Origin of the sequence: Candidatus Pelagadaptatus aseana (assembly GCF_040362265.1) — a bacterium.
GTDB classification, from domain to species: Bacteria; Pseudomonadota; Gammaproteobacteria; order Pseudomonadales; family Cellvibrionaceae; genus Pelagadaptatus; species Pelagadaptatus aseana.
Genome location: NZ_BAABNJ010000001.1, coordinates 115,344 through 173,014 on the forward strand (window position 1 = coordinate 115,344; position 57,671 = coordinate 173,014).

Annotated in this window: 53 protein-coding genes and 1 riboswitch (1 of these 54 only partly in view); of the genes, 31 read left to right on the forward strand and 22 right to left on the reverse strand. The window is 53.3% G+C overall.

Annotated elements, in window-relative coordinates; genetic code table 11:
* Positions 1–509 precede the first annotated feature (509 nt).
* The 7 genes from ACPXV9_RS00555 (at position 510) to ACPXV9_RS00585 (ending at position 5,211) form a co-directional block, all read left to right on the forward strand.
* The gene (locus tag ACPXV9_RS00555) at positions 510–1,616 is read left to right on the forward strand and encodes a glutathione S-transferase family protein (RefSeq protein WP_423893719.1); all 1,107 of its coding nucleotides are present in this window, start codon (positions 510–512) and stop codon (positions 1,614–1,616) included.
* A 105-nt stretch (positions 1,617–1,721) separates the two neighbouring features.
* The gene (locus tag ACPXV9_RS00560; RefSeq protein WP_423893720.1) at positions 1,722–2,399 is read left to right on the forward strand and encodes a tRNA (adenine(22)-N(1))-methyltransferase TrmK; all 678 of its coding nucleotides are present in this window, start codon (positions 1,722–1,724) and stop codon (positions 2,397–2,399) included.
* Between the two features lie 177 nt (positions 2,400–2,576).
* On the forward strand, positions 2,577–3,092 hold the full coding sequence (locus ACPXV9_RS00565; RefSeq protein ID WP_423893721.1) for a hypothetical protein: 516 nt from the start codon (positions 2,577–2,579) through the stop codon (positions 3,090–3,092).
* Positions 3,093–3,202: 110 nt separating this feature from the next.
* Positions 3,203–3,300: riboswitch (cyclic di-GMP riboswitch) on the forward strand.
* Positions 3,301–3,312: 12 nt separating this feature from the next.
* Positions 3,313–3,807, forward strand: coding sequence for a hypothetical protein (locus ACPXV9_RS00570; protein WP_423893722.1), 495 nt, complete (start codon positions 3,313–3,315; stop codon positions 3,805–3,807).
* Positions 3,808–3,965: 158 nt separating this feature from the next.
* Positions 3,966–4,346 (forward strand): glutaredoxin family protein, encoded by a 381-nt coding sequence (locus ACPXV9_RS00575; RefSeq protein WP_423893723.1) that lies wholly within the window; start codon positions 3,966–3,968, stop codon positions 4,344–4,346.
* A gap of 32 nt (positions 4,347–4,378) precedes the next feature.
* Positions 4,379–4,594, forward strand: coding sequence for a DUF3622 domain-containing protein (locus ACPXV9_RS00580; protein ID WP_423893724.1), 216 nt, complete (start codon positions 4,379–4,381; stop codon positions 4,592–4,594).
* Between the two features lie 35 nt (positions 4,595–4,629).
* Entirely contained in the window at positions 4,630–5,211 is a 582-nt protein-coding gene (locus ACPXV9_RS00585; RefSeq protein WP_423893725.1) for a DUF1456 family protein, read from the forward strand.
* A gap of 42 nt (positions 5,212–5,253) precedes the next feature.
* Here the strand turns inward: ACPXV9_RS00585 and ACPXV9_RS00590 are convergent, their stop codons facing one another.
* Together ACPXV9_RS00590 and ACPXV9_RS00595 are read right to left on the reverse strand one after the other, a co-directional pair.
* Positions 5,254–5,853 (reverse strand): gamma-glutamylcyclotransferase, encoded by a 600-nt coding sequence (locus ACPXV9_RS00590; RefSeq protein WP_423893726.1) that lies wholly within the window; start codon positions 5,851–5,853, stop codon positions 5,254–5,256.
* 78 nt (positions 5,854–5,931) lie between these two features.
* Positions 5,932–7,803 (reverse strand): PhoX family protein, encoded by a 1,872-nt coding sequence (locus ACPXV9_RS00595; RefSeq protein ID WP_423893727.1) that lies wholly within the window; start codon positions 7,801–7,803, stop codon positions 5,932–5,934.
* 170 nt (positions 7,804–7,973) lie between these two features.
* Here ACPXV9_RS00595 and ACPXV9_RS00600 point away from each other — a divergent pair, with 170 nt between their 5' ends.
* Together ACPXV9_RS00600 and ACPXV9_RS00605 are read left to right on the forward strand one after the other, a co-directional pair.
* Positions 7,974–9,161, forward strand: coding sequence for a GGDEF domain-containing protein (locus ACPXV9_RS00600; RefSeq protein ID WP_423893728.1), 1,188 nt, complete (start codon positions 7,974–7,976; stop codon positions 9,159–9,161).
* Between the two features lie 174 nt (positions 9,162–9,335).
* Positions 9,336–10,511, forward strand: coding sequence for an acyl-CoA dehydrogenase family protein (locus tag ACPXV9_RS00605; protein ID WP_423893729.1), 1,176 nt, complete (start codon positions 9,336–9,338; stop codon positions 10,509–10,511).
* Between the two features lie 22 nt (positions 10,512–10,533).
* Here ACPXV9_RS00605 and ACPXV9_RS00610 read toward each other — a convergent pair whose 3' ends face one another.
* The gene (locus ACPXV9_RS00610; protein WP_423893730.1) at positions 10,534–11,520 is read right to left on the reverse strand and encodes a GlxA family transcriptional regulator; all 987 of its coding nucleotides are present in this window, start codon (positions 11,518–11,520) and stop codon (positions 10,534–10,536) included.
* 170 nt (positions 11,521–11,690) lie between these two features.
* On the opposite strand from ACPXV9_RS00610, the gene ACPXV9_RS00615 reads away from it, so the two are divergent.
* The 3 genes from ACPXV9_RS00615 to ACPXV9_RS00625 all read left to right on the forward strand — a co-directional run bounded on the left by ACPXV9_RS00615 (position 11,691) and on the right by ACPXV9_RS00625 (position 16,482).
* Entirely contained in the window at positions 11,691–13,805 is a 2,115-nt protein-coding gene (locus ACPXV9_RS00615) for a molybdopterin-dependent oxidoreductase (RefSeq protein WP_423893731.1), read from the forward strand.
* 49 nt (positions 13,806–13,854) lie between these two features.
* Entirely contained in the window at positions 13,855–14,802 is a 948-nt protein-coding gene (locus ACPXV9_RS00620; protein ID WP_423893732.1) for a DUF1295 domain-containing protein, read from the forward strand.
* 234 nt (positions 14,803–15,036) lie between these two features.
* Positions 15,037–16,482 carry a WS/DGAT/MGAT family O-acyltransferase gene (locus ACPXV9_RS00625; RefSeq protein ID WP_423893733.1) on the forward strand — a complete coding sequence of 482 codons (1,446 nt, stop codon included), beginning with the start codon at positions 15,037–15,039 and terminating at the stop codon, positions 16,480–16,482.
* An 80-nt stretch (positions 16,483–16,562) separates the two neighbouring features.
* Here the strand turns inward: ACPXV9_RS00625 and ACPXV9_RS00630 are convergent, their stop codons facing one another.
* Genes ACPXV9_RS00630 through ACPXV9_RS00640 form a run of 3 tightly spaced genes read right to left on the reverse strand, consistent with a single transcriptional unit; the run spans position 16,563 to position 19,032 of the window.
* Entirely contained in the window at positions 16,563–17,702 is a 1,140-nt protein-coding gene (locus tag ACPXV9_RS00630) for an aromatic ring-hydroxylating oxygenase subunit alpha (protein WP_423893734.1), read from the reverse strand.
* A complete protein-coding gene (locus ACPXV9_RS00635; protein ID WP_423893735.1) occupies positions 17,692–18,618 on the reverse strand; it encodes a sterol desaturase family protein in 927 nt (308 codons plus the stop codon). Before ACPXV9_RS00635 ends, ACPXV9_RS00630 begins: the two co-directional genes overlap by 11 nt.
* Before the next feature lie 12 nt (positions 18,619–18,630).
* Positions 18,631–19,032, reverse strand: a complete 402-nt coding sequence (locus ACPXV9_RS00640) for a DUF2141 domain-containing protein (protein WP_423893736.1) — start codon at positions 19,030–19,032, stop codon at positions 18,631–18,633.
* 166 nt (positions 19,033–19,198) lie between these two features.
* Between ACPXV9_RS00640 and ACPXV9_RS00645 the strand changes: the two genes are divergently transcribed.
* Both ACPXV9_RS00645 and ACPXV9_RS00650 read left to right on the forward strand, forming a co-directional pair.
* Positions 19,199–19,777 carry a TetR/AcrR family transcriptional regulator gene (locus tag ACPXV9_RS00645; RefSeq protein WP_423893737.1) on the forward strand — a complete coding sequence of 193 codons (579 nt, stop codon included), beginning with the start codon at positions 19,199–19,201 and terminating at the stop codon, positions 19,775–19,777.
* Between the two features lie 147 nt (positions 19,778–19,924).
* On the forward strand, positions 19,925–21,889 hold the full coding sequence (locus ACPXV9_RS00650) for a methyl-accepting chemotaxis protein (RefSeq protein ID WP_423893738.1): 1,965 nt from the start codon (positions 19,925–19,927) through the stop codon (positions 21,887–21,889).
* 127 nt (positions 21,890–22,016) lie between these two features.
* Here the strand turns inward: ACPXV9_RS00650 and ACPXV9_RS00655 are convergent, their stop codons facing one another.
* Complete coding sequence (locus ACPXV9_RS00655; RefSeq protein ID WP_423893739.1) at positions 22,017–24,221, reverse strand: molybdopterin cofactor-binding domain-containing protein; 2,205 nt, start codon at positions 24,219–24,221, stop codon at positions 22,017–22,019.
* Between the two features lie 10 nt (positions 24,222–24,231).
* A complete protein-coding gene (locus ACPXV9_RS00660; protein WP_423893740.1) occupies positions 24,232–24,690 on the reverse strand; it encodes a (2Fe-2S)-binding protein in 459 nt (152 codons plus the stop codon).
* Positions 24,691–24,957: 267 nt separating this feature from the next.
* On the opposite strand from ACPXV9_RS00660, the gene ACPXV9_RS00665 reads away from it, so the two are divergent.
* From ACPXV9_RS00665 to ACPXV9_RS00675, 3 genes are read left to right on the forward strand one after another with little or no spacing between them, the layout of a single operon-like run.
* Positions 24,958–25,503 carry a mechanosensitive ion channel domain-containing protein gene (locus tag ACPXV9_RS00665; protein ID WP_423893741.1) on the forward strand — a complete coding sequence of 182 codons (546 nt, stop codon included), beginning with the start codon at positions 24,958–24,960 and terminating at the stop codon, positions 25,501–25,503.
* Positions 25,500–25,988: a DUF1003 domain-containing protein gene (locus ACPXV9_RS00670; RefSeq protein WP_423893742.1), complete on the forward strand. Its 489-nt coding sequence runs from the start codon at positions 25,500–25,502 to the stop codon at positions 25,986–25,988. Before ACPXV9_RS00665 ends, ACPXV9_RS00670 begins: the two co-directional genes overlap by 4 nt.
* Before the next feature lie 4 nt (positions 25,989–25,992).
* Complete coding sequence (locus ACPXV9_RS00675) at positions 25,993–26,433, forward strand: GAF domain-containing protein (RefSeq protein WP_423893743.1); 441 nt, start codon at positions 25,993–25,995, stop codon at positions 26,431–26,433.
* An 11-nt stretch (positions 26,434–26,444) separates the two neighbouring features.
* On the opposite strand, the gene ACPXV9_RS00680 is transcribed toward ACPXV9_RS00675, so the two are convergent.
* Positions 26,445–26,822, reverse strand: a complete 378-nt coding sequence (locus tag ACPXV9_RS00680; protein WP_423893744.1) for a winged helix-turn-helix transcriptional regulator — start codon at positions 26,820–26,822, stop codon at positions 26,445–26,447.
* 161 nt (positions 26,823–26,983) lie between these two features.
* Here ACPXV9_RS00680 and ACPXV9_RS00685 point away from each other — a divergent pair, with 161 nt between their 5' ends.
* Positions 26,984–27,526: a nuclear transport factor 2 family protein gene (locus ACPXV9_RS00685; protein WP_423893745.1), complete on the forward strand. Its 543-nt coding sequence runs from the start codon at positions 26,984–26,986 to the stop codon at positions 27,524–27,526.
* A 141-nt stretch (positions 27,527–27,667) separates the two neighbouring features.
* On the opposite strand, the gene ACPXV9_RS00690 is transcribed toward ACPXV9_RS00685, so the two are convergent.
* The 4 genes from ACPXV9_RS00690 to ACPXV9_RS00705 form a co-directional block, all read right to left on the reverse strand.
* Entirely contained in the window at positions 27,668–28,687 is a 1,020-nt protein-coding gene (locus ACPXV9_RS00690) for a glutathione S-transferase family protein (protein WP_423893746.1), read from the reverse strand.
* Between the two features lie 44 nt (positions 28,688–28,731).
* Entirely contained in the window at positions 28,732–29,415 is a 684-nt protein-coding gene (locus ACPXV9_RS00695; RefSeq protein WP_423893747.1) for a glutathione S-transferase family protein, read from the reverse strand.
* Positions 29,412–30,761: a DsbA family protein gene (locus tag ACPXV9_RS00700; RefSeq protein ID WP_423893748.1), complete on the reverse strand. Its 1,350-nt coding sequence runs from the start codon at positions 30,759–30,761 to the stop codon at positions 29,412–29,414. The genes ACPXV9_RS00695 and ACPXV9_RS00700 overlap by 4 nt, the downstream gene beginning before the upstream one ends.
* 207 nt (positions 30,762–30,968) lie before the next feature.
* On the reverse strand, positions 30,969–33,080 hold the full coding sequence (locus ACPXV9_RS00705) for a transporter substrate-binding domain-containing protein (protein WP_423893749.1): 2,112 nt from the start codon (positions 33,078–33,080) through the stop codon (positions 30,969–30,971).
* A 146-nt stretch (positions 33,081–33,226) separates the two neighbouring features.
* Here ACPXV9_RS00705 and ACPXV9_RS00710 point away from each other — a divergent pair, with 146 nt between their 5' ends.
* From ACPXV9_RS00710 to ACPXV9_RS00740, 7 genes are all read left to right on the forward strand, one after another.
* Complete coding sequence (locus tag ACPXV9_RS00710; RefSeq protein ID WP_423893750.1) at positions 33,227–34,303, forward strand: MBL fold metallo-hydrolase; 1,077 nt, start codon at positions 33,227–33,229, stop codon at positions 34,301–34,303.
* A 102-nt stretch (positions 34,304–34,405) separates the two neighbouring features.
* Entirely contained in the window at positions 34,406–34,843 is a 438-nt protein-coding gene (locus tag ACPXV9_RS00715; RefSeq protein WP_423893751.1) for a BLUF domain-containing protein, read from the forward strand.
* Between the two features lie 196 nt (positions 34,844–35,039).
* The gene (locus tag ACPXV9_RS00720; RefSeq protein ID WP_423893752.1) at positions 35,040–36,374 is read left to right on the forward strand and encodes a dihydroorotase; all 1,335 of its coding nucleotides are present in this window, start codon (positions 35,040–35,042) and stop codon (positions 36,372–36,374) included.
* A gap of 13 nt (positions 36,375–36,387) precedes the next feature.
* On the forward strand, positions 36,388–37,332 hold the full coding sequence (gene folE2 / locus ACPXV9_RS00725; RefSeq protein ID WP_423893753.1) for a GTP cyclohydrolase FolE2: 945 nt from the start codon (positions 36,388–36,390) through the stop codon (positions 37,330–37,332).
* A gap of 61 nt (positions 37,333–37,393) precedes the next feature.
* Entirely contained in the window at positions 37,394–39,373 is a 1,980-nt protein-coding gene (thrS, locus tag ACPXV9_RS00730; protein ID WP_423893754.1) for a threonine--tRNA ligase, read from the forward strand.
* A 45-nt stretch (positions 39,374–39,418) separates the two neighbouring features.
* Positions 39,419–39,784, forward strand: coding sequence for an SgcJ/EcaC family oxidoreductase (locus tag ACPXV9_RS00735; protein ID WP_423893755.1), 366 nt, complete (start codon positions 39,419–39,421; stop codon positions 39,782–39,784).
* Positions 39,785–39,816: 32 nt separating this feature from the next.
* A complete protein-coding gene (locus ACPXV9_RS00740; protein WP_423893756.1) occupies positions 39,817–40,395 on the forward strand; it encodes a Maf family protein in 579 nt (192 codons plus the stop codon).
* A gap of 21 nt (positions 40,396–40,416) precedes the next feature.
* On the opposite strand, the gene ACPXV9_RS00745 is transcribed toward ACPXV9_RS00740, so the two are convergent.
* On the reverse strand, positions 40,417–41,211 hold the full coding sequence (locus ACPXV9_RS00745) for an enoyl-CoA hydratase/isomerase family protein (RefSeq protein ID WP_423893757.1): 795 nt from the start codon (positions 41,209–41,211) through the stop codon (positions 40,417–40,419).
* A gap of 247 nt (positions 41,212–41,458) precedes the next feature.
* On the opposite strand from ACPXV9_RS00745, the gene ACPXV9_RS00750 reads away from it, so the two are divergent.
* The gene (locus tag ACPXV9_RS00750; RefSeq protein WP_423893758.1) at positions 41,459–42,604 is read left to right on the forward strand and encodes an acyl-CoA dehydrogenase family protein; all 1,146 of its coding nucleotides are present in this window, start codon (positions 41,459–41,461) and stop codon (positions 42,602–42,604) included.
* A 35-nt stretch (positions 42,605–42,639) separates the two neighbouring features.
* Positions 42,640–43,641 (forward strand): AraC family transcriptional regulator ligand-binding domain-containing protein, encoded by a 1,002-nt coding sequence (locus tag ACPXV9_RS00755; protein WP_423893759.1) that lies wholly within the window; start codon positions 42,640–42,642, stop codon positions 43,639–43,641.
* 4 nt (positions 43,642–43,645) lie between these two features.
* Here the strand turns inward: ACPXV9_RS00755 and ACPXV9_RS00760 are convergent, their stop codons facing one another.
* The 6 genes from ACPXV9_RS00760 to ACPXV9_RS00785 all read right to left on the reverse strand — a co-directional run bounded on the left by ACPXV9_RS00760 (position 43,646) and on the right by ACPXV9_RS00785 (position 51,345).
* A complete protein-coding gene (locus tag ACPXV9_RS00760) occupies positions 43,646–46,768 on the reverse strand; it encodes an efflux RND transporter permease subunit (RefSeq protein WP_423893760.1) in 3,123 nt (1,040 codons plus the stop codon).
* Between the two features lie 9 nt (positions 46,769–46,777).
* Positions 46,778–48,016 carry an efflux RND transporter periplasmic adaptor subunit gene (locus ACPXV9_RS00765; protein WP_423893761.1) on the reverse strand — a complete coding sequence of 413 codons (1,239 nt, stop codon included), beginning with the start codon at positions 48,014–48,016 and terminating at the stop codon, positions 46,778–46,780.
* Positions 48,017–48,104: 88 nt separating this feature from the next.
* A complete protein-coding gene (locus tag ACPXV9_RS00770; RefSeq protein WP_423893762.1) occupies positions 48,105–48,464 on the reverse strand; it encodes a hypothetical protein in 360 nt (119 codons plus the stop codon).
* 44 nt (positions 48,465–48,508) lie between these two features.
* Positions 48,509–48,865 carry a hypothetical protein gene (locus ACPXV9_RS00775; RefSeq protein WP_423893763.1) on the reverse strand — a complete coding sequence of 119 codons (357 nt, stop codon included), beginning with the start codon at positions 48,863–48,865 and terminating at the stop codon, positions 48,509–48,511.
* Positions 48,866–48,941: 76 nt separating this feature from the next.
* Positions 48,942–49,883 carry an alpha/beta fold hydrolase gene (locus ACPXV9_RS00780; RefSeq protein ID WP_423893764.1) on the reverse strand — a complete coding sequence of 314 codons (942 nt, stop codon included), beginning with the start codon at positions 49,881–49,883 and terminating at the stop codon, positions 48,942–48,944.
* A 196-nt stretch (positions 49,884–50,079) separates the two neighbouring features.
* A complete protein-coding gene (locus ACPXV9_RS00785; RefSeq protein WP_423893765.1) occupies positions 50,080–51,345 on the reverse strand; it encodes a diguanylate cyclase domain-containing protein in 1,266 nt (421 codons plus the stop codon).
* Positions 51,346–51,480: 135 nt separating this feature from the next.
* Between ACPXV9_RS00785 and ACPXV9_RS00790 the strand changes: the two genes are divergently transcribed.
* On the forward strand, positions 51,481–52,278 hold the full coding sequence (locus ACPXV9_RS00790) for a substrate-binding periplasmic protein (RefSeq protein WP_423893766.1): 798 nt from the start codon (positions 51,481–51,483) through the stop codon (positions 52,276–52,278).
* A 126-nt stretch (positions 52,279–52,404) separates the two neighbouring features.
* Positions 52,405–53,118 (forward strand): hypothetical protein, encoded by a 714-nt coding sequence (locus ACPXV9_RS00795; RefSeq protein WP_423893767.1) that lies wholly within the window; start codon positions 52,405–52,407, stop codon positions 53,116–53,118.
* Positions 53,119–53,134: 16 nt separating this feature from the next.
* Here ACPXV9_RS00795 and ACPXV9_RS00800 read toward each other — a convergent pair whose 3' ends face one another.
* Positions 53,135–54,208, reverse strand: coding sequence for a polyamine ABC transporter substrate-binding protein (locus ACPXV9_RS00800; protein ID WP_423893768.1), 1,074 nt, complete (start codon positions 54,206–54,208; stop codon positions 53,135–53,137).
* Between the two features lie 182 nt (positions 54,209–54,390).
* Here ACPXV9_RS00800 and ACPXV9_RS00805 point away from each other — a divergent pair, with 182 nt between their 5' ends.
* Together ACPXV9_RS00805 and ACPXV9_RS00810 are read left to right on the forward strand one after the other, a co-directional pair.
* The gene (locus ACPXV9_RS00805; RefSeq protein WP_423893769.1) at positions 54,391–55,368 is read left to right on the forward strand and encodes a phosphotransferase; all 978 of its coding nucleotides are present in this window, start codon (positions 54,391–54,393) and stop codon (positions 55,366–55,368) included.
* A gap of 10 nt (positions 55,369–55,378) precedes the next feature.
* Complete coding sequence (locus tag ACPXV9_RS00810; protein ID WP_423893770.1) at positions 55,379–56,290, forward strand: 3'(2'),5'-bisphosphate nucleotidase CysQ family protein; 912 nt, start codon at positions 55,379–55,381, stop codon at positions 56,288–56,290.
* 11 nt (positions 56,291–56,301) lie between these two features.
* Here ACPXV9_RS00810 and ACPXV9_RS00815 read toward each other — a convergent pair whose 3' ends face one another.
* On the reverse strand, positions 56,302–57,671 hold the 3' portion of the coding sequence (locus ACPXV9_RS00815; RefSeq protein ID WP_423893771.1) for a multiheme c-type cytochrome. It continues 889 nt past the right edge of the window; 1,370 of the gene's 2,259 nt are visible here — the last part of the coding sequence; the start codon falls outside the window, past its right edge; the stop codon is at positions 56,302–56,304.

The following is a 57,671-nucleotide window of genomic DNA, read 5'->3' on the forward strand; positions in this document are numbered from 1 at the left end:
ACGGCAGACCTCTGCTATCAAAAATGCGAACTCACTCTCTTTACCACTAGCTCACCCGACGACCTGTCGCCAGATACACGAGTGTCCAGTTTCGGTTTTCGGTCGGTGTCCGGTTATCGGGAGTCGTCGGCCTATATGGGGGCAGCCCAGAAACACGGCTCCAGGCTGCCTCCATAAGTTCGGAATAGGTTCGGTTTCGGAAAGTCCGGAGGGAAAAACTCTTACTTTTCTTCGAGCTTGTGATCGGTTACTTAGCCCTCATAATCGATAGGTCCACGGTTCAAGTCCTTGAGGGCCCACCATTTTTTCTTTAGTTTCAATCCGCTTGTTCATGAACTCATAAGTTGGCCATTTAGCCACTTTATGATTTATCCACCTCCACCCCTCGCAAAAGACGAAGCGGCAGAGCTGATCCGTTCTCTCTCACTTTACTCTCCCTAATTGCCTGCAATGTGCATAATATGGGCTGCCATGTTATTTGTAACGTCACCATAGGGGTTATATTTCCAATGCCTTCCGATTCTATATTTCCCGCTACGCTTTACGGCTCCAGCATCTCCTACTTCACCGGTAAGCTGGAGAACTACTTCCGGATCAAGGGTATCCCCTATCAGCTGCAAGCCCTGACGCACCCCACTCAGGCCAAACGAATAACGGCCAAAACCGGATCGTCGCAGATGCCCGCTCTGGAGCTTGCCGACGGTCGCTGGATGAGTGATTCCACCCCCATCATCCAATGGTTTGAAGACGAATACCCTGCCACCACGGTGACTCCCACTGATCCACTGCAACGCTTTTTCAGCCTGTTGCTGGAAGATTACGCCGATGAGTGGCTATGGCGCCCGGCGATGCACTACCGCTGGCACTACGAGCGGGGTGCGCGCTTTGCCAGCACCCATCTGACGGAAGAGATTTTAACCGAGCTACCTCTGCCAAAGTTTATGACACGCAGATGGATTACCCGTCGCCAGAGAAATGGCTACACCCTGGGCGACGGTATCACCAAAGATCAGGTAGCGGGTGTTGAGGCAATTTACCTGCGCACTCTGGATCAACTGGAGGCCATTTTTCGCGAACGCCCGTTTCTATTGGGAGACACGCCCAGCCTCGTCGACATCGGCTTCTCCGGCCCCTTCTTCCGCCATTTCGGGCTCGATCCGGTTCCGGCGGAGCTGATGCGGCAACGGGCACCAGCTGTGACGGAATGGGTCGCCCGACTGTGGAATACCCGACTGGAAAATTGTAAAGGCAGCTTGCTGCAGGGGATTCCCGATGACTGGGGCCCGATCCTCGATGAAATCGGCGGCCACTACCTGCCCTACCTGTGCGCCAATGTCGAGGCGGTCGCGGCCGGCCAGCGGCGGTTCGACGCAGACATCGGCGGCGTACAATACCGCCGCGCCCGCTGGTCAAAATATCGGGTGTGGTGCCTGCAACAGTTGCGCGGCCACTTTCAGGCCTTGGCGAGCTCGGATCAGCAGGCCGCGCGCGTGCTTCTGGAACGACACCACTGCTGGGAACCCCTGTGGCGCCATAAGGAGTTACCCATCGACGACACAGTCTGCAGCCAGCTGCCGTTTCAGGTGGATGTAAAGATGATCGATGTCTACGACTAGCAGGCGGTTAACTAGCAGGCAGTTAAAAAGACACCGTCATTTTTTAGAAAATACATCGAAGGCACCAGCGCACTCGACTCACATTCGACATTGATACACCAGCCCATGCTCAAACCACCAACCCTAGGCCCCAGGCTGTCTGCACTGCTAACAGACATTATCGAACTGCAAACAGTTAACAACTACGACGTCATCTGGGACTGTTGCTGCGATCACGGCTACCTTGGCCTCAACCTACGCTACCAAGAAATTGCCAGACAGCTTGTCTTTGTTGACCTAATCCCGACCTTGATCGAGCAGGTCGAACAGCGCATTGAAAAATATGAAGCCACTGGCTGTCTGGCCATAACCGCCGATGTGGGGAAACTGGAATTTAATCCCGAGCAAAAACATCTGGTCATTATTGCCGGCATCGGCGGCGAAAATATTGCCGTCATACTGGAAGCCATCAGACAGAAACGGGGCTTTTCCAATATGGATTTTATATTCTGCCCCACGACCACCCAGTATCACTTGCGCAGTTATCTGGCCAAAAATGGCTTTATATCAGTAACGGAAAAACTGGTCACCGAAAGCAACAGGGACTATGAAATCATAGGCACACGACAGGATATTAACGGTCCGCCCATATCCCCAACGGGTACATTTTGGGATCCACAACAGCCTGCCCACAGACGCTATCTGACCAAACTGATCAGGCATTACAACAATCAAAACCGTGAAGACCCCAGCAATGAAAAACGGTTGATTGCCGAAGCCTACTCAAGACAACTTGATGAATAATATTACCATTCTGAGCGCTTCATTTTCTTCCTAAGCTGGAACTAAATATCGGTAAAAGCGTCCTATCTCCGCGCCCGTTGATACACATTGATACAACCCCGTTCACTTATGACACACCTTTTTCAACCGCGCGGCATTACCATTAGACGTATCGAAAATGACCACGAGGAAAGCCCTGTGAATTCACCAAAAACCGTTAACGGCTTGCGCAAATACCATCGCTATCTGGGTTTCTTTCTGGCTGGCATCATGGCCGTTTACGCCATCAGCGGGGTGCTGCTTGTGTTTCGCAACACCGATGTTTTGCAATACGAACAGACTCGGACGGTGCCCCTTGCCGCCGGTCTTCCCGCCCAGGAGCTTGGCAAAGAATTAAAGATCAAACGCTTTGATGTGATTGAGGAAACCCCCGATCTGGTCACCTTTGCCGAAGGCAGCTACAACAAGCAAACCGGCAGCGCCACGGTTACCCGCACAGATTACCCACCACTGCTGGCCAAGATGGTCCACCTGCACAAAGCCACCACTGACAGTCCGTTGTTTTTTCTGAATATCCTGTTTGGCGTGGCCCTGCTGTTTTTCTCAGTCTCCGCCTTTTTTATGTTCCTGTGGAAGTCCGCTGCCTACAAAACCGGACTGAAATTTGCCGCAGGCGGGTTTCTACTGGCAATGATCATGGTTGCCATCAGCTAATACCCACCCACCGATAGTGATACCAGGTTATCCCTCGGGGGGTATTCATAATCCCTCAACTCTTGATTAGAATAGGGAGCATTACTGTATTTTAACGCGTGACCATCAGGTCCACGAAACGGCAAACCGCAAGTAATTGCGGGACGCAAAGCCAGTGCCCTAACTGAGACATCCGAACAGTCTGAAGAAGGGTCGAACGGTTACCAAAGGAAACATGGACATGCCCATCTTTTTAAAACAGAGCCTGATCTGGCTCAAACAGGCTCTGGCCTGGAGCGCCGGCATCAGCGCGCTGGTGATCCCTCCCTCGTTGCTGACGATTTATTACACCGAGCCGACCCGGCTCAGCTTTCTCGATTCGAAAAGCTCCGAATCAGTCGCACAACACAGACCTGCTGCCGAGATACCCTTTGACCTCACCGCCGCCGTTGACGCCTGCAAAGTGGAAAGTCAGGAGCGGCTCAGCGATGTCCTGCTGCGCAGCAGCGTGGACTGGCATTCGACCCGCTATCAGCCCAACCGCGGTATCTATGTGGTCATCCTCAAAGCCGACATTGGCAGCCTGAGAAATTTTGAGGAGGCCAACGTCTACTGCTATGTCAGCCCGCGAACGGAAAAGGTCAGCTATTTCAATGCCTACGATGCCAATGGTAAATCCTACGTTTCCCGCGCCATCAGTTTTAATACCGTGGTAAAGGCCTTCAGCAACTATTAGTCCGGTAAAAGGCATTGGCCTAGAACAAAGAATTATTAGGTCTCGGCCCGTAAAAAATGTATGATCCAAGCGCTCTCAGCGGCAGGCCCGCGCCAGCCAGCATGTCTTGCTCCCTCTGAGTAGAGCCACGCACCACAACCGATTACCCGAGACACAACATGAAGATCATACGCGCCATTCTGGGCAGTCTTATTTTATTCTTTGACTGGCTGTTCACCCCCAAAGGCATCCGACGCGACACTGCAGCACAGCAAGCCATTGACGCAGAAACCGCGAAGTTAACTTTGTATGGTTACAAATCCTGCCCGTTTTGCGTCAAGGTAAAGCGTGAAATCAAACGCCTGTCGCTGGACATTGAATTCCGCGATGCCAAGCGCGATCCGGCCAGTCGAGAAGAACTGACCAACGGCGGCGGTCAACTGAAAGTCCCCTGCCTGCGCATTGAAACTGACAGCGGGGAAAACACCCAGGAAAATACCGTCCAGTGGATGTACGAATCCTCTGACATCAATGCTTATCTCCAACAGCGTTTCGCCTAAGGGCTTCAGCCAAATTCTCACAGAGGTAGATCATGAGTAAAAAATTCACCTTCCAGACCCAACAGGAAAAAGACGGCTGGAGCGCTGCCATCATTCGTCGCGTGTCTTCCAAGAAAAGCGTTGTCTCGAAGCAGCAGAGCAGTTTCACCACGGAAGAAGAAGCCAGAGATTGGGCCGAAGCCGAACTGAAATCGTTTCTGGCGCAACTGAGCGCCAAAAACAAAGCACGCTTGGAACAGCGCCAGTAGCCCACCATCGGAATCAACAACCGCGGATACCGCTTATGACCAACAACGATATTTTGCGTCGTATCCGCTACATTCTCGATTACAACGATCATCAGATGCTTGCCATAACTCGCAAGGCAGCACCGGACACCTCACTCAAACAAATCAATAGCTGGTTAAAAAAGGAAGACGATAAGGGCTATCAAGCCTGTCAGGACAGTCATTTGGCGGCCTTCTTAAATGGCCTGATTATTGAACAACGCGGCCCCAGAGGCGAAGATCTGCCCAGCAATGAACAGTCACTCAACAACAATCTGATTTTGCGCAAACTCAAGATTGCCTTCCACCTGCAATCCGATGAGATCCTCGACATTCTTGAACTCGCCGAACTGAGCATCAGCGCCCACGAATTGAGCGCGCTGTTCAGACGCCCCGACCACAAACACTATCGGCAATGCAAAGACCAGATCCTCAGAAACTTCCTGATGGGCCTGCAATTGCAACGTCGCGGCGACCTAAAACCCAGCAACGTAAAGCCCGCGAATAAAAAGTCCGCCAATAAAAAAACCGGTAACAAACAATCAGACAAAAAGCCCCCGCAGAGCTTTCAGTGGAATTGGAAGCCGGACGCCAAATAAACCCTGCAGCGGGCCAATACCACAAGCCCGGCTTGAAGCCCCCTAATCAATCAGCGCATCCAGGCTCTTGTCATCCAGACCCTGGTCATCCAGCAAATAGCGCTCCAGACGAAACACATGCTCGTCCTCATAGCCAAGCCTTCTCAGCGACGCCGCCAAGTGCATCAAGTAATCGCGATTACAGCCACTGGGGCCTCTGGAACGGGCAATATGGCGGGCAATTTCCGGCTCGGGCGCCGCACCCAGAAACGCGCCGTTGTCCTCACGGGCAATGTAAACCACCCCCGACTGACGATCCTCACCAGCGAATTCAAGCTCAACGCCCACCCGCAGGTAACCGTTCTTTTCCCGATAATCCAGATGTTCAAACACTTCGGCAGCAATCAGGTAAGCCATGCCACCACAGCGGGCCCCCGGTTCTTCCACCAGAGTGACCACCCGGCCCGGAGCCTCCGGGGTACCCCGGTGATCGTGGGAACCCTGCCAGAAACGGCGCGCATAGCCTTCGATGCTGGCGGCCCGGCGCTCAATAAAAGGGAAGTCGACTTTATAGATCAATGAGCCATAACCAAACACCCACACCGGCTGGTCTGGGTGGTAGCTGTTCATCTGGCGATTGAGTTCAATGGTATTGGCAGTCACGGTGCGTCACATAGATGGTATAAAAGACGACTGTAGCAACTTTTCCGGGCGGCACAAAATCCTGCGCTCGTGAATGGCTCAGGCGCCGATAACGCCACCATCCTCACGCTGAATCGCGATCACTGTAGACCTTGGTACACCGTCTTGTTCCGCACTGGGCCAACGCTTGGTAGGGTGCTGAATTCCGACAAACAGGGTGCGCTGATCGCCACTGAAGCACAGCCCGGTAATCTCGCAACCGACGGGGCCGGTCAGAAAACGCCTGATTTCTCCGGTGGCCGGATCACTCACCAGCATCTGATTATTGCCCATGCCGGCAAAGGCTCCCTCGTTGGAAACGTTGCCATCGGTCTGAATCCACAGACGCCCGGCCCGATCAAACGCCAAACCATCGGGGCTGTTAAACATATTATCTGCGGTAATATTGTCAGAGCCTGCGTACTCATCCTTAAACACCTGTGGATTACCCGCCAGGGCATAGAGATCCCAGTGAAAATCCACAGAGCCGTGATCGCCATCGACCGGCAGCCAGCGAACGATTTGGCCGAAGCGATTATTGACCCGGGGGTTAACCCCATTCAGCGGGTGCTGATCTTTTACTCCCCGGTGCTTGTTATTGGTCAGGGTGCACATCACCATCGGCAGCGATGGATGACAGGCAACCCACTCCGGTCGATCCATGGTGGTGGCACCCACGTGGCGCGCGGCAAGACGGGCAAACACCAGAATGTAATTCTGATCCGGGAAGCCATTAGCTGCCGTCAAACCGTTTTTGCCATGGGTCAGCTCCAGCCACTCACCGCGACCATCATCATAAAAACGGGCGGCGTAGAGGGTGCCTTTATCCAGCAACGTCAGATTGTGCTGTCGGTCACCTTCGATATAAGGCTCGTCGGAAACGTACTTATAGATAAATTCGCCGCGCTCATCGTCCCCCATGTACACCACCGCCCGGCCATCACGATTGAGGGTCAAGGCCGCGTTCTCGTGCTTGAAGCGCCCCAGTGCCGTGCGCTTTTTGGCGGTTGAGTCGGGTGCGTAAGGATCAATCTCCACCACCCAACCAAAGCGGTTGGCTTCGTTGGGCTCGCGACTGAAATCAAACCGTGACTGATGTTGCCACCAGTCAAAGTAACCCGAACCGGCCTTGATACCGTAAGCGCGCTGCTCCCGGTTTACCTTGTGGTCTGCCGGGGCACCAAAGTAATTGTTGAAGTTTTCTTCACAGGTCAGATAGGTTCCCCAGGGAGTCTGGCCACAGCCGCAGTTGTTGAGAGTGCCCCTCACCTGCACACCGGTGGGATCAGAGTGGGTCTTCAACCAGTGACAACCGGCTGCCGGGCCGGCCATGGCAAACGCCGCGGTCTGGCCGTGAAGACGGCGGTTATAGCGCGAACCCTGAACCACCGACCATTGCTGCCGGCTGTCGCGCTGCACCTCAAAAATACTGACACCGTGCGCATTGATCTCCTTGTTGACCGCCTCCGCATCCATGCCGCTGCCGCCATGGACGTGTAAAAAGCGACGATTGACGTATTCGTTATTGACCGCCATCAGGGCCCGGTCATGCACCAATGAACCATCGGCCTCCAATAGCGGGAACAGGCTCATGCCATCGGTATTGTCACCAAACTGACCGGCCTGATCTGTGGCGGTATTGGTCAGGGAAAATTCAGGTGCATCCTTCAGTATGGGATCACCCCAGGAAATCAGCAGATCGTAACGGTAACCTTCGGGCAACAAAACCCGGTCCTCGGTGCTGGCAGCAACAGGTGTGAACCCCATCAAGGTCGATTCGGGCAAGTCAGAAACCGTGGCAAGAACCTGCAGAGGCGTGCCAGCCAAAAAACCCGCCGCGCCACTTACCGCCCCCAACCTGATGAGATTGCGCCTTGAAAGCGCCTGCTCCATCACTTGATCAAACCCTAAGGGTTCACGATCAGCTGCCATTGTGTTCACCCCTTAACAATTCGTCTTACAGGAACATGATTTAACCCGCCGCAGATGAAACCCATATGACAGCCACTGCAGCCTGCCGCCATGACAGATGACGCGTTAATCATTATGATATAACCATATTCACCTGCGGGCTTTTACCCCGATTACCCGAACAATCGCAGATGCCTTTCACTCCCCATACATTATCAAACGCCTGGCACAAGGTTAAAAACTTTGGGGTTCGCCGCGACCTGCCCGCCGATGAGCAAAAGCGTATCACCATGACCAATGCGCTGATTCTCATAACCATTGGCATCAATGTTTCTGTGACCACATTAACCATGATCAGCGAACTGTTGGCGACTGGCAACGTCAGCGTGACCGGGCTTCCGGGGCTGATTTCCTATGGTTTGTGCGCCATCGTGTCACTGGGCTTTCAACTCAACCAGCGTGGACACTATCTGCGTGCACGCTACCTGCTACTCAGTATCTGGTGGTTTTTTATTACCGCCATGTGCATCGTCTTTGGCGAGGCCATTCGCTTTGATCAGTACTTTCTGACACTGATGGCCATTCCGCTGATGATTTTCAAGCAACGCTCTCACATGTTGTTTGCCTTTGCGGTGAGCGTGCTACTGAATGCCGCCTGCCAGATCAATTATCGCATCAACGACGCCCTGATCATCACCCCTGAGCCCTTTGCTGATTATCGCTATGCACTGCATTCCATTTTTATGGTGGCGATGCTTTACGGCATCATCTTCTATTTCAAATACCTGAATGAGAAGCATGAATTTCAAATTCAGGAAGAAATTGAAGTACGCAAACAGACCGAACTGGCCCTGCAACTGGCCAATGAAAAAGCCATTGAGCTGGCCAATACCGACTTCCTCACGGGCGTTCACAACCGTCGCTTTTTCTATAAACAGGCAGAGCGTATTTTCAATGAGCACGATCGTTACAACAACAACCTGTCTCTGATACTGATTGACCTTGATCATTTTAAGCGCGTCAATGACCAGTATGGCCATGCCGTTGGTGATGAGGTCTTGGTGGCGGTCTCCAGCCTGCTGAAAAACATGACGCGCAATACCGATGTGCTGGCGCGCATCGGCGGCGAAGAGTTCGCCATTCTGCTGCCTCAAACCAGCATGGAAGACGCCTTCACCCAGGGTGAACGGCTGCGCCACGCCACTCAACAACTCTCAATTCAATCGGATACCCATACCGTAAGTATTACGCTGAGTCTGGGTATCGCCGATCGCAACAGCGACATCAAGAGCTTTGATGACCTCTTCAATCTGGCCGATATCGCACTCTATCAAGCCAAGCACCGGGGTCGTAATCAGCTGGTTATCTCCAACGGATAATCCCTCCAGCTCGCTCAGGCAATTTCTCGCCGGGTCTTTTATCCACTTTCTCCAGCCGGATTGATCTTTGGTTTCAATCGTCAGGCGCCTTATTGAGCAATACTACAAACAGATATAGTGTTACTTCAAACACCTTATTTGCACGAAAAACTCACAATAAAAAAGGACTGCATCATGCGCGACATCATCGACAGCCTGTTTGCTGGCAGCGAACACCACGAGCTTTATATGGGCGTTATGGAAACCGTCGAAGGGATGGTTCGCGACTTCCCCCAGGATGCCTGGAAACGCAAGATGGTGGGCGATGCCCAGTTTGAAAAAGACATACTGCAAGCGGTTTATGATGCCGGCCTGATGGGGCTCGGAGTATCGGAGCAATACGGCGGCATGGGCGGTGGTCTGTTAGGCCAGGTACTGGTGACCGATATGCTGTCGCAAAACGGCCTGGCTTCCATGGGCGCGGTACTCACCGGTTTCTGTCGCGAGCCACTGCTGAATCACGGCACCGCCGAGCAGATCGAAAAATACGCCGTACCCTCCATCAGCGGCGACAAAGCCTTTTGCATTCTGGCCACCGAACCAGACGCCGGTACCAACACCTTCAACATCGCCACCAAGGCGGTTAAACAGGGCGACAAGTGGATTCTCAACGGCCAGAAAACCTATGTCACCCAGGCCGCGGACGCCGATTACGGTTTCCTGATCGCCAAAACCGGGCTCGATGCCCCCGGCGCCCTGTCGGTGTTTGTACTGGACATGAAGAGCCCCGGGGTCGAACTGCAGGAACTCAATATCCGCACCATGGGCACAGAAAAACAGTACAGCGTTTTCTTTGATGACGTGGCAATGCCAGCCGATGCCCTGATCGGTGAAGAGGGCAAAGGTGGCAAGTACATGTTTGCCGGACTCAATGCCGAACGCCTGATCATCTCAGCCCTGACCCTGGGCATGTCGGATCTGGCCCTGCGTGAAACCGTCGCCTACGTTAATGAGCGCCAGATTTTCGGCAAGGCGCCGGTAGGCTCCTATCAGGGGGTGCAACACCCACTGGCCCAATGCAAGGCAGAAACCGAAGCCGCCCGGCTGATGATGTATCAGGGCACCAAGCTGTTCGATGAAGGCAAGGACGCCAGCAAATACGCCAATATGGCCAAGCTGCTGTCCTCCAATGCGGCCAACACCATGTGCGATCTGGCCATCCAATTCCATGGGGGCGGCGGCCTCGACGAGGACATCGGCATGCTGGCCCTGTGGCGCACCACCCGAGCCATTCGCATTGCCCCCATCAACAACGAAATGGTGCTCAACTACATTGCCCAGCACTGCATGGGCATGCCGCGTTCCTATTGATCGCCGCTCATCAAAGCAAACCTCATCGAGCCACGTGCACGGCCCGGAAACGGGCCCGATAGTTGTTCGGTGTAAACCCCGAGCGCCGCTTGAACAAACGAATAAACGAGCTGACATCCTCATAGCCCACCTCATGGGTGACCTCTTCCACGGACTTGTTGGATTGCACCAACAGACGGCAGGCCATATCCAGACGAATATCCTGCAGGTAACTCAGTGGCGACAAACCGGTGGCCAATTTGAAACGGCGCAGTAACGAGCGATTGGATAAGCCAAATGCATGCCCCAGATCATCCATACTGATCGCCTCGCGATAGTGCGCCTCAAGCCAGTGCTGAATCTCCAGAATGGTTTTATCGCCGTGGTACTTCAGGCTCGCCAACGGTGAAAACGACAGCTGCGTCGAGCGCTCCAAATCCACCATAAAGTATTTGGCGGTGTCCATGGCGGTTCGATGGCCACAGAACAGTTCGATCAGGTGCAACCCCAGATCAAACCAGGAGGTGCCTCCCGCGTCGCAGATCAGATTGCCGTCTACGGTCAGCAGCTGATCGGGACGCAAATCCACCTTGGGGTAGCGCTCGCGAAAATCATCCACCGCGGACCACAGGGTGGTTGCCTGGCGGCCATCCAGCAGGCCCGCCTCGGCGGCAAAGAAAACCCCGGTGCTGTTGCAGCCAATGATGCAATTGCGCTGCTGCAATCGCTGCAGTAATTCAATCACATCGCTGTTCCGGGTTAAGGTCAGATCGATCTCTCCGGTGATGTTGGGCAGCAAAACCACATCGCTGTCTTCGATGTCCTGCAGTGAACAATGTGGCGTTATCGACAGGTTGTTCATCACCTTGACCGGCTGACCATCGCGACTGGCCAGACGCACCTGAAAACGGGGCTCACGCTGGCGCTGTTGGCGCTGATAAATATTGCCCGCGAAATACAGCATGTCGCTCATGCCCATGGCCGCAGCGGCCAGCGCATAGTCGAATACCACAATGCTTATTTTGATCAACGGTCGGCTTCCTTTGCAGATACAGCGCCATCATTGCAACTGTGCCTTAAGCAAAACCAGATGGCGAATTCAGCACATTTTATGTCGATTACTACAATTACATATCCACACAGCAACTGCCAGAATTTCCGGTTATTAAGCGCCACAAAAACAACCGAGAGATCAGGGCCATGAGCGAACCCCAAACCCACTACCGTACCTGCAACATCTGCGAGGCCATGTGCGGCCTTGAGATCAAACATCAGGGTGAAGAGATTCTGTCCATCAAACCGGACAAACAGGACCCCTTCAGCCGCGGTCACATCTGCCCCAAGGCCGTGGCCCTGCAGGATTTTTACAAGGACCCGGACCGGATTCGCACCCCCATGAAGAAAACCGCCGATGGCTGGCAGGAAATCAGCTGGGAGGCTGCCTTCGATGAAATTCAGGAAAAGGTACAGCAACTGCAACAGGCCTATGGCAACGATGCGGTGGGTGTCTACATGGGCAACCCCAACGCCCACAATCTGGGCAACGCCCTGTTTCTGAAAAAATTTCACCGCGCCCTGAATTCAAGAAACATCTATAGCTCCGCCTCGGCCGATCAGCTGCCGCACCACACCGCCTCCAATTACATGCTCGGTGGCGGCATGGTGATTCCGGCACCCGACATTGATCGCACCGACTATATGCTGATCATTGGCGGCAATCCGGTGGTATCCAATGGCAGCATGATGACCGCCGCCGGTGTGCCCGACCGCCTCAAAGACATCAAGAAACGCGGCGGCAAGATTGTGGTGATCGACCCGCGCCGCACCGAAACCGCGAAACTGGCCAGCGAACATATTTTTATCCGCCCGGAAAAAGACGCCCTGCTGCTGATGGCGATGATCAACACCATCCTCACTGAAGGCCTGGCGGATCTGGGCCACCTCAGCGATGTGGTTCAGGGGCTGGATGATCTGGCGCAGGCCGCACGCCCCTTCAGCGCCGAGCAGGTGGCAGAGGTGGTCGGTATCGACAGCGACACCATCAAGCGCATCGCCCGGGAAATGGCCAGCGCGCCATCGGCGGTTTGCTACAGCCGCATGGGCGCCTCAACCCAGTCGTTTGGCGGTCTGTGCCTGTGGCTGACCTACGCTCTGAACATCATTACCGGCAACTTTGATAGCGTTGGTGGTGCCATGTTCCCCATGCCCGCCTTCGATCTGCTGGCGGCCACACCCAAAGGCAAAGCCAGCAGCTACGGTCGCTACCAGTCGCGAGTGCGGCAGCTGCCCTATGGCAATTCCGAATTTCCGGTGGCCACTCTGGCCGACGAAATCCTCACCGAAGGCGAGGGCCAGATTCGCGCCATGTTCACCGTGGCGGGCAACCCGGTACTCTCGGCTCCCGGCGGCGATCGGTTGACCGAGGCCTTCGAAAACCTCGATTTTATGGTATCCATCGATATCTATCTGAACGAAACCACCAAGCACGCGGATATCTTTTTACCCTCGACCACCGGTCTGGAAATCAACCACTACGACATCTTCTTCAACAGTTTTGCGGTGCGCAACAACGCCAAGTTCTCACCCGCCATGTTCGAGAAAAAAGCCCATCAGAAACACGACTGGGAAATTCTCAAAGCGTTGATTTGCCGCCTAACCGACAGCGAAGACGACGGCATCACGCCGGAAATGATTCTCGACATGGGCATCAAAAACGGTCACTACAAGGATCAGGGTCTGAGTCTGCAAACGCTGCTGGACAATCCCCACGGCATCGATCTTGGCCCGCTGCAGCCCTGTCTCGAGCAGCGCATCAAAACCGGCGATGGCCAGATTCAACTGGCGCCAGCGTTCTACCTCAACGACGTGCCGCGCCTGCACAACTATCTGCAAACCGAAGCGGACGACCGGGATGATTTTCCTTTCGACATGATTGGTCGCCGATTGGCCCGCAGCCACAACACCTGGACCCAAAACGCCCAGCGACTGGTGAAAGGCCGCAACCCGGTGACCCTGCAACTGCACCCCGATGACGCTTCGGCCCTGAATCTGAGCAGCGGCCAGATGGCGCGGGTCACCTCGGCCACCGGCCGCATCGACATCGAAGTGGACGTCAACGATGGTATTCGCCCGGGGGTCGTCAGCATCCCTCAGGGCTGGGGCCACAATCACCGCGATACCCGCATGAACATTGCCGCAACACAACCCGGTGTCAGCATCAACAGCCTGACCGACAGTCAGCGCATCGACCCGCTGACCGGTAACGCCGCGTTTAACGGCACACCGGTAGCGATTCAGGCACTCAGCCCTCAATAACACTTAACCGAGACAACACTTAATCGAGATAACACTTACCGAGATAACCATGTTGAAATACTTTAAACCACTGCCAATTTTTATCCTCGGCTGGGCCCTGCTGCTGTGCACCCCGCTGTTTTCCGACATCAGCCTGATCAACGGTCTGGCACAGCTCGCCCTGTTCGCGGTTGTGGTGTGTCTGCCGGCTTGGAAAACCGGTCGCCTCTCCTACGTGGACATCGGCTGGCCACTGGGATTGGCCGTGATCGGTCTGGTCACCCTGTTGATGGCCGAGGGCGATCCCCTGCGCAAAAGCGTGGTCGGCTGTGTCTACCTGTTTATTGGTTTGCGCATGGGGCTGACCGCGCTGAAGATGCTGCGCCTTGGCGCCTTCGATACGGAACTGCCCCGCTACCAGTTCCAGCGCCGCCGCTGGGAGAAGGCCGGTAAAACCAACACCATGCTGGCAATTCAGGTGGATGCGGTATTGCAGGGGCTGGCCAATGCCTCGTTCCTCTGCGCTCCGGCCTTTGTGATTGCCATGAACCCCAACCCCGAGATCTCACCCCTCGAAGTCTTTGGCCTGGTGCTGTGGCTGGCCGCCTTCGCCATGGAAACCATCGCCGACAAACAAAAAGTGGCGTTTATGCGCGAGATGAAACAGCGCGGCGAAAAAGGCAAAGTCTGCAATGTTGGCCTGTGGCGCTACAGTCGTCACCCCAACTATTTCGCCGAGTGGATGGTGTGGAACGCTCTGGTGATAGCCGCCATTCCGTCTTTTATCGAACTCTATTCGGCGATGCCACTGATCAACTGGGTATTGATTGGCGCCTCACTGATGTATGCCTCGTTCATTATGTACAACACGCTGGTGATTTTTACCGGCGCCATTCCCTCGGAATACTACTCGGTGCAAAAGCGCCCGGACTACAAACAGTACCAGCAGGAAACCAATATGTTCTTTCCCGGCCCCGTTAAAACTGGTGTTGAAAATACGCTGGAAGAAACCCGCTGAACCTGAGTCCGAAACCCATTGAATTAGCCGGAACCCGTTCCGGCTTTTTTGTGCAAGAACAAAAAGTATGGTACAATTATATTGCGCACAATATTGTTAGTGAATGTGGCGATTTTGGTGATAGTAAGCCATACCTGTTTGGCTCAATATGATTAACACTCAGGGGGCAGCGGTACAGCATGGTTTTCTGCCCTTGGCCTTCACTCATACACTGGTCAACTCAAAGGTAACAACATGAATCACCTCAGCGGTCTGGACGCAACGTTTCTGCACATGGAATCCCCCGAAACGCCCATGCACATTGGCGGGCTGAGCATATTGGAGCTGCCCCCCGAGTACGAGGGCGATTTTATGGCCGACGTGCGCAACCACATCCTCAACCGCATGCATCTGGCTCCGATATTTCAACGCAAGCTGGTTCATATGCCGTTTGATCTGGCCAACCCCATCTGGGTGATGGACGAAGATCTGGACATCGATTACCACATTCGCCACGTCATTGTGCCGCCGCCGGCGACGCGGGCCACCGTCGACAAACTGGTGGCACGCCTGCACTCAAGCCTGCTCGACCGCAGTCGCCCGCTGTGGGAAATGTACGTACTCGATGGCCTGCCTGTACCCAAGGACCTGCCCGAAGGCACCCGCTACGTGGGGCTCTATTCGAAAATGCACCACGCCGCACTCGATGGCATGGGCGGCCAGGTACTGATGGAAGCGGTGATGGATGTGTCGGCCAAACCCCGCAAGGTGAAAAAACCACTGCGTCGCCGCGCCGGTGAGCACAGCGACAATTACGGCATTGCCGAACTCACCGCGTCCGGTGTTTTGCACAACCTGGGGCAAACCATCAAGCTGGCCAGAAACCTGCCGACCCTGACCCGCAAGGCCACAGAAATTTTACGCCCGACCAAAGCACCGCAGGATACCAGCAAGGAGAAAATGCACTGGTTTGCGCCCAAAACCCCATTGAACGTTACCATCACCAATCAACGCAGCTTTGCGCGCTTTTCCATCCCGCTGCAGGAGAGCAAAGAAATCGCCAAGCTTAATGGCGTCAGTCTCAATGACGTCGCCATGGCCATTTCCGCCGAGGGCATCAACCGCTATCTGGACGACGAGGGCTTCCATGCGGAAGAACCGTTACTGGCCGCCATCCCGGTCAGTCTTCGCCCGGAGGGTAATACCGAATTGAGCAATCAGGTGTCCATGGCCCGCATGAATCTGGCGACCACCATCAAAGATCCGCTGGAGCGTCTGCACGCCATCAATGATTCAGCTCGTCACGTCAAACACCTTATGAGTGACATGCAGGCCGTGTTGCCAACCGACTTCCCGTCATTGGGCGCCCCCTGGTTTATGAGCGGACTGGCATCGGTCATGACCCGCGCCAGAATCTACAACGCCATGCCACCGTTCGCCAATGTCCTGATCTCCAACGTGCCGGGCCCGAACATAACCCTGTATTTTGCCGGAGCCAAGCAGGTCAGCACCTACCCGGTGTCCATCCCCTACCACGGCATGGGCCTGAACATTACTCTGCAAAGTTACGACGGTTGGCTGGACTTTGGCCTGATTGCCTGCCAGAAGCTGATGCCGGACATTCACGAACTGGCCCGACACATGGAAGAGGCGCACCGGGATCTGCTGCAGTTAAGTCAGGAGCGATACAACAAGGCATAAAATAACCCCAATCAGTCCTGAGGAGGTAATAGCCCTAAGGAAACAGCCTCGGGGCTGATTGGATATGCAGCACCCCAACCTCAAGCCGGAAAGAAAATATTATCCCCGGCCCGGTAAATCCCTGTCCCTTTTTCTCCGGCGATTCTTGACGCCAGATAATGGTGAAAATCCACCACGATGCGCTCCACTTCAAGCAACGACCCGCCCCGGCCAAACTGTGAATTGACACCGCGCTGGACCCGCTCACAAATGGCTTTGTCTTCGGCAAAAAACGCATCGGTAAATTGTTCTTCCGCCTGATCCACTTTACCTGAAAACGACAGGGCGCCAGAGCGAACCGTGCAGCTGTCGGGCCCTGTGGGCAAGACATTGATCCAGGCCAGCGAGTCTCTCCCCAGAATACCGACAAACCCCGGCGGCAAAGCCATCAACACATAATGCTCCTGAGTCACATCGGCACCGCCCATAAGCCATTGCGTTAATTTTCCGGGAGGGTGCTTATACTGCCCGCCGGTCAGCGACCAATCCGCACCGCCTTCCAGATAAAACGCCTGCCGGGTCGGGGTTAGGGTTTCCAGCGTATCGCGATGCACCCGGAACAGGTGATAGCTCTCCATGGCATTTTCCATGGCGAGCTTCCAGTTGCACTGCCAGTGCTCCAGTTTGCCTTCATAAAAATGGTCAAACTGATCGCTGCCATAGAGCGCCAGATAGCGCTCAATACCCTGATAGCGATCCGCCAGGGGCTCGGCGCCATCATTCAGACTGACAAACACCAACCCCTGCCAGACCTCCACAGCAAACTGAGGCAGGCAGTGCCGGGATTGATCAACTTCGTGATCGGCTGCCAGTGGCGCCGCCAGCAACTGACCGTCATCGTTGTAAGTCCAGGCGTGATAGGGACAAATCATTTTCCGGGCCTTACCAAACCCCTCAACATTCAACAGAGCACCGCGATGACGACAGACATTGGACATGACCCGCAACTGATCATCCTGACCGCGAATGATGACAATGGGCTCGTCTGCCAGAGTAAAAGCAAAGTAATCGCCCCGCTCTGACACTTGTTTTGCCGCACAGGCGAAGACCCAGTCCGCGTAAAAAATTTTCTGCTTTTCGAGTTCGTACACCGCCCGATCGCGGTAGAGGGAAAACGGCAGACATTCGGCATCGGCCAAAGTGGCGACTGCCGCATCGCCGTATAGTTTTTCAAGAGACATCGGTTTTACCCTCCGGCCATTGTCCGTTTGCACGGATATGTTGTTTTTCATCATGGCACCAGCCCGGTGGCATAATCAGATAGGCCAACGCCAAACTCAATTTGGGAGCCGAAAGCATTTTCCTCCACAGATCAATCAGGCCACTGAAAAATATTTTGAGGGGATTCAGGCTGTTCAACGGCGGATTGACGCCATAAACCACCGTCGCTTTTTCTGCGGCAAAGGTGCCAAACAGGCGATCCCAAACAATAAAAATCCCGGCGTAATTTTTATCGATGTATTCCCGATTGGAACCGTGATGCACCCGATGATGGGAAGGTGTATTGAACACCGCCTCAATGGGACGCGGCAATTTTTTAACAACCTCGGTGTGCAATGCGGTTTGATACAACTGCACCAGCATTTCGGCCAATAACACCAACAGCGGATTAAAGCCCAGCAACACCAGCGGCAGATGAAACAGTAATGGCAGCACACTATCGAGCGGACCAAAGCGGTAGGCCACAGAAATATTAAAATGGTTTGAACTGTGATGTACCGTATGAGTGGCCCAGGCGACCCCGACTCGATGGGCGAAGCGATGCTCCCAATAGTAGGCAAAATCCGCCAGCACCACCGCCGCAATAACCATCAAGGGTGTCGTTTCCAGAGTCAACAGACGCCACTCATCGTAAACGTAGTAAAAGACATTGAGATAAATCACCCCGATCGCCAGAGTGATCCCCAGAAAAAATATCAGGGTCACAAAATTTGCAACGGTATCGCCCAGCAGCTTACGGGTAAATTGTTTGCGCAGTGCGTACAAACCCAGCTCAATCAGCAAAAATGCAATGGAAGCGGTAAAAAACCAATCGCCAATTGCGGTCTCCCAGTAATAGAGCTCGGCATCACTGAGTCTCTGCATCATCCAATCCATTGTCTTCACCACCTATTGCGCATAAAAAGTTTTCAATGACACAAATTGCGCCGCCCCGTTAACCGTGAAGGCCGCCTCATCAAAACTCAGGGCCTGCCACATGTGCCTTGCTCTGGAAATACCCCACCCCTCCATGGCCTGACCATCGGCAAAATCAAAGCGCTGATTGCCATTTTGATCGTGAAAATAGTGAATGGCATATTGCCCCGGCATCACATCGTCCAGACGAAAGCGCACCGCTGCCATCTCCTCAGGGCCAGCCAAACCTTCTACCTGACGCGACAGTATCGCCACCGTGTTTTGCTGATCATAGGTTGCAAACGACTTGGCGTCCCGATACAGCGCCAGAGTCACACTGCCACCGCGCGATACCTCAATACCCTTGAGCTCAATGGTCAGGTCACCGGCACTCACACTGCTCACCATAGCCAACAACATTAACCCGCAACCGGTCCTAATAGCCTTCCGTTTCAGCATAGCAACACCCTCAAAAAGTAAATTATCAAAAATGACAATTTACAAACTACAGACCCAATGATAGATTGTCAACAAAGACAATTTACTGGAGATCCTGTCGCCAATGCCAAGACCCAGCGTCAAGAAACAGCGCACAGAAGAAATCATGCAGGCCTTTGAGCGCTGCGTGATTCGCTATGGCGTGGAGGGTTCAACTCTGGAGCGATTGGCCGAGGAATCGGGCCTGCAGCGAAGTCTGATCCGCCACTACAGCGGCAACCGGGATGATTTGATTCAGGCGTTGCTGCAACGCTTTCTGGATGAATCGCAACGGCAAACCGATCTGCTGATCGACTATTTACCGCAGACAGGTGTGGCAGACTCACTGGTGGATGCCCTGTTTGCCAGTGACTACCACGACAATCACTACAGTCTGCTGGCCAACGCCCTGTTCAGCGCCGCGGCCAACACTCCGGCTCTGGCCGCCCCCTTAAAAGCATCGGTGGATCAATTTATCAACGCCATTACCGAGCTGCTGCATCAGGCACACCCGAACAGGACCCGCAAAGACTGTTATGTGGTGGCCTCCGGTGTGATTGGCATCTACTTCAATATAGAGTCGGTGCATCATCTGGGCGACACCAGTGAGTGGCGCGAAGCCTCCCTGAAAAGCGCCCGCCTATTGGTCAACACCTTGCCTTGACAGAAACCAGCGGGCCAGTCACAACAGCCCTTTATTGCTGCTCAGTGAGACAGACTGTCTATAAAGCTTCACGATATTGCACCGATACATCTGTTATAACCTTTTCCACGTAACAGAATCATCGCCTTCCCTTAAAAGGACCGCCCTATGCGCCTATGGCTTTCTCAGTACCTCACCCACCTGATCAAATTGCCCATCGCCATATTGGTCATCATCATGATGGTCGACACCCAGAGAGCCATCACTCAATACCGCAGCGCAGACTACACCGGAACTGTGGGCATGCTGCTGGAGAAAAGCATGGCATTGACCCACGAGATGCAAAAAGAGCGAGGCATGTCGGCCGGTTTTATCAGTTCCAGTGGCAATAAATTCAGCTCGGAACTGCCACGGCAGCGCCAGCTGGTGGATCAGGCTCTTGCCGATCTGCAACTGGAACTTGAGGACATGTCCCTCGACGAACAAACCCGCCAACGCATCGATGAACTGCAGGGGCGCTGGCAACAACTGCCCGACATGCGTCGACAGATTGATGGCTTGTCGATGCCATTGGCCGAAATGCTGAAGTACTTTACCACCAACAACAGGCTCACCATTGAGCTCTCGACACTGTCGAGTCACCACATTGCTGACCCCCGCAGCCGCGAACAGTTTGCAGCGTTATTCAATCTGGCCAATATCAAGGAGAACGCCGGAATCGAACGGGCGGTACTCAGCTCGGTATTCACCAACAAAGCCTTTAATCCCGATCTCTATATCCGCTTTCTGAATCTGGTCAATCGGCAAGACACCTATCTCTATGCCGCCGAACTGCTCACCGACAAAAACTTCCTGCCCTTTTTGCAGGAATTCAAACAATCCGAAGAACAACAACAGGTTCAGGCATTCCGCGACATAGCCACCGGCGATGGCAATAATTTTGACGTCGCACCGGAGACCTGGTTTGCAGCCGCCAGCAAACGCATCAACCGCCTCAAACAACTGGAAGACACACTGCTGACGCAAGTCAGTGAACACGCCTCCCAACTCAAATGGGAGTCCAGCCTGGTGGTCGGCGTCATGCTGGCCTTGCTGGCACTGACGCTGTATCTGGCCTGGGTCATCCACCAAACGCTGGCTATGAGTAAAAGACAAACCCTGCTGATTGCCGAGCGCATGCAGTCCCTGACTGACAATCGCGATTTGACTCAATCCATTGACACAATCACCAAGGACGATCTGGGCAAGATTGCGCTGCAATTGAATGACACATTGGCACAACTGCGCTCTGATTTTGAATCCTTTCAGGAATCCGCTCACGAAGTAGCTGCCTCAAGCCATCAGTCGGTGGAGAGCTCTGGCCAGAGCAAACAGGGTCTTTTGGACATGCACGCCCGGGTAGAAAATCTGACGGGTCTGACCCAGCAGCTCGATCACGTTGTCAACGGTAATATTCAGCAGGTTTCTGAAGCCGCCAACATGGCCGAGGACGTACTGGGCAGCGCCGAACAGGGCACAGCCACATTAAAACAGGCGGTATCCAGCATCAAAGATACCGCCAGTGACGTTGCAACGGTTCAACAACAGATCGAACAGCTCAACAGCAAAGTCAATGAGATTCTCAGCATGGTGGACATCATCCGCTCCGTTGCCGAGCAGACCAATCTGCTGGCGCTGAACGCGGCAATTGAAGCCGCTCGCGCAGGAGAGCAGGGGCGCGGTTTTGCGGTAGTGGCCGATGAAGTTCGCTCACTGGCGCAGCGTACCCAGAATTCCACGGAAGACATTGCACAGATTGTTGACGAGTTGATCCAAAGTTCTCAAGAGGCTTTCGCGACCATTACCCACAGTACCGAAAAAGCCACGGCAACGGTCGAGGTCATTGAAAGTATCGACAGCATCCTCAACTCTACGGCTGAGAAAATGCATTCACTCAACACCATGACGGCCAACATCAATCGCTGCTCAACCCAGCAGCTGGAAGAATTGTCCCGGGTTATGAACAACGTCAATGACATCGGCAGTTCTGCCAACGACGGCGTAGCGACCACCGAAGAAGTTTTAACGTCCGCCAATCGCCTGTTGCAAACCGCCGACAGCATGCAGGAAAAAATCACCACCTACCGGATTTGACTGTTTCACAGCTTGAATCCCGTTGCTTTGATGCCTGCTCCGCCATCTGAATAACGGGGCCATCAAAACAACGGCGGTATTGAATGCAACCGGGCAACGCGGCTATGGGATAACTCGATACCCCCGATCAGGATGACATCGGCAAATGATAGTGACGCTTGCCGGTGGCCGCGGCAATGGCATTGGCCACCGCCGGTGAGATCACTGGGGTACCCGGTTCGCCCACCCCGGTCGGGGCTTCTGCCGAAGGCACGATGTGCACTTCGACGTCGGGGAAATCGGACAACCGCACCACCTGATATTTATCGAAATTACTCTCCACCACCTGCCCCTTGTTCAGAGTAATGGCGCTGTTGACCATCATCGCCAGACCAAACCCCAGACCGCCTTCCATCTGCGCACGAATGCTGTCGGGGTTAATGGCGATGCCGCAATCCACCGCGACCACCACCTTTTCCACCTGCGCCGCCCCGGTTTTCTCATCAACACTGACATCGGCCACCATGGCCACAAAGGAGTTAAAGGATTCGTGCACGGCTACACCGCGCCCCACTTTTTTGCCGGGTGCGATTTTAATCCTGCTGGGTTTGCCCCACTCGGCTTTTTCGGCCGCCAGCTTGAGCACTCCGGTGTGACGCGGGTGATTTTTTAACAGCGCCAGACGGTAATCCACCGGGTCGCGACCGGCCTTTTCAGCCAACTGATCAATAAACGTTTCGGCGGTATAAGCGGTATGGGTACTGCCCACCGCTCGCCACCACTGCACGGTAACCGGCAGTTCCGGCGAATGGGAATCCACGTGCAAATTGGGAATTGCATAGGGCAAATTGTTCGCCCCTTCCACCGAAGTGTGATCCACGCCGTTGTGAATCATACCCGCTTCAAATGGCGTCCCCTTGGCAATGGACTGCCCGACCAGTCGGTGGTGCCAGGCTTTGGGCATGCCGGTTTCATCCAGTGTGGCGCGAATGCGATGGACATTGAGTGGTCGGTACCAGCCGCCGCGCATATCATCCTCCCGGGTCCACATCAGCTTCACGGGCAGCGGTTTACCCAGCGCCTGCTGCAGGGATTTTGCGATATGGGCGGTCTCCAGAATGTAATCGGATTTGGGGTTGGCACGGCGCCCGAACGAACCACCGGCAAACAGCATGTGCACCGTGACCTGCTCAGGCCTCAAAGCAAAGATGGCAGCAACCCCGGCCTGATCCGCGGTTTGCATTTGCGTGGCATTCCACACCTCAACCTTGTCGCCCTGCGGGTGTACCACACAGTTCAGAGGCTCCATGGAGGCATGGGCCAGATAGGGGTAGCGGTATTCCGCCTCAACCACATCCTCTGCCCGCTCCAATACGCCAATGGCATCACCATCGTTGCGCGCCGTGGCGCCGGGCTTGGCGGTGAGTCTGGAAAAGTCCGCGTAGATGTCTTCACTGCTTTGCTTGAAGGCAGCAGATTCGTCCCACTGAATGGTTAACGCGTCCCGACCTTTCTTCGCTGTCCAGAAATCGCGAGCGACGACCGCGACACCGGAAGGCACACTCAACACCGCCTCAACCCCAGCAATCTGCTTGGCTGCGGCATCATCGACACGGATCAGCCTGGCACCGAACAGGGGCGGGTGCGCAATCACTGCTGTTAACATGCCCGGCAATTTGAAATCCTGGGTAAACACCGCCGTGCCGTTGATTTTTGAAGCCGTATCCTTGCGCGGCAGTGACTGACCAATCAAACGAAATTCAGCCGGTTGCTTCAGCGTCACATCGGTTGGCATGGCTTGCACTGATGCCGCCTCGGCCAGTTCACCAAAGCTTGCGGTTCGACCGCTGCCCGGGTGACTGACAACACCGTTGCGCACCTCGAGTTCTGTCACAGGGACCTGCCACTGGCCGGCCGCCGCACTGGCCAGCATCGCTCGCGCCATGGCGCCGGCTTTGCGCAGCTGCTGCCAGGAATTGGCAATTCCGGTACTGCCCCCGGTACCCTGGGCAGGGCCCCAGTAGATATTGTTGTAGCGCTTGTGATCGGCAATGGCACCAATCACAACCACCTGCTCCCAGGAAGCATCCAACTCCTCCGCCACCAGCATGGCCAACCCGGAGTGGGTACCCTGCCCCATTTCCAAATGCTTGGCCGCCACCGTCACCCGACTGTCTTTATCAATGCTGATAAAGGCATTGGGGTTAAATTCCGCGGTGCTGCCGGGTATGCCAACGGACGGACTGGCATCGGCTTTTACCCGGGGCGCTTGAATCCCCAGAGCCAATAAAGCGCCGGCACCCAATCCGAACTTGACGAAGTCGCGACGATTGATGGTTTTGATCTCACTCATGACGCCCACCTCAACCCAGTTTTTTCGCCGCGGTGTGAACACCCGCGCGAATCCGATGATAGGTATTGCAGCGACAAAGATTGCCCGACAGGGCATTGTCGATGTCCGCATCCGACGGGCTGGCATTGGTGGCCAGTAATGCCGCCGCACTCATGATCTGACCGGACTGGCAAAAACCGCACTGGGCGACTTCGTGCTCTTGCCAGGCCTGCTGCACTGCCTGGCCCTGAGGAGAATCAGAAACCCCCTCAATGGTGGTAATCTGGCTGCCCTCGGCCGCAATCACCGGGGTAACACAGGAGCGGATTGCCTGACCATTGAGGTGAACGGTACAGGCGCCACACTGGGCCATGCCACAACCGAATTTGGTACCTGTCATGCCGATATGCTCGCGAATCACCCACAACAGGGGCGTATCGGGCGAGACATCCAGCGTATGTTGTTCCCCATTGATATTAAGAGTTACCACGTTACTTCCTCCCGGCTATATAGCCTGAATAATGGCGATCGGATATTAACTATAGGTACGCACACCTATTTTTCTAGCTCAAACTGACTGCAGTAAATTGAGCCTAAGCGTATCGTTTTCAAGGGCAAAGAGCGCTGGACTAAAACACAGAAAGTCAGGACAAAACGGTCACGCAAATCATCCGCGTTCAATGCTGGCTGTTTGGCACCAGATTTAACTAGAATTAATAAACCAATCTGACAACATCCGAGCGACAAGGAATCGATGATGGAAGTAACCACCCTGAGCATCCTGCTGCTGATATTGATCGGTCTGTTTATCGGCAACCGCATCACCAAAGCACTGGTAGATCGAGTCGGCACCGAAAGGAAAATCCCCGAAAATCGAATTGAATATGTGACCAAGTCCATCCAAATCCTGTGGGTTTTTCTGGGCATTCTGGTGGCCATTGCCTTAACCGGCAGCAACATCAAAGACGTCGGTGTATTGATCGGCTCCTCACTGGCGTTTCTCGGCGTTGCCCTGTTTGCCCAGTGGTCACTGCTGAGCAACGCCACCGCCAGCATCATTGTGTTTTTCTTCTTTCCCTATCGGGCTGGTAACTGGGTGGAAATTATTGATGGTGAGAATACGGTCATTGGTAAAATCAAAGAAATCTCTTTGTTTCATGTGATCATGATCGATGAGGATGGCGCCACGGTAACCTACCCTAATTCACTGGTGTTTCAGAAGGCGGTTCGCATAACCAGAAAAAAACCGGCCAGGAAAAGTTCGGCCGACGACAATCAAAAAGACAATAAGGCAACACCATGAAAAAGTACTTCCAGAATTTAGCCAAAGCTCTTATTGGGAAAGATATCAAAGAGTTGGGTGCGACTGAAAAACAGGTACTTGAGAGTATCGCCGAACACACCACCGTATCGGAAAATGTCAACGAGGCTTATGTTGACTCTCTCACTTTTGGAGAACGGGTCGCCGACGAAGTCTCTCGCTTTGGTGGATCGTGGAAGTTCATTGGTATATTTTTCTCAATCATTGCAATTTGGATCATCACCAACAGCTACTTCCTGCTTAGCGATGATGCCTTTGACCCCTACCCATACATTTTGCTCAATCTGGGACTGTCCACTCTGGCTGCATTTCAAGCGCCTATTATCATGATGTCGCAGAACCGGCAGGCGGAGAAAGACCGGCTCAAACAAGAGGCCGCCTACCAAATCAACCTAAAACTGGAGATCGAGATCATGCGCCTGCACGACAGACTGGACGATCTGACATCAAGACAAACTTCGGACTAACATCATGCAAAAATCAGAACTGACGTCTTTTTACAGCGACATTCTTCAGCAAGGCCTGGCCCGTTTTGATTTGGCTCTGGGGATTGTCAGCCGTATTGAAAATACAAATTACCAAGTGGTCATGGTGCTGCCTGATAATGGCGCATTCACGGCCGGCGACATTTTTCCCCTGCAGGATACTTACTGTCGCGAAGTGGCCACCAATAAAACCACTGTAGCACTGACCCAATTGAATGGCGTGCCCGGTTTATGCAAACACCCACTGTATTCCGGCCTGCCACTGGAATCCTATATCAGCACGCCGATCCTGCTTGACGGTAACGTCTGGGGGACGTTGAATTTCAGCTCAATGAAGATTCGCGATCACGACTTCAGCCAGGATGACATTGAGCAGATTAAGCATTGGGCAGGGTTGCTTGCGGAAAAGATTAAGTCACAGAAATAATCCCTGTAACGTCAGACTTTCTCGTCGTAGGCCGCTCGGCTGCGCTTGATATCATCGTGATGCTTATCCGCCCAGGACACCAATTGATAGAGGGGTTTGACAATGTCGCGCCCCATCTCGGTCAGCTCGTATTCGACTCTGGCGGGCACCTCCGGGTACACCGTGCGACTGACATAGCCCTCCCGCTCCAGATCACGCAGGGTTTGGGTCAGCATGCGCTGGGAGATGCCAATGATTCGCGACTTCAGTGAATTGAATCTGTCCGCCCCATCCACCAGTGCAAACATAATCAACATCGACCACTTATCGCCAATCTGAGCCACCACATTGCGAATGGGGCAATCTTCGTCGTTGTAGAACACCCGCTTTTCCGGTTTCGCTTTGGCCACGTCTCTGTCCTCTCCCGTATCGCCGTTATTTGTTCAGGGTTACCAAAAAGTGCCTATCGCACATTTCTGTGCCTAATTGTATTGCAGGTTATCATTAATTACCATGGTTATTATTAGTAACCAAAACTGATAAACGCCAACCAATATTTGAGGACTGACCCATGCTAAAAGCCATTGCTTCCCTGTTGATCATTCTGGCCAGCACCACCGTTGCGGCAGACAACGCCACCAAACCCATCATCGACCTGCAATCCCTGCAAAAGCCTGACTGGACCCAGGCCGAACTGGATAACGCCACGGTGATTACCGATTTTGTGCAGAACCTGATGAACAACCACAATTTTGAATACGTACTGGAGCACTACAACGACAGTGCCTATGTGCAGCACAACCGCAACCTGCCGGACAAGGTCACCGGTCTGGTGGGTTTTCTGCAGGATTTTGTTGAGGACTACCCGGATTACAGCTACGAGGTAAAGCACATCTACGTGGATGGCGATTTCGTCACCTTCCACTCTCACGCGACCTTGAAACAAGAGGACCGGGGCAACGACCAGAAGGGTATGAACATTGTTGATATCTGGCGCTTGGAAGACGGCCGGATTGTGGAACACTGGGATGCGATTCAGGCTCTCGATGGCTTTATGCGCTTTTACTCACTGCTGAGTGGCGGCAACATTCGCAACGATAACGGGGTATTCTAAAACGAGGAATTCGAACTCGGGTTGCGACCAGCAGGCCGCAACCCGAAACCTGCCGAGGATTCAAAAATCACCTTGCCACTTGCCCATTTCTATAACACGTCATAGGGCAAGGGGCAGGTGTGTTCGACAGGGTTTACTTGATCAAGCGTCAGCGGCCAGAAAAGTCAGGCATTGGGTGTCGTCCAATAAATTCACCAATTCATTATTGTCAGCAACCTTGGCAAATTTTCTGCGCAGCTCATCCAAGGTATTGGCCTGATATTTAAACGTTTTCTGCTGAAACAACTGACCATTCATAGTCAGACTGGTCTCTTTCTCTCCGGCATGCCAGGCCCGATGATTGGCCTCCATCCAAGGCAAAAATCTTGTGGCCATCTCCTGCGCCAGAATCGGTTTAAGAGTGGGCATCAGAGTCTCCAGCGATTCAAAATCGCCTTCGATTGAGGGTTCCAGCATACGTTTGAGGTAAGCCACCAGTGTCGGCGCATTGGCTTCCAGGTAGGAGCCTGCGGTGGGATCGGTCCACGCCTGATACAAATTACACCACAGGCCGAAGTCGCCAAAACATGGGCGACCGCCCAAAAGGTATGACCGGGTTTGGAAATGGGCTTCCAGTAAGGCGGCAAGGTCCATAAACGATTGCTTCAACTGGGGTATGTTGGTTTCGTTACCACCGGAATAAACCAGGCGCGGTACCATTCTACGCACCAAAAAGCGGGAGATAACGGGGCGTGCTGCAGCTGCCCACCATTTTCCTTTGAGAAGCTCACGGGCGAGCCGTTTGCCAGTGGCGGTGGCGTCCGCCTTGTAGAACCAACGTTGAAAAAACATCAGTTTGTTACACCACTCGTCACCGAACTCTTCGAACAGACAGGACAAAAACCACAGGGTTTGATCTTCGGGGTGAATGCTTGGCCCAGTGTATTCCTCTTCCAGACGCTCAATAATCAGGGTTGAATCCTGCATGACTTCGCCAGATGGAAAAAACAGAAGCGGTATCAACTGAACTTTTGCGTGCTTCTGAAACAGTTTTTCGTTCTTGAAGCTGCGATCAATCCACTGGTAGGGAATGCCTTTAAACTTTAAAAAAGATTCGACCTTTACGGTATAGGGGGATGGCTCCAGTCCCATCAGACCAAATTGGGATGTGGTTTGATTCATAATCGTTCCTCAAAAATTTTTATTCTTGTCTCGTTAAAATCTGCTCAGGTTTGCAAGGTTTTCTTGGCATTGTTTGCAAACTCTTCCGTGTCCTTTTTGTCTTTGAGCATATTGCCGAGACTGAAAGGCACTTCAATGCCCGCCGCCATACCCGGCTGTTCACGCATAAGCTCCAGCCAGCGTTGCAGGTAATCCAGTCCATCAATGGAAACGCCAGACCACTTGTAGGTTCGCACCCAGCACCAGTTGGCGATATCGGCAATGGAATAGTCATCGGCCAGCCATTCATTGTCCGCCAGATGACCATCAAGCACTTCGAACAGCCGCCGGCACTCGTTCTGGTAGCGATCGATGGCCGGTTGAATTTTTTCCGGAAAGTAGCGATGAAACACATTGGCCTGTCCCATCATCGGGCCCACGCCGCCCATCTGAAACATCAGCCACTGCATCACCCGTGAACGCCCCTTGGCATCGGCTGGCAACAGGCGACCGGCTTTCTCTGCCAGATAGATCATGATGGCGCCGGACTCGAATATGGAAAAATCATCCGCCTCGCGATCGACAATGGCAGGGATGCGACCGTTGGGGTTTAAGGCCAGAAACTCCGGTTGCTTTTGCTCGCCCTCGGCAATATTGACGAAATGGGTTTCGTAGGAAATTTTCAGGGCTTCCAGCGTACAGGACACCTTGTGACCATTGGGCGTAGGCGCGGTGTATAAATCAATCATAGAGCGGTTCTCCTGCGAATTTCTGCGGCGACCAGCCACAGTCGATCCTGTCCCCAAACCACCAGATCCGGTTCCCCTGACGGGCCGCAGAGCTTGTAACAAGGAACACCCCACAACCCCATGCCATCGACCATTTCGTCCTGATTCTTTTCAACTTCAATTTTCCAGTTGTCGGTACCCATGTGCTCAAGGGCTCTGTTCCAATCCAGCCCAGCTTCTTCAACAGCCTGTTGCATGTGCGACGGCTTGTGTAACCCCTTGCCTTGCGACCAGGCGTGTCGCAGCAAAGTACTGAGCAATTCACAGTCCTTGCCCAGCGATCTGGCCCAGGGTAGCAACGAGTAGGCCTGTCGGGTTGGGGAGCCTATGGGGGGCACAAGCTTGCCAAACGGCACCCCGAAAAAATCCGCCTCGCGCTTGGTATCAAACATGATGTATTTGCTCTTGGCTCGGGTCGCGGGTACGCCGCGCATGACCATGGGCAACACCGGCTTGTGGTGAAACTGGATATGACAGGCTTGCACCAACGCAAGGGTTCTATCGTAAATAATCGATGTGTAGGGACTGTTCAATGACGGGAAAAAATGCAGATCCAGATTGCTGGCATCAATGCCGTCGAGATCATGGGAGGGTCGCGTCACCAGATAGGGTTCGCCAGAGGCTTTGCAGGCACCAAGATCGCGCAGGCGTTGCTCCAGATGAAACAGTCGATCGACCCCCCAGTACCACTCGCCACCGTAATAAAAAGTGGCGCCTGAATAGTGCCCTAAGGCCGCCAGTCGCTGTGAACCATTATCAAGCGCCCTGTTAATATCCGCCTCATCACTCTGGCCGGGCGCTATGGTTTTGTCGAACCACATATCCGAACTTATGCTGGCAATTTCCCTGATAAAACCGTCGCGACTTAAATCCGTTAACCGACTGGCTGCTTGATGTTGTCTTTCCGGGCTGGGGGTCACAGCGGCATCGACCGGGAAGTTCAAGCCCAAATGGGGAGCGATCATTTCGGCATCCCGCCGTGCCCATACCGTCAACTTGTCTTGCTCGGGTTGATCCTTGCCGCCAGTAGCCCGAATCAGATGCGGAATGATTTCCACATCGTAACGCTCGGCAAACCTGGCGAGAATCTGAGCGGTCAGGTGAGAGTACGGGTCATCAAGCTGATGAAAGTATTCCACCACATGGCCACACTGTTTGGCCCGGCGTTTCTTCTCGAAAGCCGCCCGCTTTTTTGCAATCTGTCTGCTGCTGGCAATGCGGCTGAACAGTTTCGCAATGATAAAGCGCAGAGTCCGGGAAGGGTCCACGATGCTGGCGGAGTTGGGATTGTTTTCAGGTTCAAGCATTTGCTGAGCGTTCCAACCGATGGGTTTATGGAATTTATTATCAGGTCAAAACGTCATTACCGGAATGATATGATCACACACTAAATTTGATTATTTGCAACACCTTTTAGAGTTAAAAGCTCTTCCCCAAGACCTCGTAATTGACTTACAAAGGCGTTTCCCCCAAAACGCGGGAAACACAAACAATGGCCTGACACACTCAGGCCGTCAGTTGATATAGCCCAGATACCTTTGCCTGATTTCGCGAACGTAGGTGACAGGTTCTGATCCCCTGACGTAACCAAAGCGGGCCTTTTTATAATACTCGGGCTTGGATAACAGCAGCATGGCCTTCTCCGTGTTGTCGAACCATTTGTTTGGGTCCAGCCCGAGTTTTCTGGCCAGCTTGCGGGCGTCCCGGACGTGACCGGGACCTGCGTTATAGGCCGCCAACATAAAGAAGGTTCTTTCGCCCACCTCCAGATCTTCGGGAAAGCGATCCCGAAGCCAGTTCATATAGGTGACGCCAGCTTCGATACCCTGTGCCGGATTTTTCAGGTTGCTAAAGCCAAATTCTTTGGCGGTTCTGGGCATAACCTGCATCAAGCCTAAAGCCCCGGCAAAGGATTTGGCATTGGGATTGAATTTGCTTTCCTGATACATCTGCGACGTGATCAGGCGCCAATCAAAACCGTACTTTGCGGAAACTGTTTTCACGAGATCGTCGTATCTGGAAAGGCCCGAGCCATCCACAATCCGTCCTTCCAGATAGGTTTTTATTTTTCTCTCGTTTTTAAAGTACTTATTGAATTTGATGTTGTAATACAGACCGCGATATTCCTTTTTAATAAAGGCATTGGCTGCGTTCAGAATGTCGATTTGATCATCGCGAACAAGCCAGCCAATCGAGGTGGGATCCTGATCGAGCGACAGTGATTTGAGTTTGGCCGAATGGGCTTGCTCAATTTTGGCCAGATGGCCGTCGACAATGGTGTAATCAATCTCACCAACCTCAACCTTATCGATGATTTCTTCTGTGGTCAGCCCCGGAAACGCCATGATGTCGATGTCCGCAACAGACTCTTGCAAACGTGCCACAGTATTTACGTAACTCGTCGATGGATTGATCCCGCCCTGCCTGCCGGAAAGATCCGCAATCGCGGTGATATTGGCATCAGTAAAAATTAATTGCTCCGGGAGTTTCAAATAGGGGCGAGAGAATTTCAGGCCCCGCGATTCGCGCTCTTTGGTCTGAGTGATGGAGGCCGCAGCAATATCACCTTCGCCATTCTGAAGCGCTTGCATCAGTTCATCAATGTCGTTTTTTAATATTACGGCGAGGTGCAGATCGTTGTCGGAGGCAAACTTTTGCATCAGATCATAATCGAAACCCATCAATTCGCCTTTCCACATAAAATAACTGGCTGGGTTGTTGAGGGTCAGCATCCGCAATTTGCCCGACTTTTTAATTTCTGCCCAAGATCGTTTTTCCAACTGCTGGTGACTGGCGCGCAGATGGTGTGATACCAGAAACTGGTTAAGGCTTTCCTGAAGGTCGACCGCGTTCTTACGCACGGACCAGGCGATGGCACGATTCTTTTTAATGATCATGCCCTTGTGCAGATTGGGATAATCCAGAAGCAGCAGGTCGGCAACATTGGCGTCGAACACGGAAGCCTGTATTTTGCCGGCGTTAATCAACTCAAGTACATCGGAATCGCTGAGGCTTGAATCCAGTTCAAACAGGGGCAGGTCATCTCCGAACGCCTCCAGTACAGATTCAGCATAGGCTGTTCCCGCCGGTACCGATATCGACTTGATGTCTGCAATCGAGGAGACAGGTTTTTTTGCGATAACAATTTCGGATGTCTTGTTGATCGGGTTTATAAAACGGACACGCTTCTTTCTGGAATCGGTCACTGTCATATTGGTAATAATCACATCACCCTGCCCGGAGGCTATGGTGGGTATCAAATCTGCAAATGAATCTACGTAAATCCAGATTACCGAAAGCCCCTGCTGAGTGGCATAGGTTTGAGCCAGATCCTGATAGGCACTGACGGGGATTCCTTCACGGGGCAGAGCATCGGCACCATCGTATCGAGGGGCCACAAATCGTATAACGCCACGTTGAAGAATGGCGTCGAGGTCGCCTTTTTCTTCGTAGTTCTTAATCCGGTTTTCCAGACTGCCTATCTGGTTGCTATCTTTGCTGTTTTGCGTGTGGTTTTCCTCGGTTGATGCCTTTTCTGGGGGTAGGGTTGAAAGGTCGAGCCTATTGTTGTCCTCGGTACAACTGACAAGGCTGAATAACATCAACAGAGGTATAAATAATTTCATTCCGGGCTCCGAGGTTTTCTGCCAGTTTACGTTTCTTTTTCCAGCAGGGGTATTTAAGTAAGCCATACTTTAGATCATCATCGTTCGGAATGCTGGTTCCCTAGTGTTCCTACCAATACATAGACCACTTTACAGGCAATAACATCATGAGAAATTTGCTGAAATTAATTGGCGTGCTAATAAGCTTGCTTGTGGTGGCTGTTGGGCTGGTGAATGTGCCAGCCGTGCAGGACAAGCTATTGGACCGAGCCGTTACCCGGCAACTACTCAATAGTCCGACCGATCTGTTTGAAGACGATGCCATGCGGGTTGTGATTTGTGGCAGCGCCGCACCCATGCCGGTGCGAGAGCGAGCCTCCGCCTGCGTAATGGTGATTGCCGGCGGCAAGTTTTATATGGTGGATACCGGCAACCGCAGCACCAATAATCTCGGGCTTTGGGCCATCCCCTTCAGCCGCACCGGCGGTGTGTTTCTCACCCACTTTCATTCGGATCATATCGGTGATCTGGGCGAATTCAATATGATGACCTGGGCACAGGGGCGCCCGGCACCACTCAATGTTTATGGCCCGCAGGGCGTGACTGAAGTGGTCGAAGGTTTTGCCAAAGCCTACGGTCAGGACAGTGGCTATCGCACCGCTCACCATGGCCCGATCCTGTTAAATCCGGCTCGCGGCAAGATGATTCCCAGAGAAATTCTGCTGGAGGGGGATTCAGCGATTGCAATGGATGACGGCGATCTGAAAGTCACCATGTTTTCTGTCAACCACGCACCAATCCATCCCGCCGTAGGCTATCGCTTTGATTATAAAGGGCGTTCGGTGGTCATCAGTGGTGACACCATCAAGGTGGACAACATGATCAAGTATTCACAGGATGCCGACCTTCTGGTGCACGAAGCGCTGGCCATGCACATCGTCCAACAGATGCAAGCCACCGCGGGCGGCTTGGGTAACGAGCGGATAGAGAGCATTTTATCGGACATTCAGGATTATCATGCCTCACCCGCCGATGCCGCGGTCGTAGCCAATGAAGCCAATGTCAAAGAACTGGTGCTGTATCATCTGGTACCGACGCCACCGAACAGCATTGCCGAGAAAGTGTTTATGCGAGGCGTCAGTGACATTCGCGCCTCGGGAGTCACTCTGGGGTACGATGGTTTGACTTACACATTGCCGCTGAACTCGACAGCAATCATCCAGGAAGATATGAATAACCGATAGCGCTCTCAAACCTCTGAGACTAAGCCATACTGATATCAGCGGCTAAACCACTTAAGCAGCCGCTGCGTAATTGGGTATATAGGGTTTTTATGGAGGTTTAATATGTATCGCTTGATATACAAGAGCACGGGCATTGACGTGATCAACTGGGACACGGTTGAATCCATTATGCACGCCAGCGAAGACTACAATCGTCGCAAAGACATTACCGGGGTTCTACTGGCCAGCAACAGCAGCTTTTTGCAGGTACTGGAAGGTCGCTATGAAGACATTAACGAAGCCTTTATGCGCATCGTTATGGATGATCGTCACACCGACGTCAAATTAATTGTATTTCACCCGATCGATTCCCGCCTGTTCAGCTCCTGGCATATGAAGGGCATTGGCGTATTTGATCTGAGCGAAGACACCGCAAAGGCATTGAAGCAAAAATACGGCGAAAGCAATGGCGAAGTAAATTTCCCCCTGGAAGAGTGGCAGGTTCTGGCCATGGTGCAGGATATCAATCTGGTGCTGGACATTCCCGAGTGGAAAAAATAGCGACACGCCTCATTTCATAGCTCATCCTATTCACACCGCCAGTAGCAAATCCACAATAGTCTGCTGATCATCCTCCTTGACTCAAACACTCGCTGCCCATGCATTGCAGAATCATAATGATATGATACAGCATATCATTTTAGGACATTCTCTAGTATAGTCACGCCCCGACGAATCAACCGCTTCGGTATTCCTGATGAAATCAACATTGATTAAACACGCCAGAATAGTGAACGAAGGCCGCACAACAGAAGCTGATGTACGCCTTGACGGCCAGCGCATCAGCCAGATCGCGTCAGAGTTGGTCGCCCAGCCCAATGAACAGATTATCGAAGTGGATGGACAATACCTGTTGCCGGGAATGATTGACGATCAGGTTCATTTTCGTGAACCCGGATTGACCCACAAGGGCACCATTGCCAGTGAATCACGGGCCGCCGTAGCCGGTGGCATCACCAGTTATATGGAGATGCCCAACGTCAATCCGGCCACCACCACCATTGAGGCACTGGAAAGCAAATTCGATATTAGTGCCAAGTCGTCCATGGCCAATTATTCCTTTTATCTGGGTGCCACCGAAGACAATCTTGAGCAAATCAAGCGACTGAATCCGCAACAGCACTGCGGCGTTAAAGTGTTTATGGGGGCTTCTACCGGCAGCTTACTGGTTGAAAAACCCGAAGCACTGGACGCCATCTTCCGTGACAGCCCAACCCTGATTGTAACCCACTGTGAAAAGGGCCCAATCATGGACAAAAATCTGGCAGACATACTGGCGACGGGCAAACAACCTGATATCACCCAGCATCCGATCATCCGCGATGTCGAAGCCTGCTACGCGTCCTCTTCCTATGCGGTTGGACTGGCCAAACAGTTCCAGAGTCAGCTGCATGTGCTGCACATCACCACCGAGAAAGAGCTGAGCCTGTTTGAGGCCGGTTCGATTGAAACAAAAAACATTACTGCCGAGGCCTGCGTTCACCACCTGTGGTTTACTCAGGACGACTACCCAAGACTGGGTAATCTGATCAAATGCAACCCGGCTATCAAATCGGTCACCGATCGCGATGCCTTGATTCAGGCGTTGCACACCAACCAGATTGACATTGTGGCCACCGATCACGCACCGCATACGTGGGAAGAAAAACAGCAGGATTACAGCAACGCACCAGCTGGTTTGCCTCTGGTTCAACACGCCCTGCTGACTCTGCTCGATCACGTCAGCCATGGGCGTCTGTCGCTGGAACAGGTTGTCGAAAAGATATGCCATAACCCAGCCAAGCGCTATGGCATCGTTGATCGCGGATTTATTCGCGAAGGCTACTTTGCCGATCTCGTGTTAGTGGACACAGCGCAAGATACCAAGGTCACTCACGACAACAGCTTGTATCACTGTGGTTGGACCCCGTTTGCCGGCCATCAGTTTTCAGCACGCATCAAAAGCACCTGGGTTAACGGCCAACAGGTTTTTGATGGCTATCGTATCATCGAGCAAGCTTTGCCCTCGCAACGACTTGCCTTTACTGGATGAATAGGGATTTACAATGTTAATGCGCGCCTTACCGGACATCACATCCGACGTAGAAGCTGAAACTCCTGCGACACTGCAGTGGGTTGGCATGGAAGAAATTGCCGTTCCAATTTCGATACAATTCAATAATGAATTCAGCCAAACGGTGGCGGCCAAGACTAACGTTTTTGTCAGCCTCGATGCCGCCGACTCGAAAGGCATCCACATGTCCAGAGTGCATCTGGCCATCAACAAATTGGCTGGAGTTGAATGCAATCAGAACAACATCAACAAGCTGCTCGATGAAATGGTAACGTCGCAAGGCGACATCAGCCAGCAGGCCAAGGTAGAACTAAAATTTGATGCCATTCTGAAAAAAGATGCGCTACTGAGTGGCGAGAGCGGCTTTCAATCTTACCCGGTTATTATTCGTGCTGAGAAAAACCTGCAACGCTATAGTTATGAATTTGAACTGACGATTCCCTATTCCAGCACCTGCCCCTGCTCCGCATCTCTGACGCGCCAGCTCTACGCCAACGCAATCAACGATGCCTTCCCGGATGCAACCATCGACAAACAGGAACTTTTACTCTGGGCGCAATCGCAACAGGGATCGGTCGCCACCCCGCACAGCCAGCGTTCATACGCCTACATTCGGTTGGCCATAGGCGAATCGGATTGGCCCGATCTATCGGATTTGATTTTTCATTTCGAAGAGGTGATAGGCACACCGGTACAAACTGCGGTTAAACGAGTTGATGAACAGGAATTTGCACGACTCAATGCCAATAACCTGATGTTCTGTGAAGACGCGGCTCGCCGAATCAAAAGCAGCCTCGAAGCCATGAATGCAGTAGAAGATTACTGGTTCAAGGTAGAGCATCAGGAAAGCCTGCACGCTCATAATGCCGTAGTCACAGACAGTAAGAAAGTCACCGACAGTAAAAGAAAAATCACAGGCAGTAATAGAAAATCGTAGGCCTTCAAACCAATCATAAATCGCCAATAAAAAGCCCAAGCAACTGACAGAATCATCCGTTATGAATACAACAGAAAACAATCTGGTCATCACATTACCAGACGGCTCAACTCGCACCCTATCATCCGGCGCCACCATTATGGACATCGCCAACGACATCGGGCCCGGACTCGCCAAAGCCACCATAGCGGGGGAAGTAAACGGCAATCTGGTGGATGCCTGCGATCCGATCCTCTCAGACGCCAAGGTAAGAATCATCACCGCCAAAGACCATGAAGGATTGGAAATCATTCGCCACTCCTGTGCTCACCTGTTAGGCCATGCCGTCAAGCAACTATACCCCACAGCGAAAATGGTGATTGGTCCGGTGATTGACAACGGCTTTTACTACGACATCGCCTTCGAACGGCCTTTTAGCGCGGATGACCTGGCCGCCATTGAGCAGCGCATGAAGCAACTGATCGCCACAAAATATGACGTCATTAAAAAAGTCACACCCAGAGATGAAGTCATTGCCACCTTTGAGCAGCGAGACGAATCCTACAAATTACAATTGATTGCCGATATTCCTGATGAGCAGCATATGGGGTTGTATTACCACGAAGAGTACATTGATATGTGCCGCGGTCCGCACGTGCCCAACACCCGCTTTCTGGAGCATATGAAGCTGACCAAAATTTCCGGCGCTTACTGGCGTGGCGACTCCAAAAATGAGCAATTGCAAAGAATATATGGCACCGCCTGGGCCACTAAAAAAGAATTAAAAGCTTATCTGAATATGATGGCCGAAGCAGAAAAACGCGACCATCGCAGACTGGGTAAAGAACTGGGTCTTTTCCATTTTCATGAAGAAGCCACCGGTGCGGTTTTTTGGCATCCCCATGGTTGGACGTTATTCCAAACCCTGATTGAGTACATGCGTCGACGTCAACGTAATGCCGATTACATTGAAGTCAACACTCCTGATGTCATGGACCGAAGCCTGTGGGAGACCTCAGGACACTGGCAGAATTATCAGGACCATATGTACACCACCGACACCGCGGATGAAAAAACTCTGGCGCTCAAGCCGATGAATTGTCCCGGCAGTGTCTTGATGTACGACCACGGTTTGAAAAGCTACCGCGATTTACCCATACGCATGGCCGAATTTGGCAAGGTGCATCGTTATGAGCCATCGGGATCCTTACATGGGCTGCTGCGGGTTCGCCACTTTACTCAGGATGATGCGCACATTTATTGCACTGAAAACCAAATGCTGGACGAATGCAGCAAAATCATCGGTCTGGTTCTGGAGATTTATCAACAGCTGGGCTTTAACGACATCCGCATCAAACTCTCCACCCGACCAGACAATCGCATGGGTGACGATGCAACTTGGGATATTCTCGAGTCATCACTGACCGATTCACTGAAAATATTGAACCTCGATTACAGCCTGAACCCCGGTGAAGGGGCTTTCTATGGTCCCAAATTGGAATTTGTGCTGCGCGATGCCATTGGCCGGGACTGGCAGTGCGGCACCTTGCAAGTCGACATGAATTTACCCACTCGCTTTGATCTCAACTATGTGGATCACGATGGCACCAAAAAAGCCCCGGTCATGTTACACCGCGCACTGTTTGGCTCATTGGAGCGCTTTACCGGTATATTGATCGAACATTACGAAGGTAAATTCCCGGCCTGGCTGGCTCCAGTGCAAGTAGCCATCTTAACCATTTCGGAAAAATTCGACGACTACGCCCACAAAGTCAGTGGCGTCCTCGCTGCCTCGGGCCTGAGAGTGGAACTCGACGATTCGAAAGAAAAAATCGGTTATAAAATTCGCCAGCAAACCCTGAAGAAGGTACCTTACATGATGGTGGTGGGCGCCAATGAGATGGAAACCGGTCAGGTCAATCTGCGTTCGCGCAGTGGCGAGCAAATGAACTTTGACGATATCACCAGTGCTCTGGAACACCTTCAGCAAGCTTGCCGGGCACCGGATATCGAAGATCCGAAACTCACATTACAAAACAAGCTGAATGAGCTGAACTCATAATCAATGGGTTGAATACGCAACAAAATGACACAGAGGAAGTGAATCATGCACGACAACGACATCGTCGCTTTATTCGATCAGTGGAACAGCGCCTTGCAAACCGGCGACCCGAAGCAAGTGGCGGCACTCTACGCCAGCGACGCCACTCTATTGCCCACCGTATCCAATCAGGTTCGTCATAACCATCAGGAAATTGAAGACTACTTTGTGCATTTACTTGCCAAAGGGCCTCAATGCACAATTGACGAATCCAATGTCAGGTCGCTGGGTAATCTGGCCATCAACTCCGGCATCTATACGTTCCATTTTAAGGACAAGTCACAGGTGCAAGCTCGATTTACTTATGTCTATCGATGGCTGGATCAGGGATGGAAAATCATTGAGCATCATTCATCGGCCATGCCAGAATAAATACCTCTTGTTTAACACAGCCACCGTACGCCATGAACAATATTATTCTCGCCAGCACCTCCATCTATCGCAAACAACAGCTGGAGAGATTGCACACGCCCTTTACCACAGCGGCGCCCGACATTGACGAAGAACCGTTAAAAGCTCAGGGTCTGGACCCGATAACACTATCCAAACAGCTGTCACTGTTAAAAGCCCGCGCCATCAGCGCCCAACATCCCGACGCGATTGTGATCGGCGGTGATCAGGTGGCCAGTTTCAATCAGGGCATACTGAGCAAGCCCAAAACCAAAGACAAAGCCTGTGAGCAACTCAGCGCCCTGTCGGGCAATTCACACCAACTGATCACTTCTCTGGCTATTATCGCCAAGGGCGAGGAGTATGTGCACACCTGCATCGCCAAAATGAAAATGCGGGCACTATCCCCACAACAGATTAGCCGCTATATCGACATCGACGAGCCACTGCACAGCTGCGGCTCCTATCGCCTCGAAGCTCTCGGTATCAGTCTGTTCGAAAACATCGAGTGCGAGGACTATACCTCCATCATCGGCATCCCTCTGATGTGGACCGCCCGGAAGCTGACCGATCTGGGCATTGCCATTCCCTGATATCCGAAAAGTCGATACAGACTAGCCTTTGCTTCTGGATAAAAACGCCATCACTGCTTCCTTGTGCTCCGGCAAAGAGAAGCAGGTGCGCAGGGCATCGGATTCATTTTGCCAGACTTGGGTGTCATCCTGCTCCAGCACATTCTGATCAAGCAACTGTTTTGTCAGCATGGTCATGGGACGAGGATTTTTGGCAATTTGACGGGCTTTGGCGATGGCTTCATCCAACAGTTTGTCGTGATCAATCAGAAAATCCACCAGGCCAATTCTATAGGCTTCGTCCGCTTCAACGGTGCGGGCACTCAGAAAAATTTCCGACGCACGGCCAAATCCGACACGGGCCGCCAGATATTTGCTGGAACACATTTCAGCCACAATACCCAGTTTGGTGAACATAAACATAAAGCGTGCTTTAGTGGACGCCATCAGAACATCGGCGGCCAGAAAACAGGTCACACCACCGCCCACTGCCAGACCATTGAACGCCACCACAACCGGTTTGGAATTGCGCAACATGGCCGTCCAGTCCAGCGGCAACCCCAGCCCACCCAAGTACGGATCATTCTCCTCGTAGGGGACTTCGCCGCGCAGCTTGGGCAAGAAGGTATCGTTCATATCACCACCGGCCGAGAACACCTCATCGTCGCCGGTAATCACTATCGCACCGACGTCATCGTCACTGTTGGCTTTTTCTATGCTCTCGGCCATACCCGCCAGCACCGCATTGCTCAAACTGTTCATGGATTCCAGATAGCTGATTTGAATCAGGGCCACACCGCCCTCCAGCTTTTTATAAATAATCGGGTTATCACTCATGGGCTTCTCTCGCACTGGATTACATTGACGGTCAGGTTATGCCCCGAACCCATGGTGCAGCAATGACATAAACCAACGTTGAATAAGCCCATAGGGCTCGCTCACCGACTGGATCAATCCCGTCACCTGAACTTATGACCAAGACAACGAAGTTGGTCAAAAGACAATAGAATTCCCGCTTTGGTCAATGCCCCCAAATTGCCGCATCGATAGTCTGAAAACTCAACACAACACGAGCAGTAGAACCATGATTCCAAGAACAGTATTTGAACCCGAACACGATCTATTTCGTGAATCCGTGCGCCGCTTTCTGGAAACCGAAGCCGTGCCCTACCACGATCAATGGGAAGAAGACGGTCAGGTGGATCGCGACCTCTGGCGCAAAGCTGGCGCTCAGGGATTCTTGTCGCCAACCGTGAGTGAAGAATATGGCGGCGTTGGGGCCGATTATCGCTACAACGCCATTGTCAATGAAGAGGTCTCACGTCTGGGCCTGAACGGCATCGGCTGGACCCTCCACTCTGATATCGCGGTGCCCTATATCGAACACTATGGCTCACCAGAGACCAAGCAGAAATACTTGCCCGGCTGTGTTTCAGGCGATGTGGTCACCGCCATCGCCATGACCGAACCGGGTACCGGCTCGGATCTGCAGAGCATCAAAACCACGGCCGTAGCGGACGGCGACCATTACATCATCAATGGCTCCAAAACCTTTATCACCAATGGCCAGCACGCCGATCTGGTGGTGGTGGTCGCCAAGACCGACCCGGATGCCGGCGCCTTTGGTGTCAGTCTGATTCTGGTGGAAACCGACAGCCCGGGATTTGAAAAGGGCAAGAATCTGAAAAAACTGGGCATGAAGGCCCAGGACACCTCCGAGCTGTTCTTCAACGATGTCCGGGTACCCAAACAAAATCTGCTGGGCAAGGAGGGCGAAGGCTTTATCTACCTGATGCAGGAATTGCCGCAGGAGCGCTTGAGCATTGGCGTGATTGCCACCGCCGCAGCCGAATCCATGATTGAACAGACCATCGATTACGTCAAAGACCGCAACGCCTTTGGCAAACCGGTGGCGGCCTTCCAGAACACCCAGTTCAAGCTGGCCGAGCTGTCCACTGAAACGGCCGCGGCCCGCTGCTTTCTCGATCGCTGTCTGGAATTGCATCTGGACAAAAAGCTCGATACCACCGGCGCCTCGCAGATCAAATTGCTGACCTCCGAGCTGCAAAACAAGGTCGCCGATGAGTGTCTGCAATTGCATGGCGGCTATGGTTACATGTGGGAGTACCCCATTGCCCGCGCCTTTGCCGACTCGCGGGTGCAGAGAATCTATGGTGGCACCAGTGAAATCATGAAATTAATTATCGCGAGAGATCTTCTGGCGGATTAAAATCAGAGGGGTATCCAACAAGGTGCCCCTCGTACATGGCCTCTATTGATTCATTGCACATTGATTCCGTCCTGTCGTTTTTACAAGGTTGCGAACAACAGGGCGTCGCCGCCGAAACCATTCTGGCGAAAATCGGCGTTGATCCCTCGGTCATGACCCGACCCAATGCCCGCCTTCCCGCCGACAGGGCCGGGCTGCTGATCGAGACCATCACCCGCACACTGCAAGACGAAACTCTGGGCTTTTTTGATAAACCCAGCCCTCTGGGCAGCATTGAAATGTCGCTCTACGCCAGCATTGGCTGCCACGATTTGAAACAGGCCATTTATCGTTTGGCCAAATACTGGCGCCTGTTCCATCAGGAAATCTCGTTTGAGATGGAAACTTCCGGGGAAGAAGCCCTGCTGACCATGAGTTTTGATCGTAAGGACATGTACGGTCAGGTCAGCTTTTTAACCTGGATCGTGTTTTTCCTGACCCGCTGGTGCAACTGGATCATTGATCAGCCCTTTATTGTCGATCAACTCTATCTGCCGTTTCCGGCAACCCATGAGGCGGAAGATTTTCCCCACATGTTTCCCAGCCGGTTTTATTTTGATCAGAGTAAATTTCAGCTGGTATTCAATCGCCACTATCTGGACAAGCCACTGAAGCGTACCTTTCAGGATGTACCGGAATTTGCCGCACTGATTCCCAACCTGATGAGCTCCCATCGGGTGGATACCAGCCTCACCGGCCAGATTCGCAAGATGCTGCAAAACCTCGACAACATTGATGCCCTGCCACTCAAGGTGGTGGCGGACTCCATGGGCAAATCCCCCGAGACCATTCGCCGCAAACTCAAAGCGGAAGGCACCAGCTTTACCGAGATCAAAGAGAGCGTGCGCCACGATCTGGCCATCTACCAACTGAAGAACACCGACATTGCCATCAATCAGATTGCCTACAATGTCGGCTTTTCAGAACCCAGTGCATTTAACCGCGCGTTTAAAAAATGGACCGGGTTAACGCCGGGGGATTACCGCAATAACATCTGAGCCATTATTGGCTCACCTCCCGCAGCTTCCACATCAGATACACACAGGGCACGACCAGCAACGTCAGGGCAATGGCTGTCACCATCCCCCCCACCAGAGGCGCGGCCAGACGGCTCATAATCTCGGCGCCGGTACCGGTACTGTAGAGAACCGGCAACAAGCCGGCGAGATCGGAAGCGGCTGTCATCAATACCGGGCGCACCCGCATCACCGCGCCATCGCGCACCGCTGCAATCACGGTGTTGCGGTTCAGCGACTCGTCACCGCTGGCCACCTTATCCAGCAACTCTCGCCAGGCCTGATTGAGATAGATCAGCATGATCACCGCGGTCTCCACCGCCAGTCCCGCCAGAGCAATAAAGCCCACGGCCACAGCAATGGAAAAGTTGAAGTCATACCAGTACAGCAACCAGACACCACCCACCAGCGCCAACGGCGTGGTTGCCATAATCAATGCCACTTCCTGAAAGCGCCGGAAGCTCATAAACAGCAGCACCACAATAATGGCCAGCGTCAGGGGTACCACATAGGTCAGCTTGGCTTTGGCCCGCTCCATATACTCATACTGGCCAGCCCAGTTGATGGAATAACCGGGGGGCAAAACCAATTGCTCTGCAACCAGCTCTCTGGCGCGGTCCACGTAGCTGCCCACATCGGTGTCGTTGATGTCGATAAAGGTCCAGCCATTGATGCGGGCGTTTTCACTTTTGATCCCCGGTGGCCCGTCTTCAATGTACACCCGGGCCACGTCCGCCAGCGCGATGCGCAACCCGGATGGCGTTACAATCGGCAACAGCGCCAACTGCTCTGGCGAATCGCGATAGCCCTGCGGGTAGCGGATATTGACCGGATACCGTTCAAGGCCCTCCACCGTCTGGGTGACATTCATACCACCCACCGCGGTGGCGATGACCTGCTGGACATCAGCAATATTGAGATTAAACCGGGCGGCCTTTTCACGATCAATGTCGACCTTGATGTAGCGCCCACCAACCACCCGCTCGGAATAAACCGACGCCGTTCCCGGCAGACCCTTGAGCAGGCTTTCCAGCTGCTCACCGATGTTCTGGATTTGGGTTAAATCCGGCCCGGCCACTTTGATTCCCACCGGGGTTTTGATCCCTGTGGCCAACATATCAATGCGGGTTTTAATGGGCATTACCCAGGCATTGGTCACCCCCGGCAGTTGCACCAGCGCATCCAGTTCAGCCCGCAGTTTTTCCCGGGTCATACCCTCGCGCCATTCACTTCTGGGGTTGAGCTGAATAAAGGTTTCGATCATCGTCAGCGGCGCGGGATCCGTGGCGGTTTCAGCGCGACCGATTTTGCCAAACACGGTTTTCACTTCCGGCACCGTGGCAATCAGCTTGTCGGTCTGTTGCAGCAACTCGCGTGCCTTGCCAATGGAAATACCGGGATAGGTGGTGGGCATATACATCAGATCACCTTCATCCAGCGGCGGCATAAATTCGCTGCCAATTTTACTGGCCGGCCACAGACTGCTGAGCAACACCAGCAACGCCACCAACAGGGTTTTGCCCGGATGGTTTAACACCCGGTTCAGCACCGGTTTGTAGACTTTCAACAAGCCGCGACTGACCGGATTTTTGGTTTCCGGCCGAATCTTGCCTCGCACAAAATAGCCGACCAAGACCGGCACCAGTGTTACCGCCAGAATCGCCGCGGCGGCCATGGCGTAGGTTTTGGTGTACGCCAGCGGAGAAAACATCCGCCCTTCCTGCGCCTCAAGCGTGAACACCGGGAGAAAGCTGACGGTAATGATCAGCAAACTGAAAAATAACGCGGGACCCACTTCAACCGCTGATTTGGCTACTATGTGCCAGCGGTTACTGTCGGTCACTTCGGTTTTTGCCATGTGCCGATGCATATTTTCGATCATCACAATGGCGCCATCGATCATGGTGCCAATCGCCACGGCAATACCACCCAGAGACATGATATTGGCGTTGATGCCCTGCCAATACATCACGATAAACGCCACCAGAATACCAATGGGCAGACTGATGATCGCCACCAGCGAAGAACGCACGTGCATTAAAAAAATCACGCAGACAAACGCCACCACCAGAAATTCCAGCAGCAGGGTTTGCCATAAGTTTTTCACGGCCCGCTCAATCAATCCGGAGCGATCGTAAACGGTGACCACCTCAACGCCATCGGGCAAACTTTGTTTTAACGATTCCAGCTTGTCCTTAACCGCGGCAATGGTGGTCTGGGCATTTTCGCCATAGCGCATCACAATCACGCCACCCACGGTTTCACCCTCGCCATTGAGCTCGGCGATGCCGCGACGCATCTGCGGGCCAATGCCAATCTCGGCAATGTCTTTCAACAGCAGCGGGGTGCCGTTTTTATTCACCCCCAATGGCACATTTTCCAGATCACTGACCGATTGCAGATAGCCCGAGGCGCGCACCATATACTCGGCTTCGGCCAGCTCAATCACCGAGGCTCCGATCTCCTGATTGGCCCGCTGAATGGCCGTCTGTATGTGGGACAGAGGGATACCAAACGCCCTGAGGCGCTCGGGATTCACCCGCACCTGGTACTGTTTCACCATACCGCCCACGGCTGCCACTTCGGACACCCCGGGCACGGCCTGCAATTCAAACTTCAGAAACCAGTCCTGAATCGAGCGTAACTGGCTGATGTCATGCTGGCCGGTGGTGTCCACCAGCGCATAGAGATACACCCAACCCACTCCGGTGGCATCCGGTCCCAGTTGCGGCCGGGCATTATCGGGCAGCAGTGGCGACACCTGACTGAGGTATTCCAGCACCCGGCTGCGGGCCCAGTAGAGATCGGTATCCTCATCAAAAATCACATAGACGTAGGAGTCCCCGAAAAAGGAATAACCGCGTACCGTGACCGCACCGGGGACCGACAACATGGCTGTGGTCAATGGGTAGGTAACCTGATCTTCAACCACCTGCGGCGCCTGACCGGGATAACTGGTTTTGATGATCACCTGCACATCCGACAAATCCGGGATGGCATCGATCGGTGTGTGCCGGACCGAATACAAACCCACTGCGACCAGCATCGCAGCGCCCATCAACACAAAGAAGCGATTACTGACGGACCAGCGAATCAATGTTGCAATCATGTTCGCCTCCTAGTGATGGTGATGCATGGAGTGATCCATCGGTGGATCACTCGGCTCGGGATGATGCATGCGTTTAAAATCGGAATCCCGGCTGGATTCGGAATCGAGCAGAAACTGCGCCGACACCACCACCTTGTCGGTGGACGCCACTCCCTGATCGATGGCGACATGGTCGTCATCGGCATCACCGAGCACCACGGCGACGGATTTGAATCGGCCCTCCCCCAGAGCCAGCACCACCACATCCCGACTGCCCGTTCGGATCACCGCCTGCTTCGGTACCAGCAATTGCGGTGTATCGCTGTCGGTAAAAATCCTGACCTCGGCAAACATATTGGGCTTGAGCAGGCGCTCGGGGTTATCAAAACGCAATCGAACCCTGAGTGTTCGGGTCTGCGGATCCAGTGTCGGGTAGACGTAATCCACCTCCCCCTGCCACGGTTCACCCTGCAGATAATTCAATGACATGGTGACTGGCAAACCGGCTCGGACCAGAGCCGCCTGTCGCTCAAACACTTCGGCCTCGACCCACACCTGATCCAGCCGGCCGATGGACATCATGGTGGTGCCCGGTTTGACGTAGTAGCCCTCGCGAATATTCAGATTGTCGACCACACCGTCCTGCGCCGAGATAAAAGTGATGGCCTGCCGAACCTGACGCTGGCGTTTGAGAGTGCGGATAAAATCGTCGGACATGTGCAGGGCCCGCAGGCGATTTTCGGTAGCGCGCACCAGAGTGTTATTGTTGCGCTCCAGCGCCAGCACATACTCTTCCTGAGCATTCACCAACTCGGGGGAATAGAGATCGTACAGCGGCTGACCCTGCTTGACCGGATCGCCGGCGGCCTTGACGTAAAGGCGCTCAACCCAGCCTTCCACCCGCGGATGGATGTGCACCAACTGATCTTCATCGTATTTTACGTAGCCCACGGTTTTGATTTGCGGTCGCAGCACATCCAATCTCACCGGCGCTACACGCACCCCGAGATTGTTGACCACATCCGGCGAAATTCGAATCACCCCCGGAGCCGGCTCTATCGAAGCCGACTCGGCATAGACAGGGACCAGATCCATGCCCATCGGCGACTTTCCGGGGCCATCGCGACGATAGTCCGGATCCATCGGGGCAACCCAGTACAGAGGCTGGTTTTGTTGCTCCGCATCGGGGTTGCCATCACCGGGCAGCATCCTGCCAATTACAATACCGGCGGCAAGCGCCACAACCGCAGCCATCAATACATATTTCATACTCTTAACCCACAATATCAAGCGTCTGCGCGATGGGCACAGACAAGTATTTATCACATCAGAAAATTCGGGCGCACTGGCCCCGGGGTCAAAGCAGTATGGGGGGTTTAAACAGGTTGGCGCGGTGCGCCGGCAAGAGGTGGTTATTGACCTTTAAAGACAAGGTCAGGGAGGACAGAACCGCAAGGCTGAGACAATCGGCACCAACAGCACTGGAGGTTGAGACACAACTGGAGCAATCGCCTTCACAGCAACCGGACGCTGGCTGGCCAGCATCGCTACTGATCCCGGCCGGCGTATCTCCGTGGCAGGGGCGATCCTGAGCCATCTCAACGCTGGCTTGCATCGGTTCAGCCGCCATGGCAGCGGCCATATGCGCAGCCAACAGGCCATTGGAAAAAACGGCCAATATCAAAAAAACGGCAAAGGATCTGCTGAAGGATTTCATGGATCTATTTTCGATCAAGCCGGGCCCCGTGACAAGTAAATGGGCTATTCTTCCCAGAACTTCCACCATTTTCTGGCATGCTCATCTCGAGAGGCCTGACCGCTTTCCGCCCCCTTTTCAACTTCCTTTCGAGGTTGCTCAGATTTCATGTCAACTTGTTTTTCCATGCCTTTGAGCTTTTCTTTGCTCTTTTTCATTTCCTTGTCTTTGGGCTTTTCCCGCTCTTCGTCATCGACTTCAAGAACATCGTCATCGTATTCATCCTTGGCATTCATAGCGGCCTTGTGAGCGGCCTTCTGCTCAGCAGTCGGCTTACCCTTACCAGCCCATTCCGGTTTATCGGCAGACACAGGCAGAGCCATCGCCACCAGGACAAAGATCGCTAATATTTTTCCGTACATAGACATTGCTCCGATTAGTATGATTTGTATTTAACGCCTTCACACCATCAGTGTAGTCCAGTCAAAAAAACAGAGGCTACGACTCACTTGTCAAAGCTGTCTCTATGGCAAACCACTGGGCAATTTCCGCATTCACAACCGCGGGTTGCTCGCGGTGTAAAAAGTGGCCGGCGTTATCAACCAGCCCCCATTGATACTGGGCGGCTGGCGTAAACAGATCCGCGGCCCGGGGCAGCATTTCCCGGCGCATGTCCTGTTGCCCGCAAAGCACCCGGGTTGGTACCGGTATCGGGTTGTTCAAACGCTGGAAGACATCGGCCAGCTCCGGGTCGCGATAAGCGCTCTGGATGGCGGCCCGATAGTAGGCCAGCGTATCTTCAATGCCGCTCCCCTGCAGCATGGCCGCAATCACTTGATCCACATGGTCGCCATCTTTGAAATCCGGCGACCAGAGCCGCCACAGGAAAGACAGAAACCCGCCTCGCGTCCAGCGAATCAATTTCTCCGGCAGCCAGGGCAACTGAAATAAGAACCAGTGGAATGAGCGAATGCAGTGCCGCGGGGATCGCTTCAGGGTTCGATTGATCTCGGCCGGGTGCGGCACGGCCAACACCATGGCTCGACGCACCTTGTCCGGAAAGGCGCCCAGAATGCCGTAGCTGATGGCAGCGCCCCAATCCTGCCCGACCAGCAATACCGGCTCACCCTGATTCAGCTCATCAATCAAAGCCACCATATCCCGGGCCAGCGTGGCTCGATCAAAGTAACTTGCCGGGCCGGTTGTGGTCGGTGCATAGCCCCGGGTAAAGGGCACGATCACGCGGTAACCGGATTGCGCCAGAAAGCGAATCTGATGCTCCCAGGAATAGGCATTATCCGGATAGCCATGCAGCAGCAACACCATGGGCCCGGTACCGGCTTCCAGATAGCAGTAATCCGCATCGTTGAGACGGATGAATTTGTGCTCGGCGTAATCGATGTTTTTTATGCCGGTACGGCTTTGCTTTGTGTCATTCACGGATTGTTATCCCACCCCACCCAAGACTCTGGCAAGAGAGTAACAACAAGCTCACGACAAAAATTATCAACTTGGTTACCTTTAACCAGAATAGTTTTTGACCTACAGATTGGACCCGAACTGATGAACCCCAGCAACGGACTGACACAACTGGCAGACTTCTATCATCAGCCTTGTTACTGAACTCGATGCGGCCCTAGCCCGCCAGCGCCCGAATTGAGGACTCCAGCGGTTGACCACCGAAATCGGCCCGGGCAGTTTCATCAAAGTCATGCACTTCCGCCACCACCCCGGCTGGATCGCTGAACACCACCGACACCGACAGCGTCTCCAGCTTGTTCAGAATCACCTGATTGGTTCTCAAGCGGGCCGAAAACGCGCTGTCGACAATCAGAATCTTAAAATGAATTTCGTCGGCGATTTCACCCAGATCGGCCAAATCATCCAGAAACAGCAAATCAAAATTATGTTTGACCGTTTTCAGCAGCGATTTGAAATTGCCCGGGGACTGGGTCAACACCACCAGCGCCGATAATGGCTGGGCATCCAGCCCAATGATCTGATTGCGCCCCTTGGCCTTGGCTTCATACAGGGCCGCATCCGCAGCACTGAGGATGGGTTTAAGACTGGTTAAGCGGCTCTGCTGATTGCTGAAGATGCCAACACTGATGGTGACGCAATCGGCCACCTCTGACGCTTTGTGCGGTATCGCCAGTGCCGCGACATTGCGGCAGATTCGCTGGGCAACCACTCTGGCACTCTCCAGATCGGTATTGGACAGAAACAGGGCGAACTCTTCACCACCGTAGCGACAAACCACATCACCGTCATGGCGGGCGCTTTGCATAATGGCTTTGGCCACCTGCTTGAGGCATTCGTCGCCGATAAGATGGCCGTAGGTGTCGTTGTACTTTTTAAAGTAATCGATGTCGATCAGAATGGCCGAGTGATTTTCCGGTGTGCCACTCAGATATTCATCGGCACGATCACTGAAGTACTCGCGATTAAAGCAACCGGTCAGACCGTCTCTGGCTGACAGGGTTTGCAGATCCTGATACTCATGCAGCAAGCGGCGATGCATTTTGACTATGCGCATAAACGCCTTGATTTTGGCACGCAGCACACCGTAAGAGATGGGTTTGATGAGGTAGTCATCGCAACCGGAATCAATACCTTTTTCGTAGCTTTCATCACTGGCATTACTGGTCAGCATGACGATGGGAACCCACTGACTATCGAGACGACTGCGAATGATTCTGGCGGTTTCAAAGCCGTTGATCCCCGGCATTTCCACATCGAGGAAAATCATATCAACGCTGTGTTGATCCAGATACTGCAGCCCCTCTTCACCGCTGGAGCTGAACACCAGAGTATACCCCAGACTGGCCAGCCCCTTTTCCATGGTGCGCTGAACCGTGCTGCTGTCTTCTATGATAAGGATGGTCATCTGGCGGGCAGACATCGAATCAACCTGTCGTTTTATTTATTGTTATTAATTTCGACCAATTATGAATAGAAGCGACGCTTGCTTCAATTACAATAATCAAAATGATTTTCTGGTATAAGTAGATCTTCTGTTTTTTTGTAACTTACTTCTATGCTGCGTGTCTTACTGGCAAACCTGTTATTACTGACTTCTCTGGGTCTTAACGCCAAAGAAGTCCTGACGGTTTTTACCGCAGATAACGGCGCCCCCAAGCACTATCTGGACAGTGACGGCCAGGTAAAAGGCTATGCGGTGGATATAGCCAGAGAGGCCATCGAACGAGTGGGTCTCACTCCCCGGTTAGTTGCCCGTCCCTGGAAGCGGGCGCAACAGGAAGCCATGCTGGGGAAAGGCGTGATCACCGGTTTCTCCAGAACCCCAAGCCGAGAAGCCTATTATTTATTTACCGAGCCACTGTTCAGTGACCGGGTACTGTTGATTTACAATAGCCGTAACCCCATCACCTTTAACGCCTACAACGATCTGGCGGGGCTAAGAATAGGCATATCCAGAGGCAGCAACTACTCCGGCGAATTCAATCAGATGCGCCCACTGTTGATCATGGACGAGGACTCCAGCCATATTCAGCGGCTCAGAAAACTGTTGGCGGGCCGCTTGGACGGCGCCATTTTTTCTGGCGACATGTTCACCATTTTATTTAACGCCGATATGGCCGGGCTCAATGTCGACAACCTGATTCCGGCCGCAAAACCCATTTCAATCGACCCGAATCATCTGGGCATCCCCAACAACCTTCGCGGCTTCGACCCTGAGCATTTGAAGCGGCAACTGGATCAGGCCATTCAGGCCATGCATCAGGACGGCACCATCCAAAAATTCCGACAACACTACAGTCAGGCCCTCAATCAAAAGCTCGATTACCGAACCGCACCGCCGCTTAATGAATAAAGCGATTTAACGACCATGGCGCTATAATTAACCAAATGGTTCAGGCATTTAATTACCTGAGCAGACGCCACCTGACCTGACACCACCTGAGCAGACATTGCCTGGGTAACCAATGGAACCCCTTGAATGCCCCTATTGAGAACCTTGTGTGCCCTGTTTGCCCTGAGCCTTGCTGCTCAGGCGCACGCCAGACCGATGGTGACGTTTACCTGCCCAATCCCCAGCAGCCTGCCCCAGTGGCAGTCATTGACGGAAGTGTTTACCGAAGCATTTGATCGACTGGGCTATGATTTTGCCATGGTGTATCTGCACACCAAGCGCGAATTGTTCAGCCACAAAAACACCGACGATTACGATGGTTTGTGTGTGCGCCTGCAATCCTTCAATCAGGAAGCCGCTGATTACAACCTGCTGTTTATCAATGCCCCCGTGGGAGACCCCTACACCAGTCTGTGGCGCAACAAGGCATCCACCCCGGCGACAGATTCAGGTCAGCCCATCACCTTACAACCAAACACTCAGGCCGGTTTTCTGCGGGGCAGCAGCCTGTCTGAAAAATACATCAACAGCTTTCCGGCAGTCACAGCGATTTCATTTTTACGCCCGGATCAGGGACTGAAAACACTGGCGGCAGGCAGAATAGATTATTGGATCGGTTTTGGTTACACCTCAGATTATCTGGCGGCGAGATTGAATCTGGGTGATACCATAGAAAAGGTTGCCGATATCCGGCAAGACTTTCTCTACCCCTTTCTCAACAAAAAACACGTGGAATTGAAACAACCACTGGAACAGGAAATCGACCGGATCATGGCCGAGAGAGGCACCGTGATCCGGTAGATCAGGGCAGCAGTAATCAATTGGCGGCGGGCGCCTTGATGTCGTTGAAACGGGATTCCAGATCGCGCTTGTGACGTGACAGCATGGGACGCAGAATTTCTGATTTGGCCAGCGCCTGTTTCTCCGGGTAGATGGTTTTATTACTCAGGAACCGATCATCCAGCATGGCTTTGGCACCGTTATTGGTGGTGGCATAGTAGAGGTAATAGGCCAGCTGTGTGGCGTTCTCGGGCTCATTCAGGAATTTGATAAAGTCCCAGGCCGCCTGCTTGTTTTTGGACTTGGCAGACACCACCAGATAATCCACCCAGATGCTGCCGCCTTCTTTCGGCACCACGTATTTGATGCGCGTATCCAGGCGCTGCAGAGTCAGAGCACTGCCGCTGTACATCATGGCCGCGTGCAAATTACCGGAAATCAGCTTGGAGGTTGTCAGCGAATCCATCGGTGGGTGACTCTGATAATCAGCAAAATGATTCTCCAGCAAACCCAGCGCATCATCCATCTCGGCACTGCGTCGGGTATTAAGGGAATACTTTTTGGCCTTCAGAGCCATACCCAGAGTTTCGCGATAGGAATCGAGCACCGACACCTTGCCGCGCAAAGAGCTTGATGGCTGCAACAACTGCCCCCAACTGTTGATGGGGCGATCCACCAGATCACTGCGATAGACAATACCCAGCGTCCCCCAGAAGTAAGGTACCGCGTACCACTCAGCCGCCTGATACGCCTGCCACCACTGTTTGTCGATCATGGACAACTCGCCGGTGTAGCCATCGGGCAAGGCCGCCAGCCAGCCCTTGCGCACAAACTTTTCCAGCACCAGACCGTTGAGAAGAATGATATCGAGGCCCTCACCGCGACTTTCGGTAATCATGCTGTCGCGCTGCTCGTTGGAAATATACTGCTGGGTGACAATATCGATTCCGGCCTGCTCTTCAAACTTCTCGACCAATTCCGGATCGATGTAGTCCTGCCAGCTCAAAAACTTGAGGGATTCGGCGGATGCCGCTGATGTAAAAAAAGTCAAAGACAGCGCCGTTGCAAACGAAGCTGCCAATAACATCGGTAGCTTTCGGGCAGCCTTCATGTCATTAACCTGTTTATTATTTTAGATATGATCGTTTTTTAACAAAAATGGCGACGTTGTGAAACCCCCTCCCCGGCCAAATGCCATTTAAATCTTTATTCCCCTGAGTCAACGACTTATCAGCCCTATGCAGTCACACCCGCAGGCAGCATAACCCCGGTTGAATAATGCTAAGATCGCGTATGGATAAAAAACTGCAACACACGATTTGTCAGATCACCGGCGCCGAAGCCATCGGACGCGCGGAACAAATCCAACCCCTGTGGAGTAATTACGGCAGCCTGATGCGTCTGCGCATGACCGGAGGCGAGCTGCCATCGGTGATACTCAAACTCATTCAATTGCCCGATGGCGATCAGCACCCCAGAGGCTGGAACACCAACCTTTCGCACCAACGCAAACTCAAATCCTATCAGGTGGAGGCCCACTGGTATCAACGCTACGCGCAACAGTGCGATCGACACTGCCCGGTGCCACAGTGCCTGAGTGTGCATGAGAGCGATCAGGAAACTTTTTTATTGCTGACGGATTTGCATCTGTCAGGTTTTACCCAAGTCAAAGAAAATGCCAGCATGGCAGATATCCAGCAGTGTTTGAGCTGGTTGGCTTGGTTTCACGCCACCTTTATGGCAACTCCCCCAGAGGGGCTCTGGCACTGTGGCAGCTACTGGCATCTGGATACCCGCCCCGATGAACTGGCAGCCCTGACGGATAAAGAACTGCAACAGGCCGCCAGCAAAATTGATCAAACCCTGAATCAGGCTCGCTTTCAAACTCTGATTCACGGTGACGCCAAGCTCGCCAACTTTTGCTTTTCGGCAACCGCGGTGGCAGCAGTGGATTTTCAGTACGTTGGCGGCGGCTGCGGCATCAAAGACGTGGCCTACTTTCTGGGCAGCTGCCTGCACGAGGAGCAATGCGAGCAGCTGGAACAACCTCTGCTCAACTATTATTTTGAACAGCTGCATGAGGCTCTGGAGGTCAGACAACCGAAGCTGGATGCCACCGCTGTAGAGCGGGAATGGCGCTCACTGTTCGATGTGTCCTGGGCCGACTTTCATCGATTTTTAAAAGGCTGGAGCCCCGGGCACTGGAAGCTCAACAGCTACAGTGAAAAGCTCACCCGGCGCGTCATTGAACGCCTGACGTCAGCGCCGTGAACACATCCTTATGATTCTGACCCAGTCACAACTCAGCAGCCTGTGCCAGATTGCCGCAATCGCGGCAATGGAGGCGGGCGAGTACATTGCCAGTGTTGATCGGCAAACACTGATGACCGAGCACAAAAATACCGGCTCGAGCAAGGCCTCTCAAATCGTGACCGAGGTGGATCGCCACTGCGACCAGCTGATCCGACAACATTTGCTGCCCTCCTGTCGCCAGTTCGATCTGGGATTACTGACCGAAGAAAATCTCGACGCCTGCCAAGAAGGCATCCGCGACCGTTTTGAGGCAACCTATTTCTGGTGTGTTGATCCGCTGGACGGCACCTTGCCGTTTGTGCAGGGCCGAGCCGGCTACGCGGTCGCCATTGCTCTGGTCGCCAGAGACGGCAAGCCGGTTGTGGGCGTAGTCTACGACCCGGTAACGGCCGATCTCTTTACCGCCATTGAGGGCCGTGGTATCGAAAAGAATGCAGAACCCATCCCCACTGCCCCCAAACATCTGGCAAGTACCCTGCACCTGTTTGCCGACAACAGTTTCAAGAGTCACAGCCATTACCCGCTGATCATGCGCCAAATGGCAAGCATTGCCCGTGATCTCGGCGCTGGCGAGATCAACCTTCACTGTGGCGCTGGCGCGGTACAAAATGCCTGCCAGATTCTGGATTACCCGCTGGCCTGTTATTTCAAGACAGCAAAACAACAGGAAGGTGGTGGCAGCTTGTGGGACTTTGCAGCCAGCGCCTGCCTGATCAACGAAGCCGGCGGCTGGGTGAGCAATATGGTCGGTCAGCCACTGGATCTGAATCGCCCCGACTCAACCTTTATGAATCATCAGGGGGTGCTGTTTGCGTCCGATCAGGCTCTGGCACAAGCGATTATTGCCATGGCCAATGAACTGCCGGCCACTGAAACCTGATCAGAATAAATTTATTGTCCGCCCTGCCCGGCGGACAATTGTGATCTGAGTCGATCCACCACCTCTGGCGGTGCCACTGCACTCAATTCATTGATGCACTGAGCGGCATTAAAAGCCTGATAGCGCACCTGCATATCACACAGAGCAAACAGGTGGCGTGGATCGCCGCCAAGGTCGTAGGCCTGACGCAGGGATTTCATGGCCTTGCCGGTATCGCTCTTCTCCAGCGTCAGCCCCATCACATAGTGATACTGAGCATTGTTGGGATCGCCTTTGATGGCGTTGGCAAAGCTGGCTACCGCATCGCTGGTTTTGGCCGCCCGAATATTGGCCAGCCCCAGACGGTAATAGATGGCAGAGTTGCGCACGACAGCCCGAGCCCCCTGGGTCAACACCTCCACCACCTGATCTTCAGAGCCTCCACCACGGCGATACAATTCCGCCAGATTCATATAGGCCTGAGACGAATTGGGCTCAATCTTAATCGCCGTTTTAAAGGCCTCAATCGCCTTGGCATCGTTACCCTGATAGGCGTGAACGGTACCAATATTGTTGTGGGAGAAACCGCGATCGTAGTTAAACTCCTGCGCCAACAGATACTCGTCCAGCGCAGGCTGCAATTGCGCCTGCTGCTCGGCAGATAACTGCGGCCACAGGGATGCCAGAGTAACGGCCGCTTCCATTCTGACGGCCAGCACCTTGTCTTGCAGCAGCGGCGACAATACCCGCCAGCGCTCATTCAAACCCAGACCGGCGCCACCGCGGGCCGCCGCCAGACGAATAAATTCATCGGGGTCTTTGGCTCCTCGGGCAATGGCCACCAGGCTGTTGTTGTCCGACAAGGGTGTCATTCGCTCAATCGCCGAGGCTCTGATGATCGGCGCATTGAGTTTATTTTGCGCCACATGGGACAGCGCACTGGCAGCCTGCATATAGCCGGCATCAATCGCCGAGAATACCGGCGCAAAATGTTTCTCCTCGCGGATTTCTGAATCCGGATGCCATTGCGCAACTTGAGCGGAACTCCACTGGGAATCCTTGTCTTGATGACAACTCAGGCAGGTATCGGGGGTACCCAACTGTTGCGACATATCCGGCCTTGGCACGTGCCAACCGTGGTCGCGGCGCGGGTCCACCTGCATGTAGGTGGTCGCCGGCATATGACAGCTAACACACTGGGCCCCGGCACTGTCCAGCGGATGCTGGTGATGGTCTTTAACCGCGTATTGATCCGCCTGATGACACTGCAGGCACACCGACTCAATGGGAATGATCAGCTCATTGGAATGGGGGTTGTGGCAATTGGTGCAGGTCACACCACTGCGGCTCATCTTGCTCTGTAAGAACGAACCATAGACAAACACCTCGTCGTAGATCTGGC

Coding starts and splice junctions, on each gene's coding strand:
- ACPXV9_RS00695 (WP_423893747.1), bottom strand. CDS start 29,415: ATGATTGATTTATACACCGCGCCTACGCCCAATGGTCACAAGGTGTCC.
- ACPXV9_RS00580 (WP_423893724.1), top strand. CDS start 4,379: ATGAGTAAAAAATTCACCTTCCAGACCCAACAGGAAAAAGACGGCTGG.
- ACPXV9_RS00560 (WP_423893720.1), top strand. CDS start 1,722: ATGCTCAAACCACCAACCCTAGGCCCCAGGCTGTCTGCACTGCTAACA.
- ACPXV9_RS00810 (WP_423893770.1), top strand. CDS start 55,379: ATGATTCTGACCCAGTCACAACTCAGCAGCCTGTGCCAGATTGCCGCA.
- ACPXV9_RS00625 (WP_423893733.1), top strand. CDS start 15,037: ATGAATCACCTCAGCGGTCTGGACGCAACGTTTCTGCACATGGAATCC.
- ACPXV9_RS00630 (WP_423893734.1), bottom strand. CDS start 17,702: ATGTCTCTTGAAAAACTATACGGCGATGCGGCAGTCGCCACTTTGGCC.
- ACPXV9_RS00790 (WP_423893766.1), top strand. CDS start 51,481: ATGCTGCGTGTCTTACTGGCAAACCTGTTATTACTGACTTCTCTGGGT.
- ACPXV9_RS00705 (WP_423893749.1), bottom strand. CDS start 33,080: ATGAAATTATTTATACCTCTGTTGATGTTATTCAGCCTTGTCAGTTGT.
- ACPXV9_RS00555 (WP_423893719.1), top strand. CDS start 510: ATGCCTTCCGATTCTATATTTCCCGCTACGCTTTACGGCTCCAGCATC.
- ACPXV9_RS00800 (WP_423893768.1), bottom strand. CDS start 54,208: ATGAAGGCTGCCCGAAAGCTACCGATGTTATTGGCAGCTTCGTTTGCA.
- ACPXV9_RS00600 (WP_423893728.1), top strand. CDS start 7,974: ATGCCTTTCACTCCCCATACATTATCAAACGCCTGGCACAAGGTTAAA.
- ACPXV9_RS00665 (WP_423893741.1), top strand. CDS start 24,958: ATGGAAGTAACCACCCTGAGCATCCTGCTGCTGATATTGATCGGTCTG.
- ACPXV9_RS00650 (WP_423893738.1), top strand. CDS start 19,925: ATGCGCCTATGGCTTTCTCAGTACCTCACCCACCTGATCAAATTGCCC.
- ACPXV9_RS00720 (WP_423893752.1), top strand. CDS start 35,040: ATGAAATCAACATTGATTAAACACGCCAGAATAGTGAACGAAGGCCGC.
- ACPXV9_RS00645 (WP_423893737.1), top strand. CDS start 19,199: ATGCCAAGACCCAGCGTCAAGAAACAGCGCACAGAAGAAATCATGCAG.
- ACPXV9_RS00710 (WP_423893750.1), top strand. CDS start 33,227: ATGAGAAATTTGCTGAAATTAATTGGCGTGCTAATAAGCTTGCTTGTG.
- thrS (WP_423893754.1), top strand. CDS start 37,394: ATGAATACAACAGAAAACAATCTGGTCATCACATTACCAGACGGCTCA.
- ACPXV9_RS00605 (WP_423893729.1), top strand. CDS start 9,336: ATGCGCGACATCATCGACAGCCTGTTTGCTGGCAGCGAACACCACGAG.
- ACPXV9_RS00770 (WP_423893762.1), bottom strand. CDS start 48,464: ATGAAATCCTTCAGCAGATCCTTTGCCGTTTTTTTGATATTGGCCGTT.
- ACPXV9_RS00570 (WP_423893722.1), top strand. CDS start 3,313: ATGCCCATCTTTTTAAAACAGAGCCTGATCTGGCTCAAACAGGCTCTG.
- ACPXV9_RS00775 (WP_423893763.1), bottom strand. CDS start 48,865: ATGTACGGAAAAATATTAGCGATCTTTGTCCTGGTGGCGATGGCTCTG.
- ACPXV9_RS00785 (WP_423893765.1), bottom strand. CDS start 51,345: ATGTCTGCCCGCCAGATGACCATCCTTATCATAGAAGACAGCAGCACG.
- ACPXV9_RS00805 (WP_423893769.1), top strand. CDS start 54,391: ATGGATAAAAAACTGCAACACACGATTTGTCAGATCACCGGCGCCGAA.
- ACPXV9_RS00585 (WP_423893725.1), top strand. CDS start 4,630: ATGACCAACAACGATATTTTGCGTCGTATCCGCTACATTCTCGATTAC.
- ACPXV9_RS00690 (WP_423893746.1), bottom strand. CDS start 28,687: ATGAATCAAACCACATCCCAATTTGGTCTGATGGGACTGGAGCCATCC.
- ACPXV9_RS00655 (WP_423893739.1), bottom strand. CDS start 24,221: ATGAGTGAGATCAAAACCATCAATCGTCGCGACTTCGTCAAGTTCGGA.
- ACPXV9_RS00700 (WP_423893748.1), bottom strand. CDS start 30,761: ATGCTTGAACCTGAAAACAATCCCAACTCCGCCAGCATCGTGGACCCT.
- ACPXV9_RS00760 (WP_423893760.1), bottom strand. CDS start 46,768: ATGATTGCAACATTGATTCGCTGGTCCGTCAGTAATCGCTTCTTTGTG.
- ACPXV9_RS00670 (WP_423893742.1), top strand. CDS start 25,500: ATGAAAAAGTACTTCCAGAATTTAGCCAAAGCTCTTATTGGGAAAGAT.
- ACPXV9_RS00685 (WP_423893745.1), top strand. CDS start 26,984: ATGCTAAAAGCCATTGCTTCCCTGTTGATCATTCTGGCCAGCACCACC.
- ACPXV9_RS00635 (WP_423893735.1), bottom strand. CDS start 18,618: ATGGATTGGATGATGCAGAGACTCAGTGATGCCGAGCTCTATTACTGG.
- ACPXV9_RS00615 (WP_423893731.1), top strand. CDS start 11,691: ATGAGCGAACCCCAAACCCACTACCGTACCTGCAACATCTGCGAGGCC.
- folE2 (WP_423893753.1), top strand. CDS start 36,388: ATGTTAATGCGCGCCTTACCGGACATCACATCCGACGTAGAAGCTGAA.
- ACPXV9_RS00750 (WP_423893758.1), top strand. CDS start 41,459: ATGATTCCAAGAACAGTATTTGAACCCGAACACGATCTATTTCGTGAA.
- ACPXV9_RS00795 (WP_423893767.1), top strand. CDS start 52,405: ATGCCCCTATTGAGAACCTTGTGTGCCCTGTTTGCCCTGAGCCTTGCT.
- ACPXV9_RS00740 (WP_423893756.1), top strand. CDS start 39,817: ATGAACAATATTATTCTCGCCAGCACCTCCATCTATCGCAAACAACAG.
- ACPXV9_RS00595 (WP_423893727.1), bottom strand. CDS start 7,803: ATGGCAGCTGATCGTGAACCCTTAGGGTTTGATCAAGTGATGGAGCAG.
- ACPXV9_RS00745 (WP_423893757.1), bottom strand. CDS start 41,211: ATGAGTGATAACCCGATTATTTATAAAAAGCTGGAGGGCGGTGTGGCC.
- ACPXV9_RS00735 (WP_423893755.1), top strand. CDS start 39,419: ATGCACGACAACGACATCGTCGCTTTATTCGATCAGTGGAACAGCGCC.
- ACPXV9_RS00755 (WP_423893759.1), top strand. CDS start 42,640: ATGGCCTCTATTGATTCATTGCACATTGATTCCGTCCTGTCGTTTTTA.
- ACPXV9_RS00620 (WP_423893732.1), top strand. CDS start 13,855: ATGTTGAAATACTTTAAACCACTGCCAATTTTTATCCTCGGCTGGGCC.
- ACPXV9_RS00675 (WP_423893743.1), top strand. CDS start 25,993: ATGCAAAAATCAGAACTGACGTCTTTTTACAGCGACATTCTTCAGCAA.
- ACPXV9_RS00765 (WP_423893761.1), bottom strand. CDS start 48,016: ATGAAATATGTATTGATGGCTGCGGTTGTGGCGCTTGCCGCCGGTATT.
- ACPXV9_RS00575 (WP_423893723.1), top strand. CDS start 3,966: ATGAAGATCATACGCGCCATTCTGGGCAGTCTTATTTTATTCTTTGAC.
- ACPXV9_RS00715 (WP_423893751.1), top strand. CDS start 34,406: ATGTATCGCTTGATATACAAGAGCACGGGCATTGACGTGATCAACTGG.